This window comes from Pseudoalteromonas luteoviolacea (assembly GCF_001696455.1).
Taxonomy (GTDB): domain Bacteria; phylum Pseudomonadota; class Gammaproteobacteria; order Enterobacterales; family Alteromonadaceae; genus Pseudoalteromonas; species Pseudoalteromonas luteoviolacea_C.
In genome coordinates, this window is sequence record NZ_MAUJ01000003.1 from 476,103 (window position 1) to 533,773 (window position 57,671).

51 protein-coding genes, 1 tRNA gene and 1 riboswitch (2 of these 53 cut by a window edge) are annotated in these 57,671 nt (G+C 42.4%); of the genes, 23 read left to right on the forward strand and 29 right to left on the reverse strand.

All coding sequences use genetic code 11. The features are described from left to right. The 3 genes from A7985_RS12730 to A7985_RS12740 all read left to right on the forward strand — a co-directional run. Positions 1-865: the 3' portion of an ATP-binding protein gene (locus tag A7985_RS12730; protein ID WP_065790831.1), read on the forward strand. 1,301 nt of this gene lie to the left of the window's left edge; 865 of the gene's 2,166 nt are visible here — the last part of the coding sequence; the start codon falls outside the window, past its left edge; the stop codon is at positions 863-865. Positions 866-1,149: 284 nt separating this feature from the next. Beyond that, a complete protein-coding gene (locus A7985_RS12735) occupies positions 1,150-1,884 on the forward strand; it encodes a glutathione peroxidase (protein ID WP_065790832.1) in 735 nt (244 codons plus the stop codon). Positions 1,885-1,949: 65 nt separating this feature from the next. Next, positions 1,950-3,398, forward strand: coding sequence for a dihydrolipoyl dehydrogenase (locus tag A7985_RS12740; protein ID WP_065790833.1), 1,449 nt, complete (start codon positions 1,950-1,952; stop codon positions 3,396-3,398). A 43-nt stretch (positions 3,399-3,441) separates the two neighbouring features. On the opposite strand, the gene A7985_RS12745 is transcribed toward A7985_RS12740, so the two are convergent. Together A7985_RS12745 and A7985_RS12750 are read right to left on the reverse strand one after the other, a co-directional pair. Beyond that, positions 3,442-4,194, reverse strand: coding sequence for a substrate-binding periplasmic protein (locus tag A7985_RS12745; RefSeq protein ID WP_065790834.1), 753 nt, complete (start codon positions 4,192-4,194; stop codon positions 3,442-3,444). Positions 4,195-4,475: 281 nt separating this feature from the next. Then, positions 4,476-4,667: a hypothetical protein gene (locus A7985_RS12750; protein ID WP_065790835.1), complete on the reverse strand. Its 192-nt coding sequence runs from the start codon at positions 4,665-4,667 to the stop codon at positions 4,476-4,478. Between the two features lie 197 nt (positions 4,668-4,864). On the opposite strand from A7985_RS12750, the gene A7985_RS12755 reads away from it, so the two are divergent. The 3 genes from A7985_RS12755 (at position 4,865) to A7985_RS12765 (ending at position 6,942) form a co-directional block, all read left to right on the forward strand. Beyond that, positions 4,865-5,404 (forward strand): isochorismatase family protein, encoded by a 540-nt coding sequence (locus A7985_RS12755; RefSeq protein ID WP_176716738.1) that lies wholly within the window; start codon positions 4,865-4,867, stop codon positions 5,402-5,404. Between the two features lie 71 nt (positions 5,405-5,475). Next, a complete protein-coding gene (locus A7985_RS12760; protein WP_256096760.1) occupies positions 5,476-6,498 on the forward strand; it encodes a GlxA family transcriptional regulator in 1,023 nt (340 codons plus the stop codon). A 126-nt stretch (positions 6,499-6,624) separates the two neighbouring features. Further along, a complete protein-coding gene (locus tag A7985_RS12765) occupies positions 6,625-6,942 on the forward strand; it encodes a hypothetical protein (RefSeq protein ID WP_065790837.1) in 318 nt (105 codons plus the stop codon). Positions 6,943-7,061: 119 nt separating this feature from the next. Here the strand turns inward: A7985_RS12765 and A7985_RS12770 are convergent, their stop codons facing one another. The 3 genes from A7985_RS12770 to A7985_RS12780 all read right to left on the reverse strand — a co-directional run bounded on the left by A7985_RS12770 (position 7,062) and on the right by A7985_RS12780 (position 9,170). Next, a complete protein-coding gene (locus tag A7985_RS12770) occupies positions 7,062-7,625 on the reverse strand; it encodes a DUF3833 family protein (RefSeq protein WP_065790838.1) in 564 nt (187 codons plus the stop codon). Then, entirely contained in the window at positions 7,622-8,149 is a 528-nt protein-coding gene (locus A7985_RS12775) for a chalcone isomerase family protein (protein ID WP_065790839.1), read from the reverse strand. The genes A7985_RS12770 and A7985_RS12775 overlap by 4 nt, the downstream gene beginning before the upstream one ends. A 115-nt stretch (positions 8,150-8,264) precedes the next feature. After that, positions 8,265-9,170: a LysR family transcriptional regulator gene (locus tag A7985_RS12780; protein ID WP_065790840.1), complete on the reverse strand. Its 906-nt coding sequence runs from the start codon at positions 9,168-9,170 to the stop codon at positions 8,265-8,267. Positions 9,171-9,274: 104 nt separating this feature from the next. On the opposite strand from A7985_RS12780, the gene A7985_RS12785 reads away from it, so the two are divergent. After that, entirely contained in the window at positions 9,275-9,757 is a 483-nt protein-coding gene (locus tag A7985_RS12785) for a GNAT family N-acetyltransferase (protein WP_065790911.1), read from the forward strand. Here the strand turns inward: A7985_RS12785 and A7985_RS12790 are convergent. The 3 genes from A7985_RS12790 to A7985_RS12800 form a co-directional block, all read right to left on the reverse strand. Continuing rightward, positions 9,754-10,248, reverse strand: coding sequence for a DUF2314 domain-containing protein (locus A7985_RS12790; RefSeq protein ID WP_065790841.1), 495 nt, complete (start codon positions 10,246-10,248; stop codon positions 9,754-9,756). The genes A7985_RS12785 and A7985_RS12790 overlap by 4 nt on opposite strands. A gap of 349 nt (positions 10,249-10,597) precedes the next feature. After that, positions 10,598-10,984 (reverse strand): hypothetical protein, encoded by a 387-nt coding sequence (locus A7985_RS12795; RefSeq protein WP_065790842.1) that lies wholly within the window; start codon positions 10,982-10,984, stop codon positions 10,598-10,600. A 112-nt stretch (positions 10,985-11,096) separates the two neighbouring features. Beyond that, the gene (locus A7985_RS12800) at positions 11,097-11,663 is read right to left on the reverse strand and encodes a uracil-DNA glycosylase family protein (protein ID WP_065790843.1); all 567 of its coding nucleotides are present in this window, start codon (positions 11,661-11,663) and stop codon (positions 11,097-11,099) included. A 656-nt stretch (positions 11,664-12,319) separates the two neighbouring features. Between A7985_RS12800 and A7985_RS12805 the strand changes: the two genes are divergently transcribed. Together A7985_RS12805 and A7985_RS12810 are read left to right on the forward strand one after the other, a co-directional pair. Beyond that, positions 12,320-13,909 (forward strand): PepSY-associated TM helix domain-containing protein, encoded by a 1,590-nt coding sequence (locus A7985_RS12805; RefSeq protein WP_065790844.1) that lies wholly within the window; start codon positions 12,320-12,322, stop codon positions 13,907-13,909. Continuing rightward, positions 13,906-14,241, forward strand: a complete 336-nt coding sequence (locus A7985_RS12810) for a DUF3325 domain-containing protein (RefSeq protein ID WP_081310553.1) — start codon at positions 13,906-13,908, stop codon at positions 14,239-14,241. The genes A7985_RS12805 and A7985_RS12810 overlap by 4 nt, the downstream gene beginning before the upstream one ends. 715 nt (positions 14,242-14,956) lie before the next feature. Here the strand turns inward: A7985_RS12810 and A7985_RS12815 are convergent. From A7985_RS12815 to A7985_RS12825, 3 genes are all read right to left on the reverse strand, one after another. Continuing rightward, a complete protein-coding gene (locus A7985_RS12815) occupies positions 14,957-16,609 on the reverse strand; it encodes a hypothetical protein (RefSeq protein ID WP_065790845.1) in 1,653 nt (550 codons plus the stop codon). Between the two features lie 67 nt (positions 16,610-16,676). After that, the gene (locus A7985_RS12820) at positions 16,677-18,626 is read right to left on the reverse strand and encodes an alkaline phosphatase PhoX (protein ID WP_065790846.1); all 1,950 of its coding nucleotides are present in this window, start codon (positions 18,624-18,626) and stop codon (positions 16,677-16,679) included. 142 nt (positions 18,627-18,768) lie between these two features. Beyond that, entirely contained in the window at positions 18,769-19,317 is a 549-nt protein-coding gene (locus A7985_RS12825; RefSeq protein WP_065790847.1) for a lipocalin family protein, read from the reverse strand. 115 nt (positions 19,318-19,432) lie between these two features. Between A7985_RS12825 and A7985_RS12830 the strand changes: the two genes are divergently transcribed. Further along, positions 19,433-19,993 carry a DUF6942 family protein gene (locus A7985_RS12830; protein WP_065790848.1) on the forward strand — a complete coding sequence of 187 codons (561 nt, stop codon included), beginning with the start codon at positions 19,433-19,435 and terminating at the stop codon, positions 19,991-19,993. A gap of 14 nt (positions 19,994-20,007) precedes the next feature. Here the strand turns inward: A7985_RS12830 and A7985_RS12835 are convergent, their stop codons facing one another. From A7985_RS12835 to A7985_RS12850, 4 genes are read right to left on the reverse strand one after another with little or no spacing between them, the layout of a single operon-like run. Next, complete coding sequence (locus A7985_RS12835) at positions 20,008-20,679, reverse strand: class I SAM-dependent methyltransferase (protein WP_065790849.1); 672 nt, start codon at positions 20,677-20,679, stop codon at positions 20,008-20,010. Between the two features lie 50 nt (positions 20,680-20,729). Then, the gene (locus tag A7985_RS12840) at positions 20,730-24,383 is read right to left on the reverse strand and encodes an AAA family ATPase (RefSeq protein ID WP_065790850.1); all 3,654 of its coding nucleotides are present in this window, start codon (positions 24,381-24,383) and stop codon (positions 20,730-20,732) included. Then, positions 24,383-25,600 (reverse strand): exonuclease SbcCD subunit D C-terminal domain-containing protein, encoded by a 1,218-nt coding sequence (locus tag A7985_RS12845; RefSeq protein WP_065790851.1) that lies wholly within the window; start codon positions 25,598-25,600, stop codon positions 24,383-24,385. The genes A7985_RS12840 and A7985_RS12845 overlap by 1 nt, the downstream gene beginning before the upstream one ends. 55 nt (positions 25,601-25,655) lie before the next feature. Further along, positions 25,656-25,892 carry a hypothetical protein gene (locus tag A7985_RS12850; RefSeq protein ID WP_063377991.1) on the reverse strand — a complete coding sequence of 79 codons (237 nt, stop codon included), beginning with the start codon at positions 25,890-25,892 and terminating at the stop codon, positions 25,656-25,658. Positions 25,893-26,393: 501 nt separating this feature from the next. On the opposite strand from A7985_RS12850, the gene A7985_RS12855 reads away from it, so the two are divergent. After that, positions 26,394-26,891, forward strand: a complete 498-nt coding sequence (locus A7985_RS12855; protein ID WP_065790852.1) for a DUF6702 family protein — start codon at positions 26,394-26,396, stop codon at positions 26,889-26,891. Positions 26,892-26,944: 53 nt separating this feature from the next. Here A7985_RS12855 and A7985_RS12860 read toward each other — a convergent pair whose 3' ends face one another. Both A7985_RS12860 and rtcR read right to left on the reverse strand, forming a co-directional pair. Then, positions 26,945-28,384 carry a metallophosphoesterase gene (locus A7985_RS12860; RefSeq protein ID WP_065790853.1) on the reverse strand — a complete coding sequence of 480 codons (1,440 nt, stop codon included), beginning with the start codon at positions 28,382-28,384 and terminating at the stop codon, positions 26,945-26,947. 95 nt (positions 28,385-28,479) lie between these two features. After that, positions 28,480-30,081 carry an RNA repair transcriptional activator RtcR gene (gene rtcR / locus A7985_RS12865; RefSeq protein WP_176716739.1) on the reverse strand — a complete coding sequence of 534 codons (1,602 nt, stop codon included), beginning with the start codon at positions 30,079-30,081 and terminating at the stop codon, positions 28,480-28,482. A 315-nt stretch (positions 30,082-30,396) separates the two neighbouring features. On the opposite strand from rtcR, the gene A7985_RS12870 reads away from it, so the two are divergent. The 5 genes from A7985_RS12870 (at position 30,397) to A7985_RS12890 (ending at position 35,380) form a co-directional block, all read left to right on the forward strand. Beyond that, positions 30,397-30,471: transfer RNA gene (locus tag A7985_RS12870), tRNA-Thr, on the forward strand. A gap of 206 nt (positions 30,472-30,677) precedes the next feature. Further along, positions 30,678-32,297: a slipin family protein gene (locus A7985_RS12875; RefSeq protein ID WP_218061293.1), complete on the forward strand. Its 1,620-nt coding sequence runs from the start codon at positions 30,678-30,680 to the stop codon at positions 32,295-32,297. Continuing rightward, positions 32,290-33,516: an RtcB family protein gene (locus A7985_RS12880; protein ID WP_065790855.1), complete on the forward strand. Its 1,227-nt coding sequence runs from the start codon at positions 32,290-32,292 to the stop codon at positions 33,514-33,516. Before A7985_RS12875 ends, A7985_RS12880 begins: the two co-directional genes overlap by 8 nt. 2 nt (positions 33,517-33,518) lie before the next feature. Continuing rightward, positions 33,519-34,571 carry an RNA 3'-terminal phosphate cyclase gene (gene rtcA / locus A7985_RS12885; RefSeq protein ID WP_065790856.1) on the forward strand — a complete coding sequence of 351 codons (1,053 nt, stop codon included), beginning with the start codon at positions 33,519-33,521 and terminating at the stop codon, positions 34,569-34,571. Between the two features lie 2 nt (positions 34,572-34,573). Then, positions 34,574-35,380 carry a nucleotidyltransferase domain-containing protein gene (locus A7985_RS12890; RefSeq protein WP_065790857.1) on the forward strand — a complete coding sequence of 269 codons (807 nt, stop codon included), beginning with the start codon at positions 34,574-34,576 and terminating at the stop codon, positions 35,378-35,380. 34 nt (positions 35,381-35,414) lie between these two features. Here A7985_RS12890 and A7985_RS12895 read toward each other — a convergent pair whose 3' ends face one another. Next, entirely contained in the window at positions 35,415-36,284 is an 870-nt protein-coding gene (locus A7985_RS12895) for a LysR family transcriptional regulator (RefSeq protein WP_065790858.1), read from the reverse strand. Between the two features lie 91 nt (positions 36,285-36,375). Between A7985_RS12895 and A7985_RS12900 the strand changes: the two genes are divergently transcribed. Continuing rightward, positions 36,376-36,876, forward strand: a complete 501-nt coding sequence (locus A7985_RS12900) for a lactoylglutathione lyase family protein (protein WP_065790859.1) — start codon at positions 36,376-36,378, stop codon at positions 36,874-36,876. Between the two features lie 162 nt (positions 36,877-37,038). Here A7985_RS12900 and A7985_RS12905 read toward each other — a convergent pair whose 3' ends face one another. From A7985_RS12905 to A7985_RS12915, 3 genes are all read right to left on the reverse strand, one after another. Further along, positions 37,039-39,741, reverse strand: coding sequence for a PAS domain-containing protein (locus A7985_RS12905; protein WP_081310555.1), 2,703 nt, complete (start codon positions 39,739-39,741; stop codon positions 37,039-37,041). A 210-nt stretch (positions 39,742-39,951) separates the two neighbouring features. Then, positions 39,952-40,296 carry a hypothetical protein gene (locus A7985_RS12910; RefSeq protein WP_065790861.1) on the reverse strand — a complete coding sequence of 115 codons (345 nt, stop codon included), beginning with the start codon at positions 40,294-40,296 and terminating at the stop codon, positions 39,952-39,954. A gap of 130 nt (positions 40,297-40,426) precedes the next feature. After that, positions 40,427-40,816, reverse strand: a complete 390-nt coding sequence (locus tag A7985_RS12915) for a DUF3224 domain-containing protein (RefSeq protein WP_065790862.1) — start codon at positions 40,814-40,816, stop codon at positions 40,427-40,429. 102 nt (positions 40,817-40,918) lie between these two features. Between A7985_RS12915 and A7985_RS12920 the strand changes: the two genes are divergently transcribed. Then, positions 40,919-41,716 (forward strand): helix-turn-helix transcriptional regulator, encoded by a 798-nt coding sequence (locus A7985_RS12920; protein WP_065790863.1) that lies wholly within the window; start codon positions 40,919-40,921, stop codon positions 41,714-41,716. Between the two features lie 412 nt (positions 41,717-42,128). Further along, positions 42,129-44,933, forward strand: coding sequence for a methyl-accepting chemotaxis protein (locus A7985_RS12925; protein WP_081310556.1), 2,805 nt, complete (start codon positions 42,129-42,131; stop codon positions 44,931-44,933). Positions 44,934-45,045: 112 nt separating this feature from the next. On the opposite strand, the gene A7985_RS12930 is transcribed toward A7985_RS12925, so the two are convergent. Both A7985_RS12930 and A7985_RS12935 read right to left on the reverse strand, forming a co-directional pair. After that, positions 45,046-45,645, reverse strand: a complete 600-nt coding sequence (locus A7985_RS12930) for a hypothetical protein (RefSeq protein ID WP_065790864.1) — start codon at positions 45,643-45,645, stop codon at positions 45,046-45,048. A gap of 81 nt (positions 45,646-45,726) precedes the next feature. Beyond that, on the reverse strand, positions 45,727-46,614 hold the full coding sequence (locus A7985_RS12935; protein WP_065790865.1) for a LysR substrate-binding domain-containing protein: 888 nt from the start codon (positions 46,612-46,614) through the stop codon (positions 45,727-45,729). Positions 46,615-47,039: 425 nt separating this feature from the next. Here A7985_RS12935 and A7985_RS12940 point away from each other — a divergent pair, with 425 nt between their 5' ends. Then, entirely contained in the window at positions 47,040-47,645 is a 606-nt protein-coding gene (locus tag A7985_RS12940) for an HAD family hydrolase (protein ID WP_065790866.1), read from the forward strand. A 120-nt stretch (positions 47,646-47,765) separates the two neighbouring features. Continuing rightward, complete coding sequence (locus tag A7985_RS12945) at positions 47,766-48,491, forward strand: YebC/PmpR family DNA-binding transcriptional regulator (protein ID WP_063357996.1); 726 nt, start codon at positions 47,766-47,768, stop codon at positions 48,489-48,491. A 50-nt stretch (positions 48,492-48,541) separates the two neighbouring features. Here A7985_RS12945 and A7985_RS12950 read toward each other — a convergent pair whose 3' ends face one another. Next, positions 48,542-49,258, reverse strand: coding sequence for a TorF family putative porin (locus A7985_RS12950; RefSeq protein WP_065790915.1), 717 nt, complete (start codon positions 49,256-49,258; stop codon positions 48,542-48,544). Between the two features lie 471 nt (positions 49,259-49,729). Between A7985_RS12950 and A7985_RS12955 the strand changes: the two genes are divergently transcribed. Then, on the forward strand, positions 49,730-51,307 hold the full coding sequence (locus A7985_RS12955) for an alkaline phosphatase D family protein (protein ID WP_065790916.1): 1,578 nt from the start codon (positions 49,730-49,732) through the stop codon (positions 51,305-51,307). A 227-nt stretch (positions 51,308-51,534) separates the two neighbouring features. Continuing rightward, the gene (locus A7985_RS12965) at positions 51,535-51,984 is read left to right on the forward strand and encodes an Hsp20 family protein (protein ID WP_063372865.1); all 450 of its coding nucleotides are present in this window, start codon (positions 51,535-51,537) and stop codon (positions 51,982-51,984) included. A gap of 467 nt (positions 51,985-52,451) precedes the next feature. Here A7985_RS12965 and A7985_RS26500 read toward each other — a convergent pair whose 3' ends face one another. From A7985_RS26500 to A7985_RS12985, 5 genes are all read right to left on the reverse strand, one after another. Continuing rightward, positions 52,452-52,622 (reverse strand): hypothetical protein, encoded by a 171-nt coding sequence (locus tag A7985_RS26500; RefSeq protein WP_176716740.1) that lies wholly within the window; start codon positions 52,620-52,622, stop codon positions 52,452-52,454. 103 nt (positions 52,623-52,725) lie between these two features. Then, positions 52,726-54,957, reverse strand: a complete 2,232-nt coding sequence (locus tag A7985_RS12970; protein WP_065790868.1) for a DUF4955 domain-containing protein — start codon at positions 54,955-54,957, stop codon at positions 52,726-52,728. A gap of 88 nt (positions 54,958-55,045) precedes the next feature. Further along, positions 55,046-55,144, reverse strand: a riboswitch (cyclic di-GMP riboswitch). 345 nt (positions 55,145-55,489) lie between these two features. Next, complete coding sequence (locus A7985_RS12975; RefSeq protein ID WP_065790869.1) at positions 55,490-56,746, reverse strand: ATP-binding protein; 1,257 nt, start codon at positions 56,744-56,746, stop codon at positions 55,490-55,492. Between the two features lie 9 nt (positions 56,747-56,755). Then, on the reverse strand, positions 56,756-57,445 hold the full coding sequence (locus A7985_RS12980) for a response regulator transcription factor (RefSeq protein WP_065790870.1): 690 nt from the start codon (positions 57,443-57,445) through the stop codon (positions 56,756-56,758). A 9-nt stretch (positions 57,446-57,454) separates the two neighbouring features. Beyond that, positions 57,455-57,671, reverse strand: partial view of a DUF3019 domain-containing protein gene (locus A7985_RS12985; protein ID WP_065790871.1) — the 3' portion only. Its footprint extends 152 nt past the window's final position; only the last 217 of its 369 coding nucleotides appear in the window; its start codon lies beyond the right edge, outside the window; it ends in the stop codon at positions 57,455-57,457.

Below are 57,671 nucleotides of genomic sequence, written 5' to 3' on the forward strand. Positions count from 1 at the left end.
AAATATTGAAGTAAACGCCTTGCAAGCCGGGCTTGAGGAGCAACAGCAAGATACAAAAACAAGAACGGTCATTCTGGCCTCTGCCATCATCGTATTAACTAACTTTTTGCTGCTGTTTTACCTTTACCACTTAAAGCGACGTCGAGTTATGGAAAAAGAGGCTGAGCTGCTAAACCAAAGCTTAAACCTCAAGCAACAGCTGTTGGCTGACGTATCTCATGAACTCAGAACCCCACTTACGGTGCTTAAACTCAATATTGAAGCGCTGGAATATAATTTAACAGAAGATCCCAAATCGACCTATCAGGTTCTACAACGTCGATTGGACATGCTCAATACATTGATTGCTGATATCTATGAACTGGCACAAGCCGACACCAATAATCTTCGCCTAGAGTTTGAAACCCTGCAAGCGAGCGCTTTGTTTGATGAACTAATCATTGCCATCGGTCCGATCATTGAATCTCCTGATCTGGAAATAAGTTACCTCAATCAACTGCCAGAATCACTCCAAGTGGAGTGCGATATGAGTAGATTAAATCAGGTCTTTAATAACCTTGCGAGAAACAGTATCCACTACACGGATAGACCCGGCCAAATTAAAATCAGTGTATTCCAACAGCATCAAACTGTTGTCTGTACTTTTGAAGACAGCGCGCCAGGCGTCAGCTCACATGCACTAAGCAAACTGTTTGATCGCCTGTACCGTTGCGACAAGTCTCGCAGTAGAGATCTTGGGGGATCAGGCTTAGGCTTGTCTATTTGCGAAAAAGTCATTGAGCTACATCATGGGGCTATTGAGGCAAAACACAGCGAACTCGGTGGCGTGTTAATACGCTTCACTTTACCCATCAAAAACACTTGAGTATAGCCAACAGCACCTTTGCAGTGCGCTTGGCGCTTTCATATTTAACTTCATCTTACTGGACAATGTGTGCATGTAACAGCATTGCTATGCATTGCAACTCCGTATCACAAGAAAGCAGTCTACCCCTAATCAATTTGTCATTTAGCGTCTATATTTTTAATAAACTGGGTCTGCGCACAAGACCAATCTATTTTTTTGATTGATTTGATTTATTCAATCAAATATACAAAACGATCACACAACGACATAATAGCTCCATCAACTTTCGAGGAGAATAGAAAATGCTAAACAATATTGAAGGTAAAACTGTACCATCTGTCACTTTCCCAATTCGCGTTGGTGAAGAATTTCAACACATTACTTCAGATGAGCTATTTAAAGGTAAGACTGTAGTCGTTTTTTCGCTACCCGGTGCTTTTACGCCAACTTGTTCATCGACGCATTTACCTAGATATAACGAGCTAGCACACGTATTTAAACAAAATGGTGTAGACGACATTGTTTGTCTATCGGTCAATGACACCTTTGTAATGAATGCATGGGCCCAAGACCAAGAATCAGAAAATGTCACACTCATTCCAGATGGTAATGGCGAGTTTACTGAGGGTATGGGCATGCTAGTAGACAAAAGTGACCTTGGATTTGGCAAGCGCAGCTGGCGCTATTCAATGCTGGTTAAAGATGGCGTAATTGAAAAAATGTTTATTGAGCCAGATTTACCGGGCGACCCATTTGAAGTATCGGATGCAGACACGATGCTTGCTTACATCAACCCGGAACAGAAAAAACCTGAGCCAGTATCTATTATCACAAAACCTGGCTGTCCTTTCTGTGCTAAAGCGAAAGCATTACTCAGTGAACAGGGTCTAGTATATGAAGAGCTCGTTTTGGGTCAGCAAGCTAGCTTAACAAGCTTAAAAGCATTATCGGGTCGCGAGACAGTGCCACAGGTATTTATCGGCGGAAAACATATTGGTGGCTCTGATGATTTAACAGCTTACTTTGGCAACAACTAATCACAGTACTGTAAAGGGGTTTGACAGCCCCTAAATAACCCTTTTCATATTTAAGTGAGGTAATAATGAAACAGCTTGAAACAGATGTCGTTGTAATTGGTGCTGGAACAGCTGGCTTAAGCGCATATCGCAATGCCAAACAATACACTCCCAACGTTTTAATGATTGAATCAGGGAAATACGGCACAACCTGTGCACGTGTCGGATGTATGCCAAGTAAACTGTTAATAGCTGCTGCTGAAGCTGCACACAGTGTCGAACACGCACCGCAATTTGGTGTGTTGACCGAAAAGCCACAAATAGATGGCAAAGCTGTGATGGCTCGCGTTCGCAGTGAGCGAGATCGCTTTGTCGGTTTTGTAGTTGAAGCTGTGGAAGAATTACCTCAAGAAGACCGCATTATCGGCCATGCAAAATTTTTAGATGATAATCGCTTACAGATAGACGATCACACCGTAATTACGGCGGAACGATTCGTAGTTGCCACAGGTTCAAGGCCAAACATTCCTCCGCCATTTTTAGCTTTTGGTGACAAACTCATCATTAACGACGATGTGTTTGATTGGCAAGACCTACCTGAATCAGTCGCAGTATTTGGCCCAGGCGTGATAGGGCTAGAGCTCGGTCAAGCACTCCATCGGTTAGGCGTGAATGTGAAGTTGTTTGGTGTGGGTGGCAATATTGGCCCTTTGACGGACCCAGTGATCAGAGATTATGCAAATACTGTCTTTGCTGAAGAATTTTATGTCGATACCGATGCCAAAGTATCGGATATGAAAGTCGTCGATGGTAAAGCACAACTTACTTACATTGATAAACAAGGCAATACACAAACTGAGCAGTTTGACTATGTGCTAGCCGCAACCGGCAGGGTACCAAATGTGGATACTCTTGGCTTAGAAAATACCTCTGTTGAATTGCAAGATCACGGCGTACCAATTGCGGACCCTCATACAATGCAGTGTGGCGAAAGTCATATATTTATCGCAGGCGATGCCAGCGACCAAATACCTTTACTGCATGAAGCCGCTGATCAAGGCACCATTGCTGGCGCCAATGCTGGTCGCTTTCCAGATATTAGAAATGGGCTGCGCCGCACACCAATTGCGGCAGTATTTAGCGACCCGCAAATCGGAATGGTCGGAGACAATTACGCACAACTAACCGCGAATTATGGCGAGTGTGGGTGCTATGAAATTGGTGAAGTGAGCTTTGAAAATCAGGGCCGAAGCCGCGTCATGTTAAAAAATAAAGGACACATGCGCGTTTATGCAGAGCAGGGGACCGGTCTATTTTTAGGCGCTGAGTTTATTGGTCCAGCAGCTGAACATATTGCACACCTCTTAGCATGGGCGGTACAAAACAAAATGACTGTCCCGCAAATGCTCGATATGCCTTTTTATCACCCGGTAATAGAAGAAGGTGTGAGAACTGCACTCAGGAATGTGAATGCCAAGCTCAAATTTGGGCCTGATATTATTCAGCACTGTTTAGAATGTGGTCCCGGCGCTTAGTAGCTCGGATGCAACATACAAAAGTCGGAGAGGGTGACCGTACTCACTCCGACTTTGAATAGAAATATTCTGGGTTAAAGATTTCAGGCTGGCGCTGCCTAATTGCTTTTAATGCTTCATTCATTTGATCAACCAAGCGCTTTCTCACACCTTGATTACAGGCAAATCCTAGATAAGAAGAGCGCAATGGTAAAACAATACGGTAGTGAGATGGGTCAATACCCGCGCGTTTAAACTGATACCGTGCAATGACATCCCCATATGCAATTAAATCAATACGCTTTAGTTTCAGCATTTGTACTAACTCAAAGCCCGATGCCAAAAATACCAGACTTTCTTTACTCACTCCCGCTTGACGCAACAGTTGATGACCGATGTCATTTTTCACCACCCCTACTTTAAGCTCACCCAAGCTTTTTAAGTCGGGTAATTGATACTTAGTTTCTTTATGCCCAATAATCGCTACGTGGTTATCCATGGCAGGCCCAACAAACTGAAATAATTTCGCTCTTTCTTCTGTATAAGTCATAGAGAATATACAGGCATTGTGATTTGACAGGGTCATATGATAGGCCCTTGGCCAAGGCAATAACATGACCTCATTTTCATCAAAGTTCCAATTGAGGTCTCGGTAAATCGTTTTTAATGCATTTATAGCGATACCTTCCACATTACCATTCACATGATAATTGAACGGGGGATAGTCTTCGGTAAACCATATCAGTTTGGGATCTTTGGCCTGTGCCTGAATGCTGAAAAGCATTATTCCCAATAAAAGGGCGTTGATAATCTGCATGCTTTTTCATCCTAATGTCACTTAAAGTGTAGATGTAAAAACAAAGTTTAAAAGGCGATGATAGTAACAATCTGACTATTTTGTTTGGCAGCTTATTATTGAAAAACAAAAATGGACATCTATTGGTCGTCATATAACGTAAAAAGGCAGCTAATTGCTGCCTCTTGCGTCATATTCGCGACTATGCTTTCTTTATCGCTTTTTTAAGCTTTATAATTTTTGCTTCATGCTTAGCGATTTTTTTAATACGCTGCTTCACTTCTTTTTTTAGCTTCTTAACTTCAACTTTCTTCGCCATTGTGATCTCCTTTATGCTGCTTTTGTTTTGGTTTGTTTTTATTAACAAACCTTTTAATAAACTTTCTTATCTCTCGCGAAGAGCTGGTATCCAACTCATTACACAGGGCTACGAACTCATCCCTTTGGGCTTTGTTAATACGCACAATCAACTGCGCATCTTTATTTTTAGCCATACCCGCCCCCTTTTTGTATATACAAACGTATATACAAAAACATATCTTGTCAACACGGAATTGTATAAAATTCATACCTTGTTTATCTGCACATATACGTGTCTTAATTTGTCCTCACATTGGCAAAAACAGGTATCTACGCGTGCCCATGCAACGTTTATATTATTTAGCAACGATATGTCTAATAGGAGATAAACATGACAAAGGCACTTATTATCATCGATACACAAGACTCTTTTTTTGAAACGGACTATTGGCAAGAAAGTGGTTTTGAAACATTTAAAAGTAACCTTTTAAGCCTTATTGATAGCTTTAAAGCGCGTAACCAGCCTATTGTGAAAATACTCCACAGTAGAGAGGATGCAAATAACAGCCCGTTCAATCCAAAAACAGGACTCGTAAAACCAATGGCTTTTTTACCACAGGAGTTCACTAAAATATTTTATAAGTCTGTGCACAATGCGTTCACCGACACAGGTCTGGCTACTTGGCTCAATCGCAATGGCATTGAAACGGTAGTAATAACAGGGATCCGCACAGAGCAATGTTGTGAAACAACCGCGCGGATAGCATTTGATTTAGGTTTTAAGGTGGAGTTTGTCACAGATGCTACACTCACTTTTGACATGCATTGCCCCGTGACGAACACGCATTATTTGGCAAAAGACATTCAAGCAAGAACTAATTTAGTGCTTGCCAAGCGGTTTGCTTCGATCCATGCTCATTCCGATTATTAAAATGATTACTGCGCAGCAGCATAATCTAGTCGACTCGCCACCATATCATAGATGGAAAAGTCGATAGGCAAATGCCAAAGTCAATCACGCCAATGCCTTTATACCGCGATTGGCGTGTGCAGCCAGAAAATATGAGAGTACGCGTGACAATTTATTTTGTTTTATTATCAGATACCCTACCACTTGATTTTGCAGGGCCCCTTCAAGTTCTAATAGAAGCTCGGCGTTTGGGGGTTTCATTTGAGATTAAGTATGTGAGTGCATCTGAACAGTTTTCTTTGGATGGTGGATTACAATTACATAACCTCGACCCACTCCCAAATCGCTTGCAGCCCGAGGACGTCATAGTGTTGCCCGGATGTAATCGCGCATTTGCCGCTTACTCAACCGAGTGCGCCCTCAAAACGATATGCTGGTTAAAACGCAACGTCACCAACCAAACTGTATTAACCATATGTTCAGGCGCCTTACTCGCAGCAAAAGCAGGCTTACTGGGCAAGAAATCATATACAACACATTATCAGCTTATCGAGAGAATGCGCACAGCATTTCCCGAGTGCCGGGTTTTGGAAAATCGTATTTTTGTAGAAGACGACAACTTAATTAGCAGCGCAGGTATCAGCTCGGGCATAGATATGGCACTGTATTACGTGACAACGCGATTTGGAGAACACATTGGAGCACAAGTCGCACAAGAAATGCTGGTATATTTTCGCCGCACCGGACAAGATCCTCAGCTGAGTAGCTGGTTACAATTTCGCAATCATATGCACCGAGGTATCCACAAAATTCAAGATGAAATTTGCAATAATGTCGAGAAAAACTACTCACTTGATCAGCTTGCAAACATAGCATGCCTGTCTCAACGCCAGCTTAGTCGATTATTTACGTTGCACCTAGGGATCACGCCTCGAGAATACTTACAGCATATAAAAGTGGGTCATGCTAAGCAATTATTACAATGCAGCAATCACAGTGTTGAACGCATTGCGCAAAGTTGTGGCTACTCAAGTAGTCGACAATTTAGGCGAGTATTTGCCAAAGAGGTTCAAATAAGCCCACAGCAGTACAGGCAACAGCATAGCCCGTATTGAAAATATATTGGTGTTATCACAAATCAATATATGAATATTCTTTTGCGTTAAAGTAAACTTCTCTTGGTGTTTTAAATTTTGATGAAAATAGCTAGACTCAAATAAACGATGAAATGAGGAGAGTTTATGAGTGATTTACAGGTTTGTATCCAGTTGCGCCTCGAACCTGGATGCATGGGGCCGCAAGGTAAAGACCACATAGAAGCATTTTGCCAAAAAGAAAATACGTCGCCTTGGCAAAATGATTTTGCCATCGTCAGCGTTGTTCCTAGATATGACAAAACACTACCCGAATGGGAATACCGACTTAAAAATAAACTATTAAAAGTCGATCAAGCTATTCGCGTCATTGAAATGCACAATACGTCAAAAGCGGATTTAGAGGAAGAGATAGAGACACATATAGCACATGAGATTGATCGCTATATGGAAGGAAAGTTGTAAACAAAATGGGCATCTGTACAGTAAACAGAGAGCCACAAGTTTAGGACCTGTATTTGTTACGTTATAAGAGCAAGGCGCTTCAAGGTATGAACACGCCTTCGAGCAATCACTAGTAAAGATTAAGGGTGTAAACCCCCTGTACATCCAAGCGATTGTTCTTGATTCTGCATAAATATTGTCACCTCAGCGACAACTAAGCCAAACTTTTTGATGTATGAGCGATTCATTAGCGTGCATTGGTCAAAAGCCCACATCCAATCGTCGAATGCCACTCGATATGTAGTATCATCTACAGGTAAGTCCATTTCGTACTGCCATCGCAATGCATTACCAAATACATCACCAACCGCTTGAGTAGCGATGTCATTAGCATTGCCTATGAAGCCTCGCTCTTGCCGTGAGATACGCCATATTCGATGCTTAACACCTTCTCCATAACCGTATGTAAACGTTTCATCTAGTTCGAGCACGTTGTCCTGTCCGATTACACCTTTAATGTCGACTTTAAACCTTTGAACCAACTGCCCACTGCGATTTTGTACAATGCCCCACGCATATACCTGTCCTTCAAAAAACCCAAACACATCTATATTCGGTGACATCGATTGGTATTCATTACTCTTTATCGATGACTTGCATGCCGTGATTAGCAAAAGACATGTAGCGATTACAAACAACTTCATGATTTTTCTCCCAATAACGTGCGTCTCATCTTAGGTTCTGAGGTCTTGCTGCCAAGCCATATATCAAAGAACCACTTTGTGAATAGCGGGTCTTCAATTTCACCTAACAACCCTTCAGCATTGTAAAATTGTGTCGTACCACTTGCAGTCCGCACGCCATACAGCGAATAATTACTTTTTACGTTGGGGAAGATACGCTTCATTCTTTCGAGCCATACCTGACCGATTTCTTCATTCTGAAAACCTTGTTTCTCCATTTCTTCTAAAGAGCGCTGTGCAATATCATTTCCACTCAGATCTCTTAGGTACGTGAGCTGCAATATGAAAGGTGCTAACGGCTCATATTTTCCACTCGATGTATACAAACTGATGTCGTACACATCCCAGAAAAGGTAAGTCATTCGAGCTGTTTGCCCGACTTGTGTCATGCCATTCTTAATGTTTTTGACGTCAAAGCTTGTACTGTTTACAAAACAACTAAAAAGCATCAGTAGCGTGAACACACCCAGTTTAACTTGTATCATTTTAAGTCCATGTATATCGCTTTTACGCTTATACGAGCACAAGAATGATTCCGTTCACTTTATTCACATCGATGCATGTTGTGTGGTTTTCTAGAACTTAGTGCTACTTTATATCCTAATTTAAGTTGTGAAACTGTCGAAACTGCTCAATGAACCACTGTAACTTAGGGTCATGATGTCGAGTACGGTACCAGTACAACTTCACGTGGTAATTGGGTACCTTTAAAGGGGGAGAGTGGATTGCTAAGTTCAATCTCGGTGCAATTTGCTTAGCATATTTCGCAGGCATCGTGAGCAACCAATCAGTGTCTTGGACACAGACTGGTGCGCTCAACATATGAGGTGTTGATAATATCACCCGCCTCACTTTTTTTTGCTGTGCCAAGGTTCGATCAACAATGCCACGAGATTCATTCCAAGGTGCAATGAGTACGTGGTCACGCCTTAAAAACTCTTTCATCGTCAAGTTTAAAGGGGGTTTAGTATGCTGGCAGCAAAGCGTAACATATTCCCCTTCAAACCAATCGAGCTGAGCTAAGCTCTCTGATTTTTCTTGTTTATGCTCAAACCCACAAACAATGTCTAGCTTCAGTTCTTTAAGAGCCAAGGTTGGAATGCGCTGCTCCAGCTGTATAACTTGTACTGAAATATTAGAAAATTGCTTCAATAAATCACTTAAAAAAGGTTTTAAGCACCACGCCGTATAATCTGTCGCGGCGATTGTAAAGCGATGATTATCAGCAGGATCAAAATCCTTCGATTCTTTTAACCCTTGAGTAATGACGTTTAATGCGGGAAGCACTTCATCAGCAAGCCGGTGCGCATAATTGGTCGCCAACATTTGGTTATTAACTCTGACAAATAGCTCATCATTCAGGCGCTCTCTTAAGCGAGTTAATGCATGACTACATGCAGACTGGCTCATATGTAATATTTGGGCAGATTGCGTTACGGAGCCTGTCTCGTAAAGCACAGCAAATAACTTCAGTAGGTTTAAATCGATATTGGGTATGTTACTCATGTATTGTATGCATATAGTATGTGCATAACATGCACTTTATTCATGAACAACTACACATTACACTGATGTCTAACGAAGTCAATTTTTACAGAGAACGATCAAATATGAACTTAACGATACGCCCAGCACAAAAGCAAGATGCCGCAACAATACTGCACTTTATTAACGAGCTAGCCATATATGAAAAAGAGCCAGATGCCGTTCTAAACACAGTACAAGAAATCGAAACTAAGTTGTTTGGAGAGGATGTACGAGCACATGCGGTGATATGCGAACAAGATGGTGAAGCCATTGGATTTGCAGTGTATTTCTTTAACTACTCAACTTGGCTTGGCAAATACGGCCTATACCTCGAAGACCTATATGTTGCAAAAGACAAACGTGGCGCAGGGGCTGGTAAAGCATTAATGAAACACTTAGCACAGCTTGCTGTACAGAAAGACTGTGGCCGATTCGAATGGGTTGTTTTAGATTGGAATAAGCCAGCTATCGACTTCTACCAAAGTATTGGCGCTGAACCACAAGACGAGTGGATCATATACAGGTTAACAGGACAAGCACTTAAAGATTTTGCACAGCAGCCTTAAAGGTCGATGTACTTCTCCTTCATCGCATTCAATTCAGGCGGTAAATCAATACCGTCTCGCTGCGCTATCGTGAACATAGCGCGCTGAATATACCCACCATAAATATTGCCCACATCATCTGTGATTTGCCAATCTTCGATGTCATCGAGTTGACATACAAAGTTGTGCGCCATCTTTCCACTGTGTGTAATTGGGGGCGTTACAAGAAACACACTCACTTCATTCCCTTTAATCGTTTCGACATGCGCGCCTAAATGTTCCACTACGCCATGATCACTTTCAAAGCCCAGTTTCACAAAGGCATCTTTGGGATATTTTAAAAATAGCGCTTTGAATTCATCTATCGATGCTTTTGCTAGTTCAACGGCCTCTAACACCAGAGGATCATCGGGGTCAGTCTCCAGCGGCGGAAACGTTTCTGACGACGAGCTATATCGATAATGTAGCCATAGCCCTAAAAGTAAAGCAACAAAGAGTAAACCCCAATACATATCGGCTCCTTAACAACAAGATTCATCAGCTATAAAGCTTGCTTTAGCAGCAAATTTAAACATTCTTTGTGTGTTGACAGCTGTCCTGAATTATCAAGATAAAGTTCTTATGGATCATAAAACAAGTGTAGTGAAGGCAAATGAAATCACGTAATAAAATACGTATCTATTTCAGATAAATAATATGGATAAGAAGAAAACAATTAGGCAAGTTACGCCCGTCCCTCAAAGTACTCAGCCTTTAAGTGTAATTGCAAAGGAGAACTGCTATAACAATGTCAATGAGATTGTAAAAATGCAAAAAGCTGCACATTTACATGCTTTTACAAAAGTACTAATTATCTATGTGTTACAGAGCAGTATGCTTTTGCTGGCGCTTCTGTTGCTTTCTACGCAGGTTGTTACCAAGTAAATCTTCTCGGCTCACTAAAAACCCACAGATACTACTCACAACAATATAAATGCCATACATAGACCCTATGTAAACCCAGTTATTTTGGCTGGTTAGTAAGGCGATATTGGTTCCATCATTCACGAAAAGTACATTAACAACAGACAAAGCAAACACAACCCGGTAATAAAGGACATGTCCTAAATGACTGGCAAATGCCGCGACAAGCAATGCAAATAAGCAAAGATAAAAGCCAATGACGGAATTCGCACCCGGTTGGTAGCTTGGAAAGATAGCGAATATTGAAATAAGTACCGAGCTCCATCCCGATATATGATAAATCATTTTCAGTTCCCTTGAATTAAATTGTTATTTTTTGTAAACCGCTACGTATGAAGCGATTATGGTAGAAGTAAGTCAAATTGGCAACTCCTTTAGGTTTATATCTTAGTCTGAGCTAGTCATTTATTATGGTTTCAACCCGCTCTTTTAATGCAGGAATTGCATCGGTCTCAAACCATGGGTTATTTTTCAACCAATGAAAGTTACGCGGACTTGGATGCGGTATCGCGATTTTTGAAGGCAAATATTTTGACCATTGCTGCGAGCTTTTCGTCACATTATTGAAATCCTCTAAATGATATGATTGCGCATACTGGCCGATCAGAATAGTCAGTTCAACATTCACAAATTCGTTCAGTACTTTTTCTCGCCAAGTTTTCGCACATATTTTGGGGGGAGGATTGTCTCCACTTTTTCCTTTTCCGGGATAGCAAAAAGCCATCGGCACAATTGCAAATAAGTTTGGGTCGTAAAATTGTTCCTCACTTACTCCCAACCACATTCTCAAACGTTTACCACTTGCATCGTTAAAGGGTTTACCAGTTTTATACACACTCAGGCTCGGCGCTTGCCCGGCTATGAGTATTTTTGCAGCGTTCGCACCTTGCACCACTGGACGGGGCTCAAAGCCAAACTGCTTATAGCACAGACGGCAACTATTAATTTCATCAAGCAAATTCATCAAATTATGCCTTGTCACCACATTGAATGGCTTTCATTACCCAAAAAATGATTTAGTCTTCGTTATAGCAAGACCTGAGTTCTTACAAAAAAATTTCTTATGAAGTGAATTCACCCCAACTTTAATCCTTAAAAACTTTTTCTCAACTACTTCAGTAAACTAGTGAAAATAAATTATTTTCACAAAAAACTATGTTACTACCAATTAACTCGTCATGTATTCCACATGTAGCAAAAATTTTAATATAAAAATTCCAACTCATTCAAACGTCACTTTAACGCATTTAGCAATGATAATTACTGTCATTTGCAAAACTATTCGTGGATAATCAAGGATCTCAGAAAAAACACTAGGAACATTATGTCACAAGCAGACAATGCCTTGACTCTTAGATATCGGCTAAGCGTATTGTCCCGATTTTGCGCTGCAATATTTGGCGGTTATTTTTTTACTGCATACAGCGTAGCTCTGCTTAGTTTACTTATACCAACCACAAAGGTAGACGCTGTCTTATACAGTGTTTGCGCCAGTATATTAATTTACAGCTGCATTTTTATCGCAGTATTTGGCGTTCGCTCTCAAAGATGGATTTGGTCATCTTTGGTGTTAAGTATTTTAGGATTGGATTTACTGACTCGATATATCCAGGGGGGAATATGAAAGAGAGCTTTTTTCGCTCAATGACTTGGCTGCACACCTGGGTAGGTTTACTACTATGTTGGCTATTATTTTTAATTTTCTTTGCAGGTACTATTAGCTTTTTCCGCCATGAAATTAGCTTATGGAATCAGCCTGCAGTCCATAGCATTGACCATAACAAGCAGCAGCAACAGACACTCATAGAGTCGGGGTTAAAGTATTTAGACAGGGCCGCACCAGAAGCTAATAGATGGTGGATTGGGCTACCATCAAATAGGCAACCAGAGCTTCAAGTATCGCACCGACACACTCAAGGAGAAGGTAAACGAGATAAATGGATTGATGAGCGGCTCGATCCCAATACCCTCTCTCCAGTTGAGGGGTTGATTGAAACCAAAGGCGGCAACTTTTTCTATCGCCTCCATTTCGATTTACACTATATGGATAGAAAGCTTGCGAGGTGGCTCGTTTGCTTTGCATCTTTGTTTATGCTGATAGCCCTTATTTCGGGCATTGTCATACACAAACGTATTTTTAAAGATCTATTCCAATTTAGACCCCAAAAGGGCGTTAGAGCTTGGCTAGATGCGCATAATCTATCATCTGTATTGGCGCTACCATTTCACCTAATGATCACCTATACAGGCCTGATCACCTTAATATTTATGCTATTTCCAAACCCTGCTGAAACGCTATATGAAGACGGGCTAAAAGGATTTAGAGCAGATTTTTATCCAGAGAGACAGCGCATTGACGCATCCGATATAAAGGTTAACTATCCCGCGTTTACAGCGGCTTTCACTCACTTTTATCAAAATTGGCCAGAGCAAAAAATTAAACGCGTCATAGTTGATCACCCTAGTAATGCTGCAGTTAATATCAAAATTTACGGCGATAATGGCACTTTAATTCGAGATGAATACCCATATTGGCAGTATTCAGGTACTACCGGAGAATTGCTTAAAACGGCTCGTCTCGATCCTAGTAACGCAGAAGTGCTTTACGGCGGTATGATAGCAGTACACAGTGGCCGACTTGCTCACCCAGGCCTGCGTTGGCTTTACTTCATCTGCGGTATTGCCGGCTGCATCATGATTGCCAGTGGCTGTATCATGTGGGCAAAACGTATCAGAGAACGTCTAAAACCAACTCAAACCGCAAGCTTTGGACTGAAGCTTGTTGAAACACTGAATGTCGCTACGATAATGGGATTGCCGTTGGCAACCGCGGGGTTCTTTTACGCAAACCGATTATTGCCAGCAGATATGGTAGCAAGGGCTGATAACGAAGTTCTGACCTTCTTTTTAGTTTGGTTAGCGACCGCGTTGTTCACTTGTGTATTCAGAGATAAACGTGCATGGCATTGGCTAGCATACAGCAATGCAGTTGTTTGGTTGTTACTGCCCGTTTGTAATGCACTTACCACTGACGGTAATTTGGTGACGTATATCCTAGATGGTAAGTGGATCTTGGCCAGTTTTGATTTAGCATTTATTGCAACCGCGTTGGTGTTCTACCTACAAGCAAAAAAACTTGCTGCGAAGGTGACTGTCAACAAACGCGTTGTAAATAAGTCCCCCCGAGCAACCGCGGAGCAGCGCGCATGATGTATAGCTTCGCAATGCTCCTTTGCTTAGGGGCTTTTTACGCTTTTGCAATGACCAAAACAGCACACTACAAGAGCGTCTTTGGCACGAGGCCGAATCAAGTGCAAACCCAGCGTTTTAACAGAAGTGGATGGATCATTATTTTACTAAGTTTTATCGTTAACCTTTCTCAAGGGGTAGGGTACGGTAGCTTGATGTTCTGTGGACAAATGGCCCTATCCGTTTTACTCCTTGCTGTGTGTTTAACTTATCAACCCAATTGGATGAGATCACTTTTATACCTACTTCCCTTGTCTGGTTTGATTGTGGTCGTATCTGGACTGGTATTTTAAATGCCTGAGCTGCAGATAGCGCCTTATCTGCAGCTCAGATCACGATTTTACTACCTTTACCTCTCTATTTTCTCAGCGCCCTCTTAAAATCCGTCAACAAAGTTAGTAAAAAGCTGATCTCTACGTAATTTGATGCCTTTGACTTAGTAAATACGTGATCTATTTTCTCCGAATTGGATACCTAAGTTAGTAAAAATACGATCTCTAAGATATATGTTGGTAAAAAGGTGATCTCTAGTCGGCGATTTCAACCTTTTGGTTAGTAAAATCATGATCTCAAACAACTATAGGTACAAATGAATTATAATTTTCTAGTAAAACATGACAAATCAAGGGGCTATTTCTATCACTTTAGCCACTCTATGTTAGTAAAAATGTGATCTGTCTAATACCAACCCATGTTTTTACCAACTAAGCGCCACCAAGTTAGTAAAATCACGATCTGAATACCCCTAACTTAGTAAATTAGTGATCTCTGAGTAATAAGGCATACATTAAAACTGCATTTTTAGTGATTGAATCTTCGAGAAATTGGAGCTTAAATAATTGATTTTAATATAGATGAACTCTTTATTTTGGTGCCATGACCACACAGCTGATTAACAGAGTCGCTAAGTCAATGTAAGTAAAATCCTGATCTCAAATTAAACGACCCACTAATGGCCATGTTTAATCTGGGCGAAGAAAGAAGGGGGAGCTCACTCCCCACCTAAATTTAGTTTTTTGACCAGTCTAATTGCATATCCCAAGCAAATTGCTTGCTTTCTTTTAGGGGCGCTTGAGCGTCGTCTACTTGCTGCAATACGTTCTTCGCTTTTACTAACGTTGCGTCACGACCAAATAAATAACTTTGCTCCTTTACAATCGTTAGGTAAGCCTTGTTCAATGCAAGTGCGCGCTGTTTTGATGGTGTGATCAACTCATATAAGTTAACCGCAGATTGCACTTTTTCCATATCGACTTTGCCACCAGTAAACCACTTTTTTAGCATTTCTTGGTTTTGACGAAATTCATCACCGCCGCCGACTCGGTCCATATAGGTTAAGAATTCTCCTTGCTGCTCTCCCACATTTGGTACATCTTTTTGCGTGCGCAGATTGATGTAACCCCATCCTTCAGCACCTTCTACCTTTCGGGCAAATGAAAAGGTTTGATCGTAGGTGGAGCCAACCGTTTTATGACAACCATTACAAAAGGCGAGTTCTTGCGCATGCTGTGGTCTCAACTCGCCATTGCTGTCTTCAATATAGCCATTGATGGTCCAACCGAATGTATTATTGACGCCCCTATCTCCTAAGTACATGGTCACAGGCATTTTCTCGAACTCTTTCTCTTTTGCTTCTCGATAGTAGGAAGCCGCGATTTCCTGATTGGACTTGAAGTTATGCTTTTTCATATAGCGCAACTCTTTGAGTCGCGGTGCATTATAGATTTCACCACGCTCGTCAACACCCAAGTAGCGTACTGTATGCAAGAACTCCGTACCTTCAGGGTAAAGCATATGTGCTAACATTTCCTCGCTGTCTCCGACATACTTAGGCTGTGTAATAATTTTGGAGACATTCGTCAGCTTTCCATCACCGTTGAGATCTTGGCCAACTCGTTGTTCAGAGATTTGAGGCACACTGATTTCCTTTAACCCTTTTACAGCCAACTCTGTTAAACTCAAATTAGCAAGATAAACATCTTGGCTATACGCGCCATTTAAGGTTTGAAACGCGCGAGGCAGACGGATCATCACATCACCCGTTGAGCCATTCGTTGGCCAAAATGTGCTGGGAAAAGGCTTGTAGTTAAAGGCGACCCAACCACTGCCATCACGAGCAAACCCCAATTCATCAAACGCTTTTTCAGGAAATGCTAAATCTTTAATTGGTGTTATCTCACCTTTCCAAGCCGCATTTTTAGAAATCTTTTCTATGAATGGGCTGTAATTATCCTGCTCTACCCAGTTAGTAATTTCTTGATCTGAGATCTCTTTAATAAGCTCTGTTCGGTCAATAAATAAGTTCTTCCAATGGTTAGTCAAACCGAGATCTGAGAATTCATAATCACCTTGAAGGTCACCATCATTCATTACATTAGGGCGATTTTTCTGTTCATGATATGACTGGTGACATGCATAGCATGGGTTATTAACCCCATCGGTTTTAGTGTAACACTGAGGTGGGATCACCGACTCGGGGTTATAAACTTCTTCATGCTCAATATAGGCTGTAGCTGGGATGTCGTCACCCGATTTATATGGTGCCTTGGCGACTTTTTCTGCAACCTCAGTTGGTAAAATTTTGCTCTGCTGTGGCATGTCAGAACACCCACTTAAAAGCAGGGCTGACGTAATGGTAGTAATAAGTAATTGGTGTTGCATTTGTATGACTTCCATTTTTAATGCGAAAAAAGCGGTGCCTCAGCACCGCTTTGGTTTTTAGTTGTTATTATTTTGATTTCGGGTCATACATCCACAATGTATTGTTGTACTTCCATGATGCGCTGTGGTCTTCACCGATTAAAATTCGTCCGTCACGCATAACAATAACGTTGTCAGGCTGTGCCAACTGGCTTGCGTCACAACGAACATCTGACGTTAATGAAGAGCGATAAGTGGAGCCCATTACCACAGGTTCGATACGCGTTAAGCTGTAATTCTCATCGATATGTGCACGGTAAACACCCCCACAATCTTTAACGCGTGAAGAAAGTTGAATATCGCCTTCGCCATCAATCATAGTGTTGTCGATATCAGCAATACCAATATATAAGTATGCTTTTTCAACGATCTCACCTTTGATCACGTCTTGACCTGAAACCGCCTCCAATACACGATCATGGTTAATTGCCAAACCTTCTAACTTACGCCACTCTGCTGTAGCACCTTTGAGGCGTGCCGCTTGACGCGCTTCAAGGAATGCCACGCGGTCATCCATCGGTTTACCAGCTGTAACTGGAGAACCGCCTTCTTCAGCGGTCGGGTAAGTGGCTTTACCGTCTACCCATGCCTGTACATCTTCCATAGAGATGTAGTTCGTTTGACCATCCACATAACTGTCCGGCGCAATGCCATCGTACTCGCTGATCCATTCTAAAATCGCCGCATTTGTGCCAGTGGCAATCTCAACCCACTCAACGTCGAATCCAGTTACAGCAGGATCTGAAAGGCCTTTATCCTGTGTCAATTTAGCGCCATATAGCGTACCTGAACTTAAGTCTTCAGCGTTATCTGCAACGAATTTGAATAGTACACCACCTGTGTCATCTTGAGACGAGTAAACAGTACGACGGTCAGGCATCACAACCGCATTTTCGTGCTCATAGCGACCGATGGTGTAGTGTTTTTCTACGACTGGCGTATCAGAAAGCGGAGATTTCACTTCTGCAATATAGCCATAACGGTAAGGATTTGGTGACTCTGGTGCTAAGAAGTCTCTGAATTGCTGCAATCGGGTACTAACAACTGGTGCATTCCAATCAGGGCTTGTTGTGGTATCCACAGTTGAGTTAACAATCCACTCTTCTGAAGTCAGCGGTGTGCCCCAAGGAGATACTGAGCCAAAGCAGTTTGCTGCGGTGCCTTTCACCGCATCAAAATCGATCATCATCGCCTGTTCAACGCTCCAACGACCTGTTTCGCTCTTGCTCATTTTCAAGCGACTCATGCCACCTGGGTAGTCTTCCCAGTTAGTAAATAAGTAACCTGAGTTTTCAGACTCAAAAATAAAACCATTGAAATCAGGCATGTCATTTTTAATGATTTCTTGGCCAGAAGTCATACCATAAATAACACCTAAACCACCCGCTAAGCCATCTTCTCCTAAGTCGGCATATGTATCACCACTTTGACCTAGAATTTGGTATTGGCCGATAGCGGTAACGACTGTTTGTGCTTCAAACTCAGTCTCGTGTAGAGGCGCGTTGACCAAGTTGCGAGGAAGCTCGTTAAAGTTAACACCTGTTAGCACACCCACTGTGCCCGTATTAAATGGGCGATTGTTAAGTGCGTCTACCGCTGTGTTTTCGTCGCTTGGGTGTTGCGCATTAAAGAATAAGTCGCCTTGCTCAGTCAAAAATAGTCCAGTTACCTCGGAACCCGTTGGTACCGTTGCAATACGTACAAGGCCAGAGCCCCCATTTATACCATCTGTGCCGTCAACGCCATTTTGACCGTCGGCACCGTTCTGACCATCCACACCGTTTTGGCCGTCAGTACCATTCGACCCATTGGTACCATTTGCTCCATCCTTGCCATTTGTGCCATTGCTACCAGCTTGTCCCGTTTCACCTTGAACACCTTGTTCACCCTGAATACCTTGTGCACCGTCATCTCCATCACAAGCAGTCAAGGCCAGAACAACAGCACTGGCAATTAACGAATAGGCTATGCGCTTCATTATTATTACTCCGATTAGTTTGCTACATTGGGTTTATTTATAAGCGGACATAGCCTGACCGGAGGAAATGACATTAGAGTTTATGATCTATGAAACTTTTCCGACAAAAAAGTGACTGATTTAATGCAACTGTAAAGGGGGCTTACAATTTCATCGCGGCAGTATGCTTCATATAAATGAGCTCATCTACAGAATAACCAAGTTCCTTTACCGTGTTTTGAAAGTCCTTCAAGACAGCTTCTGAGACTTTGGGCGTTCGAGATAACAGCCACAAATAATCTTTGTTATAGCTCGTGACGTAAGCATATTCATAGTTCTCTTTGTCTAGTTTAAAAACCACATAACTGCCATAGAAAGGGCCAAAAAACGACACTTTCAGATGACCTAAAGTAGGATCTGAGACAAACTTCGCAACGCCCTCTGCTTGTTTCCACTGACCATCTTCAACCACATAACCTCGATTGAGTACGGTTACAGTGCCGTCAGGTTGTACCTCATACGTTGCCGTTACACTGTCCATGCCTCGTTCAAAGCGGTGGTCTAACCTTGCAATTTCATACCATACGCCTTGATAACTTTGAACATCAAAACTTTTAACGGGCTGCACTCCCTCTGGGAGGCCTGTACAGCCAATCACACTCACACCAACCCAGACAACAAAAACAATCCTTAATAATTGACCTTTCAACATGATAGACTCCATGATTCTGATTAAATCTACAGTATTGCTATCATTTCATACGGCGCTAGTTCCGCATGCGATCGCTTCACTGAAAAACATAAGCCATTGAAATAAATCATAGATCATGAAAATACCAACTCAAGGATTTGGCGCCACTCGTGGCCTATTGGCCGTCTATGTAGAAAATAGACCTCCTTTGGAAGAATACAAAAACCTCAATAAAATTATACCGTTACAGTCAGGTGAGATAGCATATATCAACCAAGAATGCGGTAATGGGTGGCGTAAAGTCTTTAACGTTTTTAGTAAATTCATCGCCGAACTGAGTCATCCAGATCACAATTTTACTAGGTTAAATAAATCAGATAAACGGTGGCAAGATTATCGCGATAGCACCTTATTGCAGGCCCATAGCCAAGAGGCACTGATATTCAGTCCGCCAGATTTAGCGCAAAACAACTATAGCTGGCATATCATCGCTGGTCGTACTTATGCAAAACAATTATTAAAAGATCAGATTTTTACCAACTCACTTGTTTGGTTAGATGAAGAGTTTGCACTTGATGAAGTGAATAGATTGATAGTATGCCCATACTTTGATTACAGACAACTTAGCAACATAAAAATTGCTAAGTTGGTTACTTTAATTAGAGGCGGGAGAGGGGCTACGCATCAATATACTTAGGCAGACAGCACCTATCAAATACACTTGTGACTACTAAAAGCGCTAAAGCCCAGCGCTTTGAAGTACACCAATGGTGTCGAAAATCCGGCCTTATCGAGTAACGTATTTAAGCGCTCTAAGCCAATAGGATAAAATTCCTCGACGAAGTTACGGCGCATTTTTTCGACGCCTTGTTCAGTCAACCCCAACGCGGTATGACAAAACAGAAACTGAGCCTCACGCTCAAAGCCACTCTCAGGCGTCATCAGGTCAGCTAAATAAAGCCTGCCTTCGGGCTTGAGATTGCGGCTAATCTGTGCGAGTAAATCATCTTTGTCGCCATTGTCCTGAACGAAATGCATCACCAGTAAACACAATGCGGCATCCGCTGTAAACAAATTGTCAGTGACTTTACCATGATGAATCGTTACACGATCGGCAATACCCAAGTTAGTAAAATTCTGATCTGCTATCTCTAACATATCCGCAGACACATCCTGCGCGATAAAATGCCAACCTCGATGCTGCGCCGCAAGCTCTATAATTTCACGGCCCGTACCTGCGCCAACCACCAAAATGGTCGCATCAGGCGCCAAAGTCACGCTAAGCTGAGCGGCCGTAATTTGATGTAATAGCGCATAACCTGGTACCAGTTTGCCAATTCGCTGGTCATAATTGAGCGCTTCTTCACCTGTAAAAGTTGGCATTTTTCTCTCCTTATTTATAGGGTCAATCCCAGCCGATATTCACTTCACTATCAACATTCGTGGGTCATCACGGTCGAGTACCCACCAGCTTGCTTCTTGATTTGAACTTGTGTCGCTACCCGCTCGGTCATTTGCGCTACGTGGGAAATCACGCCCACTTTTCTTCCTTGCGATTGCAAGGCATCTAATGCGTCCAACGCCACACTGAGTGTTTCTGGGTCCAAAGTACCAAAACCCTCGTCGATAAACAGCGAATTGATTTGTACCTGGTTAGAGGATAAAGATGCCAGTCCCAGCGCCAAAGCGAGCGATACTAAGAATGACTCACCACCAGACAACGTATTGACGCTGCGCTGTTCATCAGCCATATCTCTGTCGACAATGGCTATTTCTAAAGATTGACCGATCACGGTCAACCGATAGCGCCGAGATAAGCTACTCAAGTGGTGATTTGCATAATGAAGGAGAATTTTTAACGTTTGCGTCTGCGCCAAGTTACGCATTGTCTTACCTGTCGCATCGCCTAATAATCGATTGAGTAGGTGCCAATTTTCGTAGTCATTTTGTAATTGCAGCAGTTCACCTTGATGGACTCGTATTTTTTCAACGTTGTCATGATGCGTTTGTAAGCTCACCGACAATGTGATGAGTTGTCCGTTGAGTGCCTCCTGCTGCTGACACAATGACGCTAGCTGTTCATTCAGTTCATCTTGGCTTTGCTCTGGGCTCTCTATCGCGCAATGCTCTGCCATATTTTTGTCTACATGTTGCAACTGAGAACGCTTTTCTACCAACTTAGACTCGAGTTTTTGCGCCTGTTCAATTAACGGTTGCCATTGCGATTTTTGAAGCGAAAGTAATTCATCAACTAACGCCTCATTAAGCTCGTTATATTGCTCCGTTACTCCCTTCAACCAAGTCAAAAACCGTGCTTGGTTATCGTCGAGAGCAGCTTGATACTCCTGACATTGCGCTGTTAGGTGCTTTAGCTTGAGCGCATGCTCATCTTGCTCTTTAAGTAGCTGCTGCAACCTATCCTTTTGTGTCTGCAATTGTGCTTGTGCTGTGGCTTCTGATGCCTGCAATTGCTGCTGCCATTGATCCGCGTTATGCTCAAGCGGTAATACAGATGCTCGCTTATTTTTTGTTGTGTCACACAATGCAACTTGCTGTGAAAGTAGTACAGATACATCCGCAACTTGTTGTTTAACTTGTGCAAGTAACTGCTCTTTAGCATGAAGTTTAGGTTGAATCTCGGTGATATTCTGCCCTAGTTGATTTAGTTGACTGATTTTTTGCTGCTGTAACTGTACTTCATTCACTAGGGTTTCCGTGGCCTTATGTGGTTCCAATTCAAACGATGATAACCACTGAGGCTCAGAGTACACCTCTGAAATACGTGCTTTCAGACTTTGAGCTAGCGTAATCAGCGCTTCATTACGCTGTGCCTTGCTGGTTAATAACTGCGTATACTCTTGGACTTGAGCTTGATGTTGACTCAAAGTTGCACGCACGGTGTTTAATTGTTGTTGTAGTGCTTGTTGTGCCTGAAACTTCTGTTGTTGTGCTTTACTCAGCACGCTATATCTCGATAATCGTTCCTCTATTTCAAGCAGTTGCAATTCATGCTTTGACGCATCAGCAAAAGTTGAAGGCAGATCATGAAGTAGTGCTTTGTTTGCCTGTTGCTTTTGCATAATCTGTGCATTTTGTTGCAATGAGGCCTGCAATTGCCCATTAACTTGCTCTAAATGGGACACCACCTCATGATAGCGAGTTTGTGTTTGAGCACGCGCTTGTTCAGCTGCTTGATACTGACTTTCAAAGTCGTTGATCAACTGCTGCCAATGCGTGTCGATATGGTCGACATGATAAGGGTGTTCAGTTGCACCACACACTACACACTCTTTACCGTGCTCTAACTGTGCCCTTAATGCACTGATATTGTCACTCGCACGCAGCTTTACTTGATGCAAGTTATCTTGTGTGATGAGTAACTGCTGCCTTGTCAATTCATCTTGATGCTCTGCGTCTTTACGTTGAACATTTGCACTGTGCTGCTGATGTCTGAGGCTGTCAATGTGGGTTTGCAATTGAAGCAACTCATTATCCAATTGAGTTTGCTGCACAATCGCTTGCTGAGCTTTTTGCACCTGTGACTTTTGAAATTGCAATTGCTCATAATCTAGTTCAGCTAGCTCTCGCTGGATCTGAGTAAACTCAACCTGACTTTGATCTAAACTCTGTTCAAGTTCTTTGCACTTGGGCTCTGCGGTTTGTAATGCAGCTTGAGCAGCCTTTAGCTGAGAATCTATAGACTGTTGTGCACCGACAATCTCGCTTTGTTCATCAAATGCGACCAAGTACTGTTGTAATACTTCATGGATCTCTTGCCAATGCTCTGTTAGTTCAAACAGGGCAGGTTGCTCAGCCAACGATGCTTTGGTTTCGTCATGCTGCATCGTTAAGCTCTTCATCTGCGAGTTCAGTGCTTGATGTTCAGCGAGATGATTTTTCTCTGAGTTTTGCAGTTGAGTTAACTGGCTTCGATGTTGCTCTGCAAGTGCAAAATGTTCGGCACAAATACTGTCGAGCTCTCTAACACGTAAAATATCAGGACCATGTTTTACGAGGGCTTCTTGAGCACTGCTAACAACTTCCTTTGCGGATAGTAGCGCTTGCTCTTGCGACGCAATTTGTGGCTGTAAGTCAATTTGTGAGAGCGCTTCGATTGCTTCTTGACCCCGTTGCAGCACCTGTTGTGTTTGCGACTTTTGCGCTCGATTATCTGCAATTTGCTGAACGACCAACGCCAATTTAGCGCGTTTAAATTCACTTTGTTGCTTGGACAACTCAGCCTCAGTGATAGAAACTTCCTCTGCTAACTCATCATGCTGTTGCTGTAGCTTGTGTTGTGTAACATACCAAGCCAATTGCAGCTCTGTCGCTTTGATCTCACCTTTGAGGGTGTTTTGTTGCGCATTTAGGTGCGCTAGTTGGGTGTGTTTATCAGCCAGTTCTTCATCACTCAGAAGTACGATATCGCCGATTTTTTGTTTAAATCTGTCCAGCGTTTCAAGTTTACCTTTGTGGGCTTCATAAATGGCTTTGCCAACGTGGCTGAATTGCTCCGTACCCGTTAAACACTCTAATAACTGAGCCCGCTCATCCGCATTGGCTTTTAAAAATGCGGCAAAATCATGCTGGGCGAGCAATACCGCACGGGTAAATTGCTCAAAATTCAGCCCCAATAACTGCTGTAAAAGCTGCTTCGCTTTTGTTTTTTGCGCCAAGACCTGTTCATCATGTAACCTGAGTACCACATGTTCAGCGTCTTTTATCCTGCCATCAACTTTGTTTCGTGCTCTGGCCACTTGCCAGCGAGCAAGGTAACGCTCCCCATCTTGTCCAACAAAACCAACCTCGGCAAACCCAGACACTGTGCCGCGACGCAACAAGTGACGCGGGTCATTGAGTTTAATATCGTCACCATTAAATTCTACTTTGTTTTTAGAGTCCGACTTTAGCCGCGCGGTTTTGCCATAAAAGGCCAAACATATCGCATCTAACATGGTACTTTTACCAGCGCCCGTCTCGCCAGTAATGGCAAACAATCCGGTATCTTTTAAAGGTGCAGTGGTAAAATCAATCTCGGCCTTGGGTAAAGACGCCAGATTCTGGATTTTGATTGTTAATATTTTCATTATTTCTCGCACTCACTCAACGAAACCAAAACCTCTTCCAGGCATTTTTGGAGTGCGCTTGATGGCGCTCCTTGCGGGTCGACTTGCTCTTTATATGCTAATTCCAGTAAGGTTGCTGGCGCAAGCTCTGAGACTTTCCCTAAATCTTCAAAAACAACTTCATCTTCATTTAACGCTTGTTGAGTAACACGCTCAATACCACAAAAGTGCACAGGTTTATTTTCTAAAGCCTGTTCAATTTTGTGACGGAATTGACTGTCCGTTTCATTGGCATTTAAACGTAAACGCAAATAGGGCTTGGGGGCGCTTTCACTGTCAGGCAAATCAAGCGCGTTTATTGCTTCACAAAGCTCTGTCAAAGTCGCACCTCCTTTTTCGGGAAGCAGAATAACCTCTTTGTGCCTTGGCACATACCGGGCAGACACAGCCTTAACTTCTGACTTTTCAAATTCAACAAGTACAACTTGATGTTTATAGTTCCGCTCAGCAAAAGACATAGGCATAGGCGTTCCGCTATAGCGAATACAGTCATTGTTTGCCACCTTTTGCGCTTTATGTAAGTGCCCTAAAGCGACATAATCAGGTAACTCGCCAAACACATCTGCATGGATTGAATCAAACCCGCCAATGGTAATGTTGCGCTCGGAATCACCAGAGATGTCTCCACCCTTAGCATGTAAGTGACCCATTGCGATGATGGGGGCATCTCTTTCACCAATTGATGCGTACGCACTGTCATAAGCCAACTTAACCGCATGGGCGTAGCTGCTTTGATCATTATCTAAATGGGTAATATCGGCACTGCGTAAGAATGGCATGGCCACAACATTGACTGTGCCCACTGGCATTGTCAGAGTTTTAACCACCTCGTGTGGGTTATGCTTATCAAATCGCCCGACGACATGGGTGTCAAACTGAAGAAGCAAAGGCTTAGCCGTCTCAATGCGGTTTGCCGAGTCGTGATTACCGGCAATAATGACGATATGTAAGTCTGGTAAAAGGGTTTTTACTTGTTTAATAAAGGTGTATAGCTGCTGCTCGGAAGCCGCAGGAGGTGTTGCAGTATGGTATATGTCACCACTGACGATTAGCAAGTCAGCCTCAACCAGCACCAGCTCTTGGCAAAGCCAATCTAGAAATGCTTGATGCTCAGTATAGCGACTGTGTTCATAAAATTGTTGACCGAGATGCCAGTCAGACGTGTGTACAACCTTCATGCAGCGTTCCTTTCCTATTTAGGAACGCTAATATAACATTGCTTGGGGCTATTTATTAATAGCTCAAACGCCACCACATAAAAATTATTACAGGTAAAGCAAGTAGCAACAGCATAGGCGCACGATAAAGCTTGTTTTGTTTCGCTTCTAGACGCTTGATAGCTGAACGTTCATTACATGCAGCCACTTTATCAACATAACAGTAACCGTTTTCAAGGTACTCTTTACAGTTTTGTTCGTCAGCAGGTATCGCAACCAGCTTCTCTTGTTTTTTTAGTATGTAAAAGTCCATACTGCTCACCACATTTCTTTTTGATAAACGGGTATTAATAAATGAGCAAAACTAACGCCAGTTTTACCCAAAATGAGAAAGAGCGCGATTTTAATGATAATTCCAACCAAATATCAACAGTCTTATTAGGGTTTTTGAATTTTTTTTCAAAATAGAGACAATAAATTTGAAAAATGCACAATTGGCATACCCGTCAAATTGCTAATTTATCATCACTTTGGTCAGTTTTAAGCCTAGCTTTGCCTTACTGAATCACTTCTGAACCGCTTTTAACGTTGTACAAATTTTTACCAACTACCAATACCCAACTGAATTTATTACGTAAAATAACAGCAAGAGATAAAAATTAAATTGTAGACATTGCTAAAAAGGTCAAAAAGTCGACAGTTTTACTTCCCTATTCAATAAAAAACCACAATAATCCTTCTCCACAATAATTAAAATAAAGTAGACTATAGGTAAGTGAGTAAACACTATCAAATCCTGAGAAGGAGTTATTTTATGCGAACTTGGCTCTTCGCCGGGCTCTGCTTGATGTTGGCAAATTCAGCTCAAGCGCACAAATTAAAAGCATCAATAGCAACAGCAAACATATTTCCAGAGCAAGGAAATATTCAAATTGAGTATCGCTTTCATCTGCATGATCTTGAGCATGCCTTAGTACACCTGTTCAATGAGCACAAAAATGTGTACCACAATGACAGAGTTCAACAAGCATTTGCTGATTATGTCTACACACATGCTTCACTCAGACGGCTTAGCGGACAAGCTTTGGCATTATCGGCAGCGACCGTAAAAATAGATGCTAAGTACCTATGGGTTTATCAAGAAGCACAGTTTGCCAAAGGCACACCACTTAAAGGGCTACAAATGCGCCACGGGGCCTTAAGAGATATTTGGCCCGACCAAATTAACTTGGTGAATTTTAGAGGCATTGGCAAGGTCAAAACGATGCATTTTGACAAAGATGATAATTGGTTGACGGTCGAGTTTGATTGACCCCTGATTGATAACCTTACGCTAAAAAGGGGCGTTGTGCCCCTTTTATTCAATTACTGACACACCTGCTCACCACGCGCAGAAAACTGCGAGTCGCAGCGTAAAAAAGCCTCTCCTTGTTCATCAAAAAAGCGCCCGTACCAACCCGTATAACGGTCCAGCTCTAGCTCTAAAAAGCCAAACCTCGCCTGTTCATTACCATTGGCTTCTAACCCGTCCACAACAGCCTCAAAATTAGTATATGGCAGCTCTTCACTTAGGGTAACACCACTATTTCCAACCACTATTTGTGGCGGGCGTTTGTACTGTTTATCAAAACTCAAAGACTGATAAATATGCATGTGACCAGATAAAAGCAAAGCCACTTGCTCAGGTAAACGACCTAACGGCGTATTGGCTAAAGCGCGCTGCATCATGATATTTAAAGTATTGTCGGTGGCCACATTATTCACTCCCCAAAGTGGCCTGTGTGTCACTGTCCATATTGGCTTATCGGGATGTTTACTGGCAAACTTTTGTAACCCTTCATATTGCGCTTGATACTGCGCAGTCAAATCGTTAGAGAATCTATCATCACACGCATTCGCGGTGTCTTGCACCCAAATATTAAGCTTTTCAAGTTTCAACATATAGGGGTCAATCATCGCAATTGAGGATACCGCTGTCGTAGGAGGGTTAGAAAAACTACCTTGGGCTGGGCAAGCCCGTTGAGCAATGCCACTTTCTACACTTGAGCCGGGGCCAAAAAAGTAAAACCAACCAAGCCCAGCTCGACTGCACAGCTCATGATTCCCTCTTGCAAATACCCAAGGTGCTTTGGTTAAAATTGCATCGGCAGAGCTAAAAAAGTCAGCTCGCCATGCACGCCATGTATCGGGTTTTGGGCTGCCTGTCGCATTTTGGCTGTAGTAGGTTTCTTCTAGGCCACAGGTTTTTCCGCCATAACCCCCATCCCCCGCATCATACGCGTAAACCCCTTTGCTAATGCTGCCACTGGTACCGCGATAGTTGTAATCACCCATATGCAACAACAGGTCTACTTCACGCTTGGCACCTTCATCAATGAGTGTTTTAAATGGCTCAGCAGGCCCGTTGCCATCACAGACATGCGCTTTACAGCCCGAGTCACCATACACTTGGATACGTTTTGGATTGAGCGTCATTGCCTCGAATTTAAGCTGTGTGCCACCAACAAGGTAAGATTGCCCTTCAGATACGCGTGCTTCACACACTGTAATAGGGAAGTTCACGCCTGGATGCATGCCTCGAATACGCATTTTACTACGCTTGCCCTCTGAGTCTTCAAGCTCTGGGCAAAGCGCTGCTTGATTTTGGATCCCGGGTATTATGGCCCGAATATAAAGCAGTGTGTCACCTTGGTTACTTGGCGCAAGCATCGCGTAAGCAGTGATCACTTCAGCTTTTTTTAAGGGCTTTTGGCTGCTGCAACCAGCCAAAATAGCCAATCCCAATATCATACTGACGAATCGCATTGTCGTTTTCCTTCTAATCGCGTCACTAATTCCTTGTTTAGTGTAGTAAAACCTCTGTAAAGGGGTATTACAAAAGCTTACTTACACACCACGCATTATTTTGCCGCTGCAATATCTCGCCACTTAATATCAAACTTGGCCAAGTACTTTTGTAACCGACTTGAGTCATTACTGGTGGCTTTTTGAGTCCTGCTAACGTCAAACATTACGCGCCCAGCGGCAGCCATGCTAGGGCTTTGCAAACATACGGTGACTACATACTCTAATTGCTGACGATCAAACATATCTAGTTGAGAAATTTGCTCGTCACTCATTACTAACGATAAGCAAGATCCATGCTGCAATGATTGACTCGTTTGCCAATCACTCTCAAGCCGCTTGATCTCTTCTGCCACATCCTCTTTGCTGATCCGCGAAGAATCGGCCAACGTGGCTAAACGGATCATCGACGATCCCAAATCCCTAAAGTTACCTTGCCATGTGGCTTTCACACTATGTGCAAATGCCAGATAAGCGGCCCTTGCCTCTTTGTTAAAGCGCACTCTTCGGCCTTGGTCTTGGCTGTATTTGTCTAGTTCAAAATCAATGTTAGCGTCAATATCTTCGCGCCTATCTTTTAAAGCTGGGAGCTGATAGGTCCAGAGATTAATACGAGCAAGTAAGTCTTCTCTGAATGTTCCCTCTAATACACACGCTTTTAAATCCCGATTAGTACCCGCAATCAGCTGGAATTCACTCGTCACTTCTAGATCGCTGCCCACAGGGTGAAATTGCTTATTCTCAATCGCACGCAACAACATCGCTTGCTCCTCAAGCCCAAGTTCCCCGACTTCATCCAAAAACAAGAGTCCCTGATCCGCCGCTTTTAAAAAACCGTCTCGCGCCTGCAAGGCCCCGGTGAACGCGCCTTTGGTGTGTCCAAAGAGGGCTGCCATCGCATTTTCACCTTTGAGCGTTGCACAGTTCACAATCACTATCTCACCTTGCAAGGTTTTACGCTGTTTTTTAAGCTGAAAAATCCGCGAGGCAAGCTGGCTTTTTCCGGCACCCGTTGGGCCAGTCAATAAAATGGGCGCCGTAGAACGTATGGCAACTTTTTCAATTTGGGCAATCAAACGGTTAAACGCGCTATTTTTAGTTTCTATTCCCCCTTTGAGAAAGCTCTCACCTTGACGGCGCTCAATATCAAAACGCTCAGCCAATTGGTCATATTTTGAAAGGTCTAAATCAATGGTCTGCACTTGTCCCACTGACTTATTCTCATTGTGCGGGTCGGGTGATGTTTGTACCAAACGCCCCGGAAACTGCCTGCTTTCCGTTAACAAGTAACTACAGATTTGTGCGACATGAGTGCCCGTGGTGATATGAAAAAGATATTCTTGCGCATCCAAATCAAACTCAAGTGTGCGACAAAAATCATACAATTTAGCGTATACCTCACCGAAATCCCAAGGATCGTCAAAATTGACTTCAACCAAATGCACGGTTGTTTCGGGTGATACGGTCTCAATGTCAACGGCAACATTATTTGCTAAACGTGTACTCTGCTTACCATGCAGCAGGTACAAGCGATTTATGATCAAATCGTCTTGGCTTACCAATGAAATATTTGGACGCCAGCGATGCCAACGATCAACCCGTTTACCGATAGCGTCTAATTGCGTACCAAGCAAGCTTACAGCCACAACTTTTTTCAAAGCACACCTATCCATATAGATATAATAATATCTATATGGAATCATTTTTATGATTCAAACGCAATTAGAAATAGACACTCCGACTCAATAAAAATTAATTTTTATCTTTAAAATCAAATTATTAAAAACAATTTTCAACTTTTTAAAAACCTTTGGCACGTCAATTGATATATCAAGCTCGTAGTTTGATAGCGTGTTTCTAAATAACACCGCGGTGCGACTTACTCTGTAAGCACGTATTCCGAGATCAACTACTTCAGTAATGGATACTGACAATGGCAACACTTTAAGTGTGGGGTTCGACTCCCCTTATTTGATAGATAGCTCAATGGTAGAGCCACGAAATTTGTAATTCGTTTGTTGCGGGTTCGATTCCCGCTCTAATCACCATAAGTAAAAGATAGAAACATTATTAGTTTTTACATTTAACTGCGCTGAAAAGCGCTGAATTATGCAAGTAGCCGCCACTAACACTAAAGTGGGCTTCGCTGATTAAATTTCGTAAATGGCAAGCTGGATGCTCCCCATTTATGCACTTATTTAGCCAACCCCGCGATAATTAGCTGGCCGCTGCGACGCATCACAAGGAATAAGAAATGAAATTTAAAAAACAACAAATCGTAGCAGATACACAACGTGTTTTCGTATATAAGAACAAGCAGCTTAAGGGTGTACTAACATCAGGCAAGCACACTTTTTGGGATTTTAAAAATGAACTCGAATTTACGACACACAGCATCGACACGCTGTTTTTTATGGCACCAGACGCTGAACGCTTATATCACTCGAACCCAGAAGTTCAAGCACACATCAGCCACTACAAATTAAATGAGCAAGAAATCGGCTTGTTGTACTTCAATGACACTTTGAAGGGCGTTGTAGCGCCAGGTGAGAATCTCTATTTGTGGCGAGATGCAGGTGATATCCATTTGGAAAGAGTGGATATCAGCAATGACTTTTATGTCGATGACAAAACCTTAAAGATCATAGAAAAAGCAGGATTAAACCTCGCGTCAAAACTCATTAGAACCGCGAAAACCACCGCTTGTAAACCGATTTACCAAATACAGATTGAACGCGACCACATCGGCTTGTTGTTTATAGACAATAAGCTGGTCAAGGAGTTGCCAGCAGGGAAATACGGTGTGTGGCAGTTCGGCCGTGAGATTGAATTGAAAACGTTTGATAGCAAAAAAGTATCGGCTGAAGCGGCCAAAGAGATCTACCAAAAAAACACTGCAATGCAAAGTATCACGCATCAAAAACTGGGCGCTGAAGAGGTCGGCTTACTGTATGTAAACGACATCTTAAAGGGCATTGTACCGCCGGCGGAGCACGTCTATCTATGGAAAGAAGCGGGAAATATTCACTTAGAAAGAGTAGATATCAGCGAGGATTATTATGTTAAGCAATCCACTTTTACTCAAGTGAGTAATGCAGGGCTAAACAGCGCAACAAAACTATTCACACCAGCGGGCGCTGCATGTCAGCCTATTATAGATGTTGCTATCGAAAGTGAGCACATCGGGTTGCTGTATGTGAACAATCAATTGCAACAAGAGTTAGCACCAGGGCGTTATGGTATATGGCAATTTAACCGAGATATTGAGGTGAAGATCTTCGACTTGCGTACACAGATGACAGAAGTCTCTGGACAAGAAATATTAAGTAAGGACCGAGTCAGTCTTCGTATTAACCTCAGCGCCAGTTTTCGAATTACAAATGCAGTGCAGGCGGCTTCAAGCGTTGAAGATGTCGATTCATTCGCGTATAACGCCCTTCAGCTTGCTTTAAGAGAAGCGGTAGGCACACAAAACCTTGATGATCTGCTGCTCGATAAACTGTATATCAACGAAACGGTGAAAGAGCTGGTGAGTGAGCAACTGGCTGAAATAGGTGTGCAGCTAATCAGCGTCGGCATGAAAGACATCATTCTACCGGGAGAGATGAGAGCAATCCTTAATCAAGTGGTTGAAGCGCAAAAGGCTGCCGAAGCCAATGTCATTAAACGTCGGGAAGAGACCGCTGCGACAAGAAGCCTGCATAACACGGCTAAGGTGATGGAAAACAACCCAACGCTGATGCGCTTAAAAGAACTAGAAGCACTAGAAAAGGTTGCAGACAAGATTGAAAGTTTAACGGTTTATGGCGGCTTGGAAGGGCTCATGAACAACGTAGTAAACCTAGGTCAAAAACAAGGAGGCCAACATGTGTAAGTCACAATACGAGCTACTGGACAATAACACCAAACATCCGATAAAGGCGTGGACAAAAGGCGTGCCATTTGAACCCGAGGCACAACAACAACTCAAAAATATCGCATCGATGGATATCGTACACAGCCACATCGCCGTGATGCCCGACGTGCACCTAGGTAAAGGCGCGACCATTGGCAGTGTTATTCCATCGGTGGATGCGGTTATCCCTGCTGCGGTAGGCGTGGATATAGGCTGTGGTATGGTCGCGACCAAAACCACCCTCAAAGCAAGTGACTTACCCGATAACTTAAAGTCGATACGCAGCGCTTTTGAAGCCGCAGTACCGCATGGCCGCACAACGGGGCGCGGGAAGCGTGATAAAGGCGCTTGGGGAAATATACCCAAGCTAGTACAAAAAGAGTGGCTGACGTTGGAGCAACGTTTTGCTCAAATTTGCGCAAAACACCCGGCAATCGCCAAGAGTAACCATGTAAACCACTTAGGTACAATGGGAACAGGTAACCACTTTCTAGAGCTTTGTCTAGATGAAACGCAAAATGTCTGGTTGATGCTGCATTCAGGCAGCCGTGGCGTGGGTAACCGAATTGGTACTTACTTTATCGAGCTGGCCAAAAAAGAAATGCAGCGCCATCAGCTACATTTACCCGATATGGATCTTGCCTACCTAAAAGAAGGAAGTGCGTATTTCGATGACTATGTAGAAGCCGTCGAATGGGCTCAGGACTTCGCGGCAAAAAACCGTGAGATCATGATGTTCAATGCATTAAAAGCTCTTAAAGATGAGTTGCCAATGCCATTTGAGACTATGGATGTGGCAGTTAACTGTCATCACAACTACATCTCCAAAGAGGTGCATTTTGGCAAAGCTTGTTACGTTACACGAAAAGGCGCACTACGTGCAGAACAAGGAGAAATGGGGATCATCCCAGGAAACATGGGCGCCCGTTCATACATAGTGAGAGGGCTTGGCAATGCTGACAGCTTCAATAGCTGTAGCCATGGTGCAGGGCGTGTAATGTCACGTACTAAGGCCAAAAAGGTATATAGCATTGCTGACCATGAAGCGGCAACACAAGGGGTGGAATGCCGCAAAGATGCAGCTGTGATCGACGAAATTCCGCATGCCTATAAAGACATTGATAAAGTCATGGCAGCACAGCAAGACTTAGTAGAAGTCGTGCACACATTAAAACAAATCGTTTGTGTAAAAGGATAAGAATGATAACCAAAATAAACAAACCAACCATTATTATTGACGGCTCAAAAGGAGAGGGCGGTGGCCAAGTACTCAGAACCGCACTAAGCCTGTCGATGTTGCTCAATCAGCCCATAGAGATAAAAAATATCCGAGCTGGACGAAAAAAACCGGGGCTGAAGCGTCAACACTTAACTTGTGTACTGGCCGCACAGAAAATATGTAATGCACATGTCACAGGGGCTGAACTCAATTCACAAAACATCACTTTTGTGCCAAACCAAGTACAGGCGGGTGAATATGAATTTAAAATCGGCACGGCTGGCAGCACAGTACTCGTTTGCCAAACCATTTTGCTGCCACTGGCGCTAAGCGGTGAGCCGTCCACAGTGTCACTGCAAGGGGGTACTCACAATGGTATGTCACCTTCTCTGACCTTTTTTGAGCACTCGTTTATGCCTGCGCTGAAAAGTATGGGGTTAAACTGCGAAGTAACAACACATAAGCTCGGGTTCTTCCCTGCAGGCGGTGGCAGTTGGCAAATAGACATTACACCACTGACGTCCCTTAAACCTTGCCAATTGGAGCAATCCGGTGCAGAGTTGGAACTGCAACAAAACAATTGTAATGTGCTTTCTATTGTCGCTGGGGTAAGAGATTCCGTCGCTAACAGAGAGATAAAAGAAGCTCAAGCGCTACTGAACTGGGCAAATGCAAACACCGAGATTGACAGAGCGAAAGCCTATGGCAATGGTAATAGCTTTCATTTGAGCGTGGGACAAGCTAAGCAAGTCGCTATGTTTGAACAAATTGGCGAACTTGGCCTCTCGGCTGAGCGAGTAGCGGGGCGTGCTGTTAAGTCACTCAAGCATTACTTAAAGTCCGGTGCAGCAGTGGAAGAGCATTTGGCAGACCAGCTACTATTGCCTATGGCCCTCGCTGGGGGCGGAAGTTTCACCACCACAGCACTGAGCAGCCATACAACAACGAATATTGACGTTATTGCACAGCTCAGTGGTATCAAAATTAAAACACAACAATTAAACGAACACCTTTGGAAAGTATATTTGGACTAATAATGGATAAAGCAGTTACATCAATAAGCCCAGAAGCGCACAGCGAAATCATGGCGCGTATAAAAAAAGCTGAACAATCGCACAATGTAAAGGTCCTTTACGCAATTGAATCTGGCAGCCGCGCTTGGGGGTTTGCATCACCAAATAGCGATTATGATGTGCGCTTTATTTATGTTCATCCAAAAGATTGGTATTTGTCCGTGGTGTTAGAGGACAAACGTGATGTGATTGAATACCCGATAGTTGACGATATTGACATCAATGGCTGGGACCTGCGCAAAGCACTTAAGCTTTTAAAAGCATCTAACCCTGCGGTAGGTGAATGGCTCAACTCACCGATTGTCTACATTAATGATGAAAACTTTAAGTCGCAAGCACAGGCGTTATTTGCCCGCTACTACAGAACCGAGCGCGGTCTCTATCATTATATAAACATGGCTAAAAGCAACTATCGAGGCTATCTCAAACAGGATAAGGTGCCTTTGAAAAAGTACCTGTATGTATTGCGTGCTCTATGCGCTGCAAGGTGGATTGAAAAACACGATAGTCCACCACCAATAGAGTTTACTGTGTTGGTAGAAGGTGTAATTGAAGACACACAGTTGCTTGCACAAATACACGCTGTTGTTGAGAAAAAACAACAAGCCACGGAAAAGTCATTGGTACCTAAAATAACGCCTTTAAACACGTTCATTGAGTCAGAGCTCGATTTTTTTGAAAACAATATCAATAAATCAGATAACCACGAGCAAGACCCAAGCTACTTAGACGCCTTTTTTCAACATAGACTGTCGCAAGCTACCAGTTAGTAAAAATTTGATCTGTAGTGGTAGTTATATACCACTACAACAAGTTACAAATCTCTTGCACCACTGTCTCGACGCGCTTTGGCCGCGATGAGCTTTGCCTTTTGCATAAATATACTGTTTCGAACACTGGCTGCGCTAAGCTATGAATGGCTACCTTTGATTGCTGCGCAAAGGCTTCAACGGCGTGAGCAGGCAAAACAGTAAACCCAAATCCCATTGCAACAGGCTGTAAAATGAGGCCAATTTGATTCGAAAAGCCTTTCTTTTTTAACATATTTGCATGCCCAAATTCAGCATAGTTTGCGCCCAAGAGTAAACTTGCATGATGGTTGCCATCAGGATGGTCAATAAAACCCAGTTCATTGAGGGATTGCCATGTAGGCTGTCCTGAGCCAGCAGGTGTTATGAGCAAAAGCTGCTCTTTAGCAATTGCCTCACTATGCACTTCTTCCAGCTGACTTTTTACCGTCATTAATCCAATATCGACTGATTTATTTGAAACCGCTTGCTCAATTTTCGTGTTCGGAGCAAAACGATGATCGATCACTAATTTCGGATACTTATCTTGCAAAGCCAGTAAGTAAGGGTACAACTTTAAACCCAAACTGCCGGGAGATTGAATACGCACACAGCCTTCAAAGGCGGGATCATCACCAATTGTCTGCTCTAAATCAGTGAGATCATCAAGTATAGAACGCCCTCTAATATAGAGCTGTTCGCCGGCTTGGGATAACGAAAACTGCTTCTCTTCACGTTGAATCAGCGTTTGTTTTAATTGCGCTTCTAACTTACTTATATGCTGACTTACGCCCGACTGCGTCATATGCAGTTTTTCAGCAGTCCGTGTGAAATGCCCTATATCAGCAAGGGTACAAAATGTGCGCAACCATACCAAATTAATCATTACAAAACGTTATTGATTAAATAATAAATGATAATTTCACATTATAACTCTGGATTTGTAATCTGCCCATAAATTATGAGGAGCACATATTATGAACAAGGTATATCCACGCAACTTTTCCCACATTGGTATTTCAGTGCCAGATCTAGAAAAAGCAGTTAAGTTTTATACTGAGGTCCTAGGCTGGTATTTAATCATGGCACCCACAGAGATAACCGAAGATGACAGTGCAATCGGCGAGATGTGTACGGATGTATTTGGTGCGGGCTGGTCACATTTTCGCATTGCACACCTCTCTACCGGAGATAGAATTGGCGTGGAGCTTTTTGAGTTCAAGAACCAAACGAACCCAGACAACAACTTTGAATACTGGAAAACCGGAATCTTTCACTTTTGTGTACAAGATCCCAATGTGGAGGAGTTGGCAGAGCGCATCGTTGCCGCTGGTGGCAAAAAACGAATGGAAAAACCTCGCTACTACTACCCCGGACAAAAGCCCTACCGTATGATCTATATGGAAGACCCGTTTGGCAATATCCTTGAAATTTACAGCCATAGTTACGAGCTGATTTACAGTGAAGGGGCTTACTAGTACAGCGCATCGAGTGCAACTAACCAAAACAGCTAAAATCTTTAATTTTAATACTGCCCTTTACCACCTCACGTGGGCTGTTTTTTGAGTGTAAAGGGCATTGACAGTTTTACACATTAGCAGCATCAAATATTAGATTTAGCGCCTTTCTTCTCAAACAAGCTAAACATGCCGTTCATCCGCATACCCACCTAATACACCGTAAAGTGTATTTACATCAATGGGTTTGCCAATATGAGATACAAAGCCTTGAGACAAGTATCTATTAACGTCGTCCACCATAACGTTCGCTGTTAGCGCAATGACCGGCGTTGCGCCATTGAGGGCTTTAATTTTCTGTTGAGCCTCGATGCCATCCATTTCTGGCATATGGATATCCATCAACACTAAATCATATTGATCTTGCATAAAGGCTTCCACGGCAAGCTTACCATCCGCAACGAGCGTTAACTCAGCTTGAGTTGGCCGCAGCATAGCTCGAATGAGCGTTTGGTTGATGGCATTGTCTTCTGCAATTAAAATCTTTTTCCCCACCAAGTTAGGCGCAGTGAGTGACTTCTGAATGGTGGATACGGTATCGTCTGCCGCTTTCTCCAAGGGCAGTGTCACCTCTATTCGGGTTCCTTGACCAAACTCACTGAATATCTTGATATCTCCCTGCATGATTTTAATTAAACTAATGGTTATTGACATGCCTAGACCAGTCCCACCATATTTACGTGTTGTAGATGAATCCGCCTGACTAAAGCGCTCGAAGATGCGCGCTTGTGTCTCTTCAGTCATACCAATACCAGAATCTAGCACCTCGATCTTCACCGCTTGTTGATGCGAGTTCGATATTCGGCTGAGGACCACTCTGACTTCTCCCGTGTTGGTAAACTTAACCGCATTGGATGCGAGGTTCAGTACGATTTGCTTTACTCGCACAACATCTCCCATCCAGCCATCAATAAACCCCTCATCAACAGAGGTGATAAAATTGATATTTTTGCTACTGACAAGTGCATCCAAGTCATATTGAACAGACTCTAGCACTTTGCGCAAAGAGAACGCGTTGTGCTCTAAAACCAGCTTATTGTCTTCGATTTTTGAGTAGTCCAAAATATCATTAATAATGGTCAACAAGCTTTTTGCAGAATAGGCAGCATTGGAAAGTATGGTTTTTGAATTTTCATCTAACGATATATTTTCCAGTAACTGCAAGCCACCAAGAATTGCATTCATTGGCGTACGGATTTCATGGCTCATATTAGATAAAAAGTCCGATTTGGCTTTTGTAGCCAGCTCCGCTTTTTCTTTTGCTTCTTTTAATGAGTTTCTGATCTTTACATTTTGATCGATATTGGAGATCGATCCAGCCATCTCTTTTAGATCGCCAGAGCGGGTATAGTAAGGTGTTCCTCTACCTCTAAACCACGCGTATTCTCCCTGTTTGTTGCGCACGCGATATTGGATCTCAAACGTTTGTCTGTCTGCAATAGCTTGATTCACTTTATCCAGCGTTTTATCGACATCATCAGGGTGCAACATGGTCTGGAACAACGCGAAAGTCGGTTCAAACTCTTGCGGTTCAAAGCCCAGCATTGTAAAAAAGTTATCCGACCATTCTACTTTATCGTTAACGGGATCCACCCAATGCCAAAATCCATCCTGAGATCCTTGCGCAACTAGTTTTAATTTATTCACTGCTAATTTGAGTTCTTCTTCCTTGACACGCAAGTCTGAAATATCTCGAAAAATAGACACCACAGCTCCGGTGTAGCATTGAAAATATACAGTAGAAAAGACGCTGTCGATCCGCTCGTCGGCATAAGTCAGCGATTCATAATCAAAGCTTCCTCCTGTGCTGGCCACCTCTGCCATACGCGCAGGTATATCTGTTCCAGCCAATGCTGGAAAGGCCTCGACTAATGTTTGGCCAATCAAGGGGGCATGCTCAAACCCTAAAATGTTTTCCGCAGCGCTATTAAACCCTTTAAATGCGAGGTCCCCCGCCTCATTGAGTTCCCACAAATGGTAACCCATAGGCATGTTACCAACGACACTCTGGCTATAGCGTATTTGGTTTTCCAATTCATCTTGAACACGCTTCAAATCGGTAATATCGGTCCCACAACCAATCATCATTCCGTTTGAAAGCCGAAAATTAGCCCATAATTGCCGCCTTTCTTCTTTGTTTTTCACTTGTACGGGATATTCTCGAAACTTTCCTTCGGTGGCTGTAATATCGATAAACACTTGCTGGCGAATCGCATCATCAGGATAAAAATGCTGCATGAGATCTGGGGTGTTTTTCGCTTCTTCAAAGCTGTAGCCAAGTTGGTTCTCGCAAGAGCGATTCCATAATAAGCATCGCCCATTTTCATCGAATGAGTTAACCATAATGGGTAACAAGTCGACGAGCTCCTCAAATAACAGGTGTTGCTCTGAAGTATTCCTCTCTGCATGCTTCTCTTCTGATACTAATGTTGATTGCTGTGAAGCCTTTACTTCGTAACAAATACCCGATAACGCAATCAAGCTGTTATGCTCGTCAAATTCAGGTAACGCGAGACAAGCAATCATTACGGCAGGTATACGTTCGTCTTTGGCCAAGCGAAACTTTACATCAACCTCTTGGCCTTTATTGACAGCCAAAAGAAATGCTTGCTGCACGACTTCTAAATCGTCTTCATGACAGTGCAACACGATAAATTCTGGTGCGGTTGTGCCTGTTCGAGTATTCATCGATTTGCCTTGCGACAATCCGAACAGCTGTTCAACCACATCATCCACCAGCGCTTCACCACTTTGTAACTCCCACTTCCATTGCCCACCGCCCAAGGATTTGGTGAGTAAAGAAAGCATATTCTGAGCGTATTCCATGTGAACAACCAACTGTTTATAAAGGGATAAACAAAAACTTATAGATATGAAGTGTGGTTGAACACAGAGCAATAGTAAAGCAAATAACGCATCGTTTTTGTAACGCACGAACGGTGCTAGAATTTGCGATTAATCGTTAGTAAATTAATTCACTTTGCGGGTGTTAGCATAAAACTTAGACACACACAGCTTGAACAACCAATAACAGCTTTAGATACCTGCGCAGTATGCCAATAGGTAGCTTGGGTGGAACAAGTGCTCTTTTAAGTTGCTAAACAACATCCATTGGTAATCGACAGCAAATGAAATGAGTGCGCAAAGTGCGGCATAAGACATCGTTTTTCGATATACCCATGAACCAATCAAAGCAGCAAACATTGAGGCAAACCCTTGAGGGTATAACACACTGTATAACTGTAGCCAAAACCCCCCCCCAGGAGCAAATGGATAGGTGATTGAGTCATAATAAAAGGGGTGAGGCTTAACGATGTAAAGCCCCATAAATGCACACACCAAAATTGCGAGGTGCTGAATTAAACTAATCAACCGATGCACGCCATTAACCCCTTATAAACCCCAATACGTTATTGGCCCATTGTCACAAATGTGCAGAGTGGGTTCTGTGATAATCAGTCCAAAATAATCCATCTTTTCGAAGCGCTAATCATCGAGCCCAAAAGCCAGTTTAACTGTGCTTTTCGAGATAATACTCAGCTTTTCCAGCCTCACCAGAGGTAAATTGCCCCTGCGCACCGACTATCGAATGTTTAGGCTCACAGCTCACGACTTCAAACTCACTTGTGGCAACCCCTTGACTAAACTTGCCCTTATGCGAGAGTACCAAAATATGACGTTGCGCACCCAATTCTGTTTGTATCAGCTCGATACCGCTGAACAGGGCATTTCCTTCTCCGTCATACACCATACTGTACTGGAGTTCACCAGTGCCTTTTATATCCCCTTGATACTCTTGCTTCACAACTGCGGTAGTCAGTTTGCCGACCGTCAATACAAGCATTGACTCACGCACTTGCTCTTGCCAGTCTGTGATTTGAAATTCACCTTGCCACTTCATATTTCTCTCCGAGATGTTTTTAACTTTCAATTACATTAACATGGCGCGGTATGGTGGTATTGTAAAAACGCGTCACTCGTTGCTAGTTATGGGGACTAAATCATGGAACAAAACAATCAGCTTATCAGTGGTGTGCTACATCAAACCAAAAGTGCCCCAAATTACACGTTAAGACGTTACTTTCCATCACCTCAACTCTCGAGCCTAGTTGAACAGTACTGGTTGGTTAATTGGGATTTACCCGAGGACTCACAACACGTCCAGAGAAATTTGCCAGATCCAAACTGTCATTTGACTTTTTTACCGAATAAATGCGAATTCCTTGGCCCTGTTAGTAAAGTCTACGACTATACAATGCATGGGCAAAACGGAATCATAGGCGTGAAATTTAAACTCGGCGCATTGGCTTGCGTATTACCAAACCCGATTGAACATTACATGGATACCGTTATTTCAATGCCCAGCTTTTTACACTGTGACTTAGCTGCTCTGTCTAAAACTTTAAGCCAAACAGACAATGATAAGGCCCGAGTCCATGCGCTTGAACAAGCCCTTGAGCCGCTTTGTGGCTATGTGAAAGTGCACCATGTTCAACAGTTAAGTGCGTTAGTTGAACGTATAAAAAGTAATGACGATATATACACAGTCGAAGATCTCGCACTGCAAAGCGGAGTGTCTAAACGCACCTTGCAAAGACAGTTCAAACAATACATCGGTCTTTCCCCAAAGTACTTGATCCGTAAATATCGACTGCACACCGCTTTAACGCTATTAGAGCGACACCCCAATGACATACATCATTTGGTAAACAAGTTAGATTATGCTGACCAAGCTCACCTGATCAAAGACTTTAAGAATATCCTTGGCATGACACCTGGCGCCTATATTGATGATATCTAACCTTTATATTCAGCTCATATTTATAAATGTATTCAAGCTGATACAAAAGCCTTGTTGTGGTTACAAAATACAACAAGGCGTCACACCCCTTTGCATGAGATTGGATGATTGCAACATGCAATAAATTTATACTTTTCCTCGTTGAGTAAGTGCATACCAGCTACCGCGCTTTGTAACCCAAGCAGGTATCCATGCAATTGTTTAACATGTTGATTTCCCCATGTCTTTTAAAGACTTTTTGGCGCGCAGTCTCTGCGCGCTTTTTTTATTGGTTTTAAATCTTGCCACTTAAGTATTCCCCAGTGAGATTTTTTCCAATTAACAAAATAACTTAACACTCAAATCCACTGGCACAACGCACAATATCAACTATATTTTTGCATACATCTAATACGTAATGACTCGGTGGCATATGATCTTTTCATCAAGGACAGAACGTCTTAAAAGACAAACAATTCAAACGAAATACGACCTTATTTTTAATAATCAGCCCATATTGACACTAAATGATGATGGTATGATCAAAGAAGTGAGCGATGCACTTCTCAAAAAACTCGGTTACCAACGCCAAGAGTTAATTAATAAGTCATATAAAACCATACTCAAAACAACGTTAAATTTTGATCGTCACAGTATCGCTAACAACCCACCCACTGAAGTGCAAGGACTCAGTAAAAATAAACAGCCCTTGTGGTTTCAAACAACCCTGTTAAGCACCTATGATTACACTCAAAACAACACAACACATGACGCAACTTTGTTATTGGTGCTGCACGATATAACCAATTATAAAGAGGCAAACTCAGACTATGTCGGCAAGGTCGATGCAATTGACCGTTCACAGGCCGTCATAGAATTTAATATGGATGGCACCATCATTCATGCAAATGACAATTTTCTGCAGGTCATGGGTTACGAACTATCCGAAATAGTGGGTAAACACCATAGTATGTTTGCCGAGCCTGACTATGCAATCAGCGAGGAATACAAACAGTTTTGGCAGAGTTTAAATCGAGGCGAATTTAGTAAAGGCGAGTACAAACGGCTTGGAAAAGGCGGCAAGGAAGTTTGGATCCATGCATCTTACAACCCCATCTTCGATCATCAAGGGCAGCCCTATAAAGTTGTCAAATATGCTTCAGATATAACGCCGAGTAAGATACAAGCAGCCGATTTTCAAGGGCAATTACAAGCCATTGGCAAGTCGCAGGCTGTCATTGAATTTAATATGGATGGCACCATCATACACGCCAATGAAAACTTTCTGCTGACGATGGGATATACATTAGAGGAAATTGTGGGGCAACATCACAGTATGTTTGCCGAACCTGATTACGCGGCAAGTTCTGAATATCGAGCGTTTTGGACAGAGCTAAACGCGGGGAATTTTAGTTCGGGTGAATTTTTACGCAGAGGGAAAAACGGCAAAGAAGTGTGGATACAAGCTTCTTACAACCCTATTTTAGATTTGAATGGTAAACCGTTTAAAGTTGTCAAATATGCCTCCGATATCACAACTCAAAAAGCCCAAGCCGCAAATTATGAAGGCCAGCTCCAAGCCATCAGCAAGTCTCAAGCCATTATTGAGTTCAATATGGATGGCACCATAATCACAGCGAATGACAACTTCTTGCAAACAACAGGGTATACACTTGAAGAAATCCAAGGTCAGCATCACCGTATGTTTGCAGAGCCGGACTATGCGAACAGTCAAGCCTATGCTGACTTTTGGCAGCAATTAAATCAGGGTAAGTTTGATTCAGGTGAATATCAACGCGTAGGTAAAAACGGCAAGAAGATTTGGATCCAAGCAACCTACAACCCTATCTTTGATTCACACGGTAAACCCTTTAAAGTCGTCAAGTTTGCTACCGATATCACAGCACAAAAACTGCAAGGCGCTGACTTTGCTGGTCAGCTTGCGGCCATCCATAAATCACAGGCCGTTATCGAGTTTAACATGGACGGCACCATTATCGATGCCAATGACAATTTCCTAGCGACAACTGGCTATACACTAGATGAAATTAGAGGCAAACATCATAAAATGTTTGCGCTGCCTGAATATGCCAACAGTGCAGAGTATCAGCAATTCTGGCAGCACTTAAAGCAAGGCCAATTCGACAGTGGTGAATATCAACGTATTGGTAAAGGCGGTAAAGAGATTTGGATTCAGGCTTCCTACAACCCAATCTTTGATACAAACGGAACGCCTTTTAAAGTTGTTAAATACGCAACGGACATTACCGCAAGAAAACATGCAATCTCCAGTATTAAAGCAGCAATTATGGCACTCGCAGAGGGCCAATTGAACCATGGGATTGATGATGACCTCGGTGGTGAATTCAATATCTTAAAAGATGCAATGAACGGCTTGATGAGTAATCTAAATAGTATGGTACTCGAAATCACAGAGGCTTCTAATCAGGTTTATCAGGGCGCACAAAGTATCGCCTCAGGCAATGAACAATTAAACAGGCGCACAGAAAATCAAGGTGCTAGTTTTGAAGAAACGGCTTCAACCATGGAGCAATTAACGACAACCGTGCAACAAAATGCCAAAAGTGCAAAAGATGTTTCACTCCATGCCGAAGAGGTCATGAAAAAGGCCCAACAAGGCGGCGAAACTGTCTCGGACGCAGTAAATGCGATGAGTGATATAGAGGCATGCAGTAGCAGCATTTCAGATATTATTGGCGTCATAGATGAAATAGCATTTCAAACCAATTTATTGGCACTCAATGCTTCTGTCGAGGCTGCAAGAGCTGGTGAAGCAGGCAGAGGTTTTGCGGTTGTGGCAAGTGAGGTGCGTAATTTAGCACAGCGCAGTGCATCTGCTGCCAAAGAGATTAAAGGGCTCATTCAAGATAGCTCCGAGGCCGTTTCAAAAGGCAGTTTGCTGGTGGCGGCATCGGGCGATACATTTAAGCAACTCGTAAAAGTTGTTCAAGAAGTAAACTTGATGATTTCAGAGATCACAGAAGCAAGCCAAGAGCAATCTGATGGCGTTGCTGCGGTTTCATCCACCATTGCGCAAATGGACAACGAAACACAGCAAAATATTCATTTGGTTGAGCAATCTACTCATGCAAGCCAAGTGTTGATCCAGCAAGCCCAACATTTATTGCAACAGGTATCTAGCTTTAAGACCAGTTCCAATCAAGCGCTATTGTTGGCCCCTGAGTCTAAAGGCACACTGAGGTTAAGCGCAGGGTAAAGTCGTTGGAATAAATAGCGATACTTTTTCAGCTACCGAAAGTATCGCTCTTATTTCATTATTACCATTCGTATCCATAAACAACGCAGGCTTATTCATCGGTCATACACGGCTATAACATGGCATCAATTTCATCCTCTTTGATATCTAGGAGCGCTTCCAATTCTAATAGGCTGATCTCTCTGAGTTGATATCTACGTTCCTGTTCCAAAATATACAGCACATATGATGAGCTTGTAATAAATAGCTCGGGCATAATACTTTTTGCACGTTTCATCACAATTAGTCGCTCGCTCAACTCGGTCAACGACTCCTGTGATAAATTTTTAATGAATATATGCTGAGACATCAAGGCATCCAAATATTCAGGGTATACCAAAGGGTTTTTCTCAAAAAACGCTGCTTTTTGTTCTTTGGTGACGCTGTTACTTGATTGCCCTTGATAATGATCAAGCAATAAGGTGCTGTATTCTTGGCTTTCTTTAACAACCGCTTCTGCTGCATAGAGTAACTTTATCAAGTCCTCTCGCTCTTTCTCATTCGCGTCATAGTTACTGATGGCAATCGCCAATAATACACCGATCAAGGTAGCAACTAAGGTTAACGCAAAATTGCTTGCCAGCTCATTGCGAAGCGTGAACTTTTTGAGTTTAGGGATGAACAATATGCTGCTGCATAATATTAAAACCGCTGTGGTGACTAGATAAATCATGTTCTGTTTTCTTGTTATCTTATAAATAAAGCAGAGTTCATTGACTCAGATAATACTTGATAAGTGATCTACAATGAAAAACTAAATATTGGCTAGTTCGCGCTGTAACCAATCACTGAATGTTTTAATGCGTAATACGCGTGGTGACGCCAAATCATACATAAGACGATACTGCGCTCCAGGTTCAAGCCCATTGGAATAAGGCTGTACTAGCATACCTTGCTCAATGTAGTGTGCAGCTTGTTTGGCTGAACCTAAACAGACACCGTGACCTGCAAGTACAGCACTCATTGCAACATCAATATTATTGACTCGCAATACCTGACAATGGCTGATATCGGGCGCTATGGATACATGTTCAAACCACTGTGGCCAGTACTCTTTTGCTGCATAGTCGATTAACCAACAGCGCTTTAAACTGCCCGGATCTGTCGCATCTAGCTGTTTCGCAACACTGGGGGAACATAGCGGTACGATGGGATCGTCAAAAAGTATCTCACAGTGATATTCAGGATAAGGGGTCCTTCCATAACGAATAGCGACATCAATCGTACCTTGGCGCAAATCTTCTGTCTCTTTAGAAGTGACTATTTTCAAAGTAATGTCCGGGTAGGTCATAGCAAACTTCCACATCCGTGGAACGAGTACTAAGGACGCAAAAGATTGTGTCGTCGTAATCGTCAACTCACCTGCAAGTGACTCATATTGAATTTTTTTAAGGCCATCAACAATACAATTGAAGCCTGTACAAATAGCCTCATTCAATACTGCGCCTTGTCGAGTTACATGCATACTTCGACCTTTGCGATAAAACAGTTTGCATCCTAATTGACCTTCAAGCTTACGAATTTGTTGGCTTATCGCAGCCTGTGTAACGTGGAGTTCTTCAGCTGCTTTACTATAGCTTTTCAGCCTTGCAGCCGCCTCTACCATACGAAACCCAGAAACATTAACCAGCTCTTTATACATAACTTCTGCTTATATTAAAGTTAAATTTATATCGTTCGAGTTACCCAGTTTTATATCACATAATTTCACTTTCAGCAGCCAGCGAGATAGAAAAATGAAATATAAAATGACTGATAAAGATATAAAAAATATAGGTAAATCCGAGAACTTACTACAAAAGTGGCTTAGGAAAATTAGTCGAAAGCTAAATTTAGAACATATGAACACTTACAAATAAAATAAGCTGAATTTATATAACTTCATCAACCTAGTCACCTCAGGGAGAAGCTTAGATTTACGCGCTTTAAGGTCAATAATCTGACAAAATGGTAAGGCCAGTGACTATTCGAACTATTTTTGACTGTGATCTTTGCAACCTGATTTCACGTACTCTATGTTTAAAGCAGACACTGTAGTCTTGCTATGGAATAAGAGGTAAGAATCGCATGATCAAAGGAATTATATTCGACTTGGATGGCACACTTGTTACTTCTAGCTTGGATTTTGCGATGATGAAAGCACAGCTAGGGTGTCAAAGAGAAGATGACCTATTAGAGTTTGTCGCCTCACTCCCTTCTCCTTACATGCGTGAGGAAGCCATGTCACTCATACATCAACACGAGCTGCATGACGCCAATCAGTGTTCATTTATTCCCGGAGCGCAACAAGCGGTTGAAACTCTGCACAACCAGGGCTTCAAATTGGCTATTGTGACAAGGAACTTTTCAAAGGCTGCTCACATTAAGTTACAACGTTGCAATATGCCCATCGACATTATAGTGACGCGAGATGATGCCCCGGCCAAGCCAGATCCGTCAGCACTACACAATATTGCAAAACGTTGGAATTTACACAGTAACGAATGTATGTATGTGGGGGACTATTTATATGACATCCAAGCTGCACATAATGCAGACATGGTGTCATGCCTTTATGTCCAACAAGACGTGCCAGATTATGCACGTTTCGCTGATTATATTTTACCTGACTGGACGCAATTCCCCGATTTAATCGCACAAATCAACATAAAAGCATTACATCAATTGGCGTAAAAAGGCCAAATTGCTACTTAATCTTGAAGATAGCTTCTCTCAAACCCAATAGGGTATAGCCCAAAGCCTTCAGTCTTGCTAGAATCTTGGCCATTAAAATTTCAAATAACGAGAATTAAGATGGGTAGAGCATTTGAAGTCCGCAAGAACGCCATGGCAAAAACGGCAGCGGCAAAAACCAAGGTCAATTCTAAATACGGTAAAGAGATCTACGTTATCGCAAAAAATGGCGGTGCAGATCCTGAAACAAACCTATCCCTTCGCCGTTTGATTGAAAAAGCTAAAAAAGATCAAGTTCCAGCACACGTTATTGAAAAAGCAATCGAAAAAGCAGCTGGTGGCGCAGGTGAAGATTACTCACCGGCACGTTACGAAGGTTATGGACCGGGTAACTGCATGGTTATCGTTGACTGCTTAACAGATAATCCAAACCGTACTATCAAAGATGTACGTTTACCATTTACCAAAACAGACTCAAAGATTGGTAGCCCGGGTTGCGTTGCACATATGTTTGACCACTTTGCTATTTTAGGTTTTGCTGGCGATGATGACGAAGCAGTCCTAGAAGCACTGATGATGGCTGATGTTGATGTCACTGATGTGGAAGTTGAAGATGGTAAAGTGTCAGTATTTGCGCCAAATACTGAATACTTCAAAGCTAAAACAGCACTGACTGAAGCGTTTGAAGGCATCACGTTTGAAGTGGATGAAATCACATGGATCCCACAAACACACGTTGAAATCGAGAATGAAGACGACGTAGCAAACTTTGAAAAGTTTATGACGATGCTAGAAGATTGTGATGATGTACAAAACGTTTATCACAACGCAATCGTTAAAAAGTAATTATCCATATTACTAAAAAAGCAGCGTATGCTGGCTTTTTTAATGACAAATTAAAGGTCAAATGTTCGAGAAACTGAAAAAGCAATTCGTTCGTCAGAGGTATCAGAGTCTATTGACGTATCTTGCGCGGCTACCTCTATGTCGAAATTAGAAATACTCGTTGAATAAGCTAATTCATAGTAGTGATAAGATGTATCACTGCCATCCCAGCTAAATTTGTCACCATCTAAAGAGTTTGAAACGGTATAACTAACCGTGATGTCGTGATTTTCTGCAATTGAAAAAGCATGGGAAAGAGACGTAATCGTATGACCTGCTTCTGTACCTGCATAATCCCAACTATAGAAAAAGTTAAAGCTCGTTTGACCCAAAGCATTTTCGTAGCCAAATTTTGTATACGCCTCAGGGTAGTTTAAATCACTGGAATCATCCCCCCCATAATAGCTGTAGTAAGCTATTCCAACATCTAAACTCCACGTGCTACTTAGATCAAAAGTGCGTCCAAAATAGATATCAACTTCAACATCAGTACCATCACTAAAATCAACGTTTGATGCCCAAGATCCTGCGTACCAATTCGTTTTTGTGTCGCTGTAATCTAGACTCGCCTGAATAGCAAAGTCATTTTCTGTTTGGCTAATACCGTTAAATGTATAGTCTGATGCACCTGAAATAGTGGAAGACCAATCAGCCACCGCCAAATTAGACATCAGAGCAAAAGGAAGCACACAAAGGGGAGTTCGCAGATTTTTTATCATATTATTTATCTCAATGGACGTGAGTATATTACTACCACGATATTTCACTGTGATTTTAAGACCAACTCTTTAAATCACATTTTTACTTTTGTTGTTAAAGTTTAGTGTAATTGGCAGGTTAGACAAGCGTTTTCACCTAGTCTTACCTTGCATTTTTTACAATTAAAATTGTTATTTTAGCAATTTTAATTCAGATTATAGTTACTCAATGAAGACGAATCAAAAAGAAAAAAATAACTAATAAAAAACTATCATTTACAAAAAAACCATAAAATGCATTAAGTTATAAATAAAAAAGCAAGAAGACACACTTAATACAGCTTTATTTCTCCCCTAATAACACCTAAAACCCCAGAATATATTATTTACCATTTCGCATTTAAATAACCTAAATAGACACTCGAATCATATAAATGAAATCAAACTTTAACTTTTTGCATATTAACTATGCTAAAAAAGCAAAAGTTAGAGTATTTACTTATGAATATATCCCGTCGTAGTTTTATCAAAGGTGGCGTTGTGCTATCCAGCTTGCCGTTAACACTCTCTTTGTCTGGCTGCACATTTTCTGAGAGTCCATTTAGCCACGGTGTTGCCAGTGGTGACCCACTTGATGATCGCGTCATTCTTTGGACTCGAATTACCATACCCAAAGAAATTAGCGACAAAGTTGACTTAGAAGCACTCTCCGTCAAGGTCATTTGGCAAGTAGCCTCCGATACGAGCTTTTCGTCTATCGTCGCCTCAGGCCATGTAATTACTTCTCAAGAAAACGACTTTACAGTGAAAGCCGATGCCACCGGACTTCGTGAAAACACCCGCTATTTTTACCGATTTATTGTCGATGAGTTAGAAAAGCCCTTGATTTCTCCTGTTGGCAAGACGAAAACGCTCCCAAGATATGATGTATCGAAAATAAAACTCGCCATGGCATCTTGCTCTCATTTTAGTTATGGCTACTTTAATGTTTACGCACGAATTGCTGAAATTCCTGATCTTGATGCCGTACTGCACTTGGGGGATTACTTATACGAATACGGCAACAAAGATATATATCGCAACCCCTTTCTTTGGAATCGCAAAGTAGTACCTGCACATGAAATGGTTAGCCTGTCAGATTATCGCCAGCGCCACGCTTGCTACAAAACAGATGAAGATTTGCAGACACTACATCAAACACACCCCATGATTTGTATATGGGATGATCACGAATTTACCAATGACACATGGCAAGGTGGCGCCGAGAACCACAATGCAGGCGAGGGCACTTGGCAAGCCCGCAGCCAAGCGGCAATCCAAGCGTATTACGAATGGATGCCAATCAGAGAGCCAAATAGTCACAGTCATGAAAAGGCATACCGACGTTTTAAGTTCGGTGATTTAGCCGAGCTCAATATGTTGGATACACGTTTGGTTGGGCGCGATCAGCAAGTTGAGGTCAATGATCCAGCCAGACTTGAAGCGCAGCGTACACTGCTTGGCCATGAACAAGAACAATGGTTACAAGACAATTTATTCGACGCCAAACGCCAAGGCGTAAAATGGAAATTATTGGGCCAACAAGTACAAATGATGCAAATTCAAATGTTGGGTAAACCCATCAACACCGATGCGTGGGACGGCTACCCTGCGGCACGAACAAGACTGTTAGACTTTATAGAAGCGAATAATATAGACAACGTCATCGTCCTCACAGGAGATGTGCATTCCTCATGGGCAGCGAACATATGTAAGGACCCTTATGACTGGAGAAAGTACAATCGATTCACTCATGATGGTGCGCTTGCCGTTGAGATTGTTACATCTTCCGTCACTTCTCCATCTATCCCAGTACCAGGACTACAACAACTTGTCGGTGATGTTGGCAAAATATTAATGCCAGAAAATCCACACATACGTTATGTAGATTTGGCCAATAGAGGGTTTGTTACTTTAGATATCAATTCGGAGCGGTTAACCGCAAATTGGCACCACGTTCCATTTGTTGGATTTAAAAACGATCAGGTACATATTGGCAAACAATTTACCGTATACGCGGGCAAAGCAAAGCTACAATAGCACACATAAATTCATCAACCTCCCTTGAAAGCCCGGCATACGGGCTTTTTAAAATTATTTTTATTTTTTTCAGTTTTTTTCTTGAAAATCATTTTGACCGTCCATAGATAGTGTATTGAGGACGCCGATAGGGTCCCAAACCAAATTAAGAAAATTGTTTTAACCTTGTTTGCTGGTTCATGCGAAGAGTAAACAAGCATTATCGCTTTAATTGAGGATATATTATTATGCGCAACGTAGATCTAACTCCACTTTACCGTTCATTCATTGGTTTCGACCACCTAGCTTCACTTATGGATCGTGCAGCCCACAATGGCAAGCAAGCAAGTTATCCACCTTACAATATTGAAGCCCTAGACCAAGACAAATATCAAATTACCATGGCGGTCGCAGGATTCACCAACGATGAATTGCATATTGAGTCTGAAAACAACACACTCAGAATAAAAGGCCAAAAAGCCGATAAAGAGCAAAAAACCGAACGTAAATTCATCCATCAAGGCATTGCAGAGCGCAACTTTGAACAAAGCTTTCAACTAGGCGATCACGTACGAGTGATCGGCGCAGAGTTAGAAAATGGCTTACTTGTCATCAGCCTTGAAAGAGAAATTCCAGAAGCATTAAAGCCGAGAAAAATAGAAATCGGTAAAGGTAAGCTTCTCGAAAACGAAAGCTAAACCAACCAAAACTTGATGTTGATTACCCCTGGATAAGCCGCTTTTGCGGCTTTTTCTGTTTCATGTAAACCCCCTTTACATTTTTTAAATATTATTAATAGAGAACATTGAGTTCGGTCTTCCGAGGTTTACTCATTTAAACAGGTAAGCTTTACGGATGTCAGCTGAGTGATTGAATACAGACGTCATGGCTCAAACAGCTATTCCAATTTGAGTTAAAAAATTGTTTGGTAATGCAGATAATAGGCATCTTTGGATTTATGAAGATGCTCTGATGAGACGTTAATTTTTTCGAAATTGACATACCAATTCAGCTTTCATAATACAAAATCTGGCATATATTTATTGATATGAAAGAAAGTGTTTTGTTTTACAGTGAGACTATTTAAAGTGTCCCTTTAGCTCAAAGCAAGGTGAAAAATAAACAAGCCCGAAAATTGCTTTTCAGGCTTGATGTAATCACCGTTTTATAGGTCAACTTTACTGCATAAATCCATATTTGCCTTATCTTTTAATTTTAAGCAATACATCGACGTTTCATTTACTTCAATGCCATTAAAAGCAAAAGTTGAGAACCAGCTAAATACCAACGCTAAACTGATCAAAGCGTACTTTTTGTAAGGAGGGAGTGTTGCCATTTTAATTACCTAGAATCACTTCTTGACCAACTGCTAACAGTTGGACTCATTAAACTTTTATCACACGCCTGTAATCTTCATTCGAGTTACAAACGCATTGACATTATTGGAAAATGCGTACGTTTTTAATTTCACCAATAAAGGGATAAGTACCTTTTACAGGAGAGCCGATACTGAGCGGAATATCATTTTGCTCCGGCAGAACCACAGCTTTTGAGCCAAGAAACTGACCGTCGATATATAGCGACAGCAGATTTCCATTTAAGTGCATGACCAGCTTGTGCCACTTGCCGTCTGCGTAGTTGCCCGCGTTGACGCCTTGACCATTAACTCGAGCGCTTATCACGCCTTGTTTATTAACTTGAATGTAGTAGGGGTTTTTCGTGCCATAGTTCCCTTTAGACAAAGCAAAACCAGCCTTTTGAGTACTCCAAGTATCGTATTTAAACGCCAATTCAATGCGACTGAAACGGTCAATATCGCCCAACTCGACACGCTGACCGGAACCATTGAATGACCCTTGATAATCGCCAAACACTTGCCCATGAAGACCATTACCAGATAGATCACAAACACTTTGTTCAAGTGACCACGCACCAGCAAGACCCTCGCCAGTGATGCGTTTTGCACAGCGACGCTGATTTAACTGAGCATCGAAAAGGCTATCAATATCCGTTACAGGCTGAACATGCGCTTGTGGCTCATCAGCCAAGCTTAAATCATACCTTTGTTGGCTTTCAAAGCCGTTAAAGCCGGCACCATTTAAACCCACAACATACGGCATAATCACTCGACCATACTTGCTGTCATGACGCATAAATGCCCACTTTTCGATATTATCGTTTTGCGCTGTGTTGGTTACATTCCAAAATACTAAGTGCTTTAAATGATTTGGCTGAGACCCCTCCGAGCCCCCCATAAACCCATAGTTCCATCCGCCTTTGCTGTTCTCAATAAGATTACTGTAGGGCATATTTGCATGTAAGTTGTGAAAGCGTTTCTCTGAATGCGTTGAACCTGAAATCACATTTCCCGTAGCTTTATGTGAAAAACCAGCCGCATGCCAATGTTCAGCTTGGTCATCAATATCACGAGCCAATACATGGGTAGACGAGTTAATATCTAGACTTAAATGCCCCGGATTTCCGATAAATTTAATATCTTGTAATGTCATCGCGGCACCATTTACCACAGTAATTCCTTGGTTTACATCGACAATATCCACATTTCTCAGCCAGCCATTTGCAACACGAGAAATGCGCAATGCACTCCAACCTCCATCATGAACACCGCTTAAATGGTGCTTAAATGCTGCCTGCCAATTACCTTGGATAGTGAGGTTTTCAATACCGATATTTTCTACTAACGTTGCCTTTTTTAAACCCCAGTATCCATCATTTTGAATCTCATGATGAATTGGCGCCGCAAAGGTGATTAACGCACCGTCAATAGCAGTAATTTGATGGTACTCTTGGGAACGTAGTCCTTTTTTAATTAGTCCCCACTTACCGTCTAACTTGTATGGTGATAATGCTTTGGCGATTGTTTCTTCACGAGGGTCAAAACGAGACAATTGTACCCACTGTCCTACTTTTAGCAGGCGACTGTCACTGACTCTTACTGTACGAGTTGAGTGTCTCGGGTGTGCAGACGTAATATCAGTGATAAACCTTTCGCCACTAGGAGACACCACTTTTTGGCTAACTCCCTTAACGCGTGGGTCACGGTTGTCGTAGTTATACCCTATTTCGAATAAATAGGGACTTGTCCACATTTTTGATGGATAAACCAAATCAAGATGCTTATCCATATATAAAATACTTTGCTTGCTTTCACCTCGTAAAATCATGTTGCCGCGAGACACCTTAATCGATGCATTTGCGCGGCTTTTTCTTCCAGCGGCAGTATCGGACATATCAAGATGAGCAATATCAGCGTGTGTATTTAAATCATATATTCCGTTGGGAAAATAAATAATTGCACCACTTCCGCCTGCATCAATGTATTTTTCGGCCGCAGCAATCGTATCTCTTATAGCTTGCTTATCCGATTGGCCTAACTTGATATCAGCACCAAAGTCGGTCACATCAAATGTGCGATACCCTAAGCTGTCTACTTCAGGAATAGGGTGGTTTGAAAATTGGAAACCTGCATATGAGTAGTTTGCTAAAATCTCGTCATCCAAGATTTTAGAATTGGGATCTCTTAGATCAGATTGCTCAGATCTGGATTCCAGATAGGTATGCCAAAAATCGTTTGCATACCCTTGTATAGGGAACGAACTTGCAATAGCACAGAGTGCCGACACAAGCGTTTTGTTTGGAAAGTTTTTCATCTCTAACCTCAATTTGCTAGTGATATAGCGATATTGAGTAGATCTGGCACACACATCCTTCATGCGTATTCATAACATTCCATGATTATGAAGCAACCCCGCTATCGTGGACTCTGCATAAAAATACAGCGCCTTTAGACCGGAAGCTTTGCGTCCTAGGCTTTCACCCAGTTTGCCAGTAACTACAGTTTGTGTAAATTTTAAAAGGAATTTATAGGAAGGTTCCAAATACGTCAAACGAAAATTAGAGCAAAAATCCTAATTCATTGTTCAGTCGGGAATTAAATTTCGTACTAACTCGCTTTAGACACATTTTTACTTTCTCGTAAAAACCACACATACCCAATAAAGAAACAAACATATTACTTGTTAAAGCACATGACAAGAATTTTTTATCTATGCTATCTAAATAGCCAACCAGCACTCGAAGGTGAATTTTAAGTCAAAATAAACGCATAAGAATTCACAATGTATACAATAAGCCATATGCCTTCATGGCTGACAACGAAAGGGCTATTAATGCATAACAAAGTCATAAGCTTACCCTTGAAAAGCGTAATGTGAATCGTGCACCACCTAGCAATGGGCAGCTATCAACCTCAATTGAGCCAAGATAGCGCTGTACTATTTTGGCGCTAAACGCCAAGCCAATACCAAACCCACGCTCTGCGCCTTGATTAAGCCTGACAAAAGGCTTAAATATTGCCTCTCTTTGTTGTGCATTAACGCCATTTCCATCGTCACTTATTGTAAATATGACGCATTCTTTCTCTAGTATTACTTTTAGTAAACATCGAGTGTGGCCATATTTAATGGCATTTTCGATAATGTTAGAAATAGCCATAGATAGATAGCTTTGCTCAGCTTTAATATAAAAAGCAGAGTTTGGCATTTGCACTTCAAGTGCATCATCAAAATTGCTCATAACATAGTTATTGAGCAACTTCTGTCCATCTACCGTCACAGGCTTGGCTTCATCTAAGCTATGTTGAAGTCGAGCAAAGTCAAGCATATGAAGCAGTAATCTCTCCATTTCATCCAATTGATTATTAATTCTAGCTTCGTATTTTCCTCTAAGTACTTCATCATCGGTTTCAACTAGAGTGTCTAACCCCATTCGGACTCGTGCCAAAGGTGTTCTAAGTTCATGAGACAAGCCACCAGCGAGCAGCTTAACATCATCCATCAGAACATTAATTTTCTCGGCCATTTGATTGAAAGACAGTTCAATATCACGCAGGTACCAGAGAGTACCCACCTTCAGACGGATATCCAGTTGCCCCTCACCAAATCGAGTGGCAGCTTGCCTTAGTTTTATAAGACGTCTTATAAATGGCGCAATAAATGCCAACATAACTGCGATCAACAACCCGTAGAATGAGAGTGTTAGGCTTAAACTATGATCGTTTTCAAGCGGTTGCTTATCATATTGATAAATAAGGATTGCGCCCCCTTTGGTTAAGATGTGGACCATCACTTGCTCTTTCGTTTCCAAATAAACGACCTCACCAAGTTTAAGCTGTTGATTGAGCTGCTCAGGCAGCGGGTAAGCATCCTGCTGTCGTATGATAATAGACGCACCGCGATTATTGTCTTGGGGAAAAGCACTCAAATCAATGTTATCACGGGCGGCAATGGCACGAAGTAGAGGTAAAACAAGCTCAACCTCCTCATTTGCAATAGGTTGAGCCTTTTCGATATCTGACGTATAAACCTGCTCAATCACCTGACCTAACAAAATATTCGCGAGCAATAAAACGCCCACCAGTGCGACAGCAAAGCGCCACATAATGCCTCCTTACCAAACATCTTTTGCGAGCTGATATCCTTTTCCCCATACGGTGGCGATTTTATAAGGCTCTTGTGTATCCCCTAGCTTTTTGCGCAAACGTGATACGCGCAGATCGATTGAGCGGTCGAAGCCATCATATTCGAACCCGCGTAGCTGTTGGATCAGAGCATCCCTTGTCACCACTGAACCAGCATGTTGCGCAAGCACCCATAAAACATCAAACTCGTTACTGGATACTTTGATATTGAGTCCATTGAGCCTGACATTTCTGGTATCCGGATTCACTTCAAGCTGACCTAACACCAATGATGAATTCGGCATTGCGCTACTCGAGGTGCGCCTGAGCAGGCTCTTTATCCGCGCCTCAAGCAGCCGACCTCTCACAGGTTTAGTAAGGTAGTCATCTGCCCCCATTTCTAACCCTAATATTTCATCGACTTCTTCATCTCTGGCAGTAAGCATCAAAATAGGAAGAGCCAGCGAGCTTCGTAATGCTCGACAAACATCTAAGCCATCCATGCGCGGTAGCATTCCATCTAAGATCACTAAGTCGGGTGGGTTGAGTTTTATCCCCTCAAGCCCAGAGATCCCATCGTGATACACGGTAACCTGATATTGCTTCACCTCAAGATATTCCGTTATCCACTGCGCTAACTCTACATCATCTTCAACTAAAGCAATCCGAGTTTGATCCATTATCAATCCTTAAAACATGCGCCAGCGTACGGCTTTATTTTTGCGCTTTTTATATATCCACGCATATTTTACTTTGCCGCTGTAAATCATTTGGTGATTGCTGTCTTTCAAGCTCACGGCAACATCGGTTTTCATTTCTAACTCATTTTTCCACAACCCAGCTTGAGTGGACTGCCAGCACTGAGCTTTAACATCATCGACAAATAGACAGAAATCGCCTTTTAAC

Excerpts from the sequence above, each read along its gene's own strand:
- A7985_RS12735 (WP_065790832.1), top strand. The coding sequence starts at position 1,150 with ATGCTAAACAATATTGAAGGTAAAACTGTACCATCTGTCACTTTCCCA.
- A7985_RS12740 (WP_065790833.1), top strand. The coding sequence starts at position 1,950 with ATGAAACAGCTTGAAACAGATGTCGTTGTAATTGGTGCTGGAACAGCT.
- A7985_RS12745 (WP_065790834.1), bottom strand. The coding sequence starts at position 4,194 with ATGCAGATTATCAACGCCCTTTTATTGGGAATAATGCTTTTCAGCATT.
- A7985_RS12750 (WP_065790835.1), bottom strand. The coding sequence starts at position 4,667 with ATGGCTAAAAATAAAGATGCGCAGTTGATTGTGCGTATTAACAAAGCC.
- A7985_RS12755 (WP_176716738.1), top strand. The coding sequence starts at position 4,865 with ATGACAAAGGCACTTATTATCATCGATACACAAGACTCTTTTTTTGAA.
- A7985_RS12760 (WP_256096760.1), top strand. The coding sequence starts at position 5,476 with ATGCCAAAGTCAATCACGCCAATGCCTTTATACCGCGATTGGCGTGTG.
- A7985_RS12765 (WP_065790837.1), top strand. The coding sequence starts at position 6,625 with ATGAGTGATTTACAGGTTTGTATCCAGTTGCGCCTCGAACCTGGATGC.
- A7985_RS12770 (WP_065790838.1), bottom strand. The coding sequence starts at position 7,625 with ATGAAGTTGTTTGTAATCGCTACATGTCTTTTGCTAATCACGGCATGC.
- A7985_RS12775 (WP_065790839.1), bottom strand. The coding sequence starts at position 8,149 with ATGATACAAGTTAAACTGGGTGTGTTCACGCTACTGATGCTTTTTAGT.
- A7985_RS12780 (WP_065790840.1), bottom strand. The coding sequence starts at position 9,170 with ATGAGTAACATACCCAATATCGATTTAAACCTACTGAAGTTATTTGCT.
- A7985_RS12785 (WP_065790911.1), top strand. The coding sequence starts at position 9,275 with ATGAACTTAACGATACGCCCAGCACAAAAGCAAGATGCCGCAACAATA.
- A7985_RS12790 (WP_065790841.1), bottom strand. The coding sequence starts at position 10,248 with ATGTATTGGGGTTTACTCTTTGTTGCTTTACTTTTAGGGCTATGGCTA.
- A7985_RS12795 (WP_065790842.1), bottom strand. The coding sequence starts at position 10,984 with ATGATTTATCATATATCGGGATGGAGCTCGGTACTTATTTCAATATTC.
- A7985_RS12800 (WP_065790843.1), bottom strand. The coding sequence starts at position 11,663 with ATGAATTTGCTTGATGAAATTAATAGTTGCCGTCTGTGCTATAAGCAG.
- A7985_RS12805 (WP_065790844.1), top strand. The coding sequence starts at position 12,320 with ATGAAAGAGAGCTTTTTTCGCTCAATGACTTGGCTGCACACCTGGGTA.
- A7985_RS12810 (WP_081310553.1), top strand. The coding sequence starts at position 13,906 with ATGATGTATAGCTTCGCAATGCTCCTTTGCTTAGGGGCTTTTTACGCT.
- A7985_RS12815 (WP_065790845.1), bottom strand. The coding sequence starts at position 16,609 with ATGCAACACCAATTACTTATTACTACCATTACGTCAGCCCTGCTTTTA.
- A7985_RS12820 (WP_065790846.1), bottom strand. The coding sequence starts at position 18,626 with ATGAAGCGCATAGCCTATTCGTTAATTGCCAGTGCTGTTGTTCTGGCC.
- A7985_RS12825 (WP_065790847.1), bottom strand. The coding sequence starts at position 19,317 with ATGTTGAAAGGTCAATTATTAAGGATTGTTTTTGTTGTCTGGGTTGGT.
- A7985_RS12830 (WP_065790848.1), top strand. The coding sequence starts at position 19,433 with ATGAAAATACCAACTCAAGGATTTGGCGCCACTCGTGGCCTATTGGCC.
- A7985_RS12835 (WP_065790849.1), bottom strand. The coding sequence starts at position 20,679 with ATGCCAACTTTTACAGGTGAAGAAGCGCTCAATTATGACCAGCGAATT.
- A7985_RS12840 (WP_065790850.1), bottom strand. The coding sequence starts at position 24,383 with ATGAAAATATTAACAATCAAAATCCAGAATCTGGCGTCTTTACCCAAG.
- A7985_RS12845 (WP_065790851.1), bottom strand. The coding sequence starts at position 25,600 with ATGAAGGTTGTACACACGTCTGACTGGCATCTCGGTCAACAATTTTAT.
- A7985_RS12850 (WP_063377991.1), bottom strand. The coding sequence starts at position 25,892 with ATGGACTTTTACATACTAAAAAAACAAGAGAAGCTGGTTGCGATACCT.
- A7985_RS12855 (WP_065790852.1), top strand. The coding sequence starts at position 26,394 with ATGCGAACTTGGCTCTTCGCCGGGCTCTGCTTGATGTTGGCAAATTCA.
- A7985_RS12860 (WP_065790853.1), bottom strand. The coding sequence starts at position 28,384 with ATGCGATTCGTCAGTATGATATTGGGATTGGCTATTTTGGCTGGTTGC.
- A7985_RS12875 (WP_218061293.1), top strand. The coding sequence starts at position 30,678 with ATGAAATTTAAAAAACAACAAATCGTAGCAGATACACAACGTGTTTTC.
- A7985_RS12880 (WP_065790855.1), top strand. The coding sequence starts at position 32,290 with ATGTGTAAGTCACAATACGAGCTACTGGACAATAACACCAAACATCCG.
- rtcA (WP_065790856.1), top strand. The coding sequence starts at position 33,519 with ATGATAACCAAAATAAACAAACCAACCATTATTATTGACGGCTCAAAA.
- A7985_RS12890 (WP_065790857.1), top strand. The coding sequence starts at position 34,574 with ATGGATAAAGCAGTTACATCAATAAGCCCAGAAGCGCACAGCGAAATC.
- A7985_RS12895 (WP_065790858.1), bottom strand. The coding sequence starts at position 36,284 with ATGATTAATTTGGTATGGTTGCGCACATTTTGTACCCTTGCTGATATA.
- A7985_RS12900 (WP_065790859.1), top strand. The coding sequence starts at position 36,376 with ATGAACAAGGTATATCCACGCAACTTTTCCCACATTGGTATTTCAGTG.
- A7985_RS12905 (WP_081310555.1), bottom strand. The coding sequence starts at position 39,741 with ATGGAATACGCTCAGAATATGCTTTCTTTACTCACCAAATCCTTGGGC.
- A7985_RS12915 (WP_065790862.1), bottom strand. The coding sequence starts at position 40,816 with ATGAAGTGGCAAGGTGAATTTCAAATCACAGACTGGCAAGAGCAAGTG.
- A7985_RS12920 (WP_065790863.1), top strand. The coding sequence starts at position 40,919 with ATGGAACAAAACAATCAGCTTATCAGTGGTGTGCTACATCAAACCAAA.
- A7985_RS12925 (WP_081310556.1), top strand. The coding sequence starts at position 42,129 with ATGATCTTTTCATCAAGGACAGAACGTCTTAAAAGACAAACAATTCAA.
- A7985_RS12930 (WP_065790864.1), bottom strand. The coding sequence starts at position 45,645 with ATGATTTATCTAGTCACCACAGCGGTTTTAATATTATGCAGCAGCATA.
- A7985_RS12935 (WP_065790865.1), bottom strand. The coding sequence starts at position 46,614 with ATGTATAAAGAGCTGGTTAATGTTTCTGGGTTTCGTATGGTAGAGGCG.
- A7985_RS12940 (WP_065790866.1), top strand. The coding sequence starts at position 47,040 with ATGATCAAAGGAATTATATTCGACTTGGATGGCACACTTGTTACTTCT.
- A7985_RS12945 (WP_063357996.1), top strand. The coding sequence starts at position 47,766 with ATGGGTAGAGCATTTGAAGTCCGCAAGAACGCCATGGCAAAAACGGCA.
- A7985_RS12955 (WP_065790916.1), top strand. The coding sequence starts at position 49,730 with ATGAATATATCCCGTCGTAGTTTTATCAAAGGTGGCGTTGTGCTATCC.
- A7985_RS12965 (WP_063372865.1), top strand. The coding sequence starts at position 51,535 with ATGCGCAACGTAGATCTAACTCCACTTTACCGTTCATTCATTGGTTTC.
- A7985_RS26500 (WP_176716740.1), bottom strand. The coding sequence starts at position 52,622 with ATGGCAACACTCCCTCCTTACAAAAAGTACGCTTTGATCAGTTTAGCG.
- A7985_RS12970 (WP_065790868.1), bottom strand. The coding sequence starts at position 54,957 with ATGAAAAACTTTCCAAACAAAACGCTTGTGTCGGCACTCTGTGCTATT.
- A7985_RS12975 (WP_065790869.1), bottom strand. The coding sequence starts at position 56,746 with ATGTGGCGCTTTGCTGTCGCACTGGTGGGCGTTTTATTGCTCGCGAAT.
- A7985_RS12980 (WP_065790870.1), bottom strand. The coding sequence starts at position 57,445 with ATGGATCAAACTCGGATTGCTTTAGTTGAAGATGATGTAGAGTTAGCG.